We start from the raw sequence: 40698 nt of genomic DNA, 5'->3' as shown, positions 1-40698 counted from the left end.
TCTACGAGGGCACCAACCAGGTCCAGCGCATCGTCATGGCCCGCAACCTGCCGTGACGGCGGGTTGCGCCCCTCCTGTGGTGCTCATGGGGCGGCAGGCGTAGGACGGAGGGGCGGGGGAGGAATCCGGCCCTCGCCGCCCCGGGAGGAATCATGACCCAGCAGTCTGCCGCCACGACCCCGATGAGCAAGGAGATGCAGGACTGCGTCAACGCGTGCATGTCCTGCCACAGCATCTGCGAGGAGACCATGAGCTCCTGTCTGCAGATGACCGACCAGGCCCCCACGCAGATCATGCGGGCGCTCATGGACTGCTCCGAGATGACCCGCATGTGCGCCGACATGATGATGCGCCGCTCGCCGCTCGCCGCCGAGATGTGCGCGATGTGCGCCAAGGCCTGTGACCTGTGCGCCGAGGCGTGCATGTCCATGCCGGACGACGAGCGGATGACGCGCTGCGCGGAGTCCTGTCGCCGGTGTGCCGAGTCCTGCCGTGCCATGGCGGGCGCCACGATGTGACACCGCCCGGCACAGCCGCCGGACACAGCCGAGGGCGCCGTTCGCCGGTGCCCTCGGCCCGTTGTGGGGTCAGTTGCCCTTGACGGTGACCTTCTCGTCGTTGTTCAGCTGGGTCACCAGCTGCTTGACCTTCGCCTTGTCCCAGAGCAGGTTGCCGCCGGAGGAACCCGCGATGGGCATGTTCATGGAGGTGCCGTCGCCGCCGCTGACGCCCTTCATCGCCCAGAACATGCCGGCCAGGTCGAACAGGCCCATCTCCTCGTCGACGATCAGGGAGTCCAGGCCCGCGCCCATGGTCGGGTACAGCTTGAACGGGTTCAGGACCGTGCTCGGCGTCGCCACCTGGCTCGAGAGGGCGGAGAGGAACTTCTGCTGGTTCTTCGTACGGTCCAGGTCGGAGCCGGCCAGCGCGTACCGGGTGCGGACGAAGGCGAGGGCCTCCTCGCCGTTCAGGGTCTGCTTGCCCTTCTTGAAGTCGGCGCCGGACTTGGTGTCCTTGATGTCCTGCGGTATGTCCATCTCCACGCCGCCGACCGCGTCCACGATGTTCGCGAAGCCGGCGAAGCCGATCTCCACGTAGTGGTCGATGTGCAGGCCCGTGTTGAACTCGACCGTGCGGACCAGGAGTTCGGGGCCGTCCTCCGCGTACGCGGCGTTCAGCTTCACCTGCCGGCCCGTGCCCTGGAACGTCTTGCCGGACTCGGAGCCCTTGAAGGTGGGTATCTCCACGTTCGAGTCGCGGGGCAGCGAGATCAGGGTGGGACCGTTGCTGCCGGTGTGCAGGATCATCATCGAGTCCGTGCGCTTGCCCTCGGCGGACCCGGTGCGCAGCTTCTTCTTCTGCTCGTCGGTCAGCCCGGCCCGGCTGTCGGAGCCGACGATCAGGTAGTTCGTGCCCTCGCCCGCCTCCGGCCGGTCGATGACGATGGACAGGTCGACCTCGCGGTTGAGCTTGGAGTCGGCCCAGAAGTAGGTGCCGACGGTCGTCACGACCAGCAGCGTCGCGACCGTGATCGCCGTCAGCTTGATGCGACGGCGCCAGTCCGGCGCGGGACCGCTCGCGTAACGGCCGTCGTCGCCCGGTCCGCCGTGGCCGCCCCCGGCGGGGGACCCGTAGACCTGGCCGGTGTTGTAACCGCTGTCGTAGCCGCCGTGCCCGCGGCCGTCCACGTACGACGCCTGCGGCGGCACTCCGCGGCCGTACGCCCCCTGGCCGGGCGGGACCGCCGAGCCGCGGCGGACCTGTCGCATGACGCGGGCGCTCTCGGGCTGCGCGCTCCCGCTTCCGCGTCCGTAGCGGGCGCCGCGGTCGTCCTGGGGCCATGCCTCGGGCCAGTTAGTCATGCGCAACAGTGTGCAGGTCCGGGCCGCGTGCCGTACCAGTCACCGGGAAATAACAGCAGCGCTGTTGCCAAGCTGACACAAATTCCCCGGATGCGACCTCGGCATAAGGTGGAGGCCATGACAGATCAGGCTCCAGCCGCACCCACGGAGAGTCCCGACATCCCGGGCAAGCCCACCTCGGCGTCGCGGACGACCCTCAGCCACATCATGACCCACAACGACACCAACCTGCTGGGTACGGTGCACGGCGGCGTGATCATGAAACTGGTCGACGACGCGGCGGGCGCGGTCGCCGGCCGCCACTCCGGAGGACCCGCCGTCACCGCCTCCATGGACGAGATGGCCTTCCTGGAGCCGGTCCGCGTCGGCGACCTGGTCCATGTGAAGGCCCAGGTCAACTGGGCCGGCCGGACGTCCATGGAGATCGGCGTGCGGGTCCTGGCCGAGCGCTGGAACGAGTCCGCCCCGCCCACCCAGGTCGGCTCCGCCTACCTCGTCTTCGCGGCCGTCGACGCCGACGGCAAGCCGCGCCGGGTGCCGCCGGTGATACCGGAGACCGAGCGGGACCGGCGCCGCAGCCAGGAGGCCCAGATCCGCCGCACCCACCGCCTGGCCCGTCGCCGCGCCATCATGGAGCTGCGCGAGAAGCGGGCGGCGGACGGGATCTCCGACTGACCTGACTGACCTGACTGACTCGAGCGACCCGGCCGATCCGACCGGTCCCACGTCCCGCGTGCCCGCTTCCCGCGGCCCCGCGCACCTCCGTCGCGGTCCTACGAGCACCCTGCCTCGTCGCCCCGCACCACTCCGAACTCGTCCTTCCCGGGGTCCTCGGCCCGGACCTTGCGGACCTTCTCGAAGTCGCTGCCGGCGATCACCTTCAGGGTGGCGCCCTGGCCCTTCACCGCACGCAGTTCACTGCCCGGCAGGGCTGCGGCGAGGGACTTCGCGGAGCGGTCCCAGCGGGGATCGTGGGCGACGACGGTCCGCCGTACGGAGCGGTCCGCCGCGTTGACGGGGGCGCGGGTGGTGTTGAAGCCGGTCGCCGCGAGTGCCGCGTCCACGCGGCGGCCGAGCCCCTGGATCCCGGTGCCGTTCTCGACCTGGACGTGGATCTGCCGGGGGTCCACCGGGACGCGCAGCGCCGCGTCGGGCGAGGAGTGCGTGGAGAGCGGCTTGTCCTCGCGCAGCGCCTCGAAGATGCGCTGCGACTTCTCGGGGTGCCACTTCAGGGTCGAGCCGAGGCCCTCGACCGCGACCCCCGTCCTCGCGAGCGGCACGGTGGTGAACTCGGAGGAGGAGGGCGAGAAGTTCCGCATCGCCCGCCCCAGGTCCAGCAGTTCGTCGGTGCCGAAGCCCTTGTCGGCGCGGACCGAACCGAGCACCGCGCGGGTCACGTCCCGGAACTTCATCGGGTTCAGCAGGACCCCGGAGGACGTGGCCCGGTCCACCAGCGCCGCCATGAAGCGCTGCTGGCGTTTCATCCGGCCGAGGTCGGCGGCGCCGTCGACGTACCGGGCGCGTACGTACTGCAGGGCCTCGCCGCCCCGCAGGGTGTGCCGGCCGGCGGGCAGGTCGAGGCCGGTGTGGCTGTCCTTCAGCGGTTCGGTGGTGCACAGCTCGACACCGCCGACCACGTCGACGGTCTTCATGAAGCTGGTGAAATCGAGCTCCAGGTAGTGGTCGATCTTCACCCGGGTCATCTTCTCCACCGTGCGCACGGTCAGCTGCGGCCCGCCCTCCGCGTACGCCGCGTTCAGTTTGACGGGGTGCCCCTCGTGCTCCTCGCCGCTCACCCGGTCGGTGTGCGGGGGCGTCATGGCGTACGAGTCGCGCGGCAGGCTGACGACGCTGGCCCGCTCCCGGTCCTCCGAGATGTGCACGATCATGATGGTGTCGGTGCAGTTGCAGGGCGCCCCGCCGAGCCGGTACTTCCGCCGCTGCTCCTCGTCGAGCTTCTCGCGGCCGTCCGTGCCGACGAGGAGGACGTTCATGCCGTGGCCCGCCTCGGGACGGTTCTTCATGTCCCGGAACGGGTCGACCCGGTCGATCCCCGAGTCGAGGCTGGTGACCACCGCGTGCCCGATCCCGGCGGAGGCGAGCACCACGACCGACAGCGTGGTCACCGCCCGCATGCCCCAGCGGGGCTTCCGGCGCCCCACCGGTCTCGGCCCGCCCCGGCCGGGCGGTCGCGGACGGCGCTGCGGCCCGGTGCGGGGGCGCGGGCGGGGGCGGGGGGACGGTGGCTGCGGGGGCAAAAGGAGGACACCTCCGGACGAGGGCCGTACGAGGGCCGCGGGACCGTACGGGGCCGTACGGAGCCGTGCCCGGGATCCCGAGCACCGTAGGCCGATACGATCTGCGGCCCGGCGCAGCCGCACCCGGCGCGCGCAGCGCTGTCCCCCGTTCGCGGTAACGTGAGGCCCCTATGAACGCCAATCCCGACGTGCGGCACCCCGCCGTTTCCGTGATCATGCCCGTCCTCAACGAGGAAAGGTATCTGCGTGGCGCCGTCCACGCGATCCTCGCCCAGGAGTACGCCGGCGAGATGGAGGTCGTGATCGCCCTCGGTCCGTCCACGGACCGCACGGACGAGATCGCCGCCGAACTCGTGGCCGAGGACCCGCGGGTGCGTACCGTGCCCAACCCGACCGGTCGCACCCCGGCCGCCCTCAACGCGGCGATCAAGGCCTCGCGCCATCCGGTCGTGGTCCGCGTCGACGGGCACGGGATGCTCTCGCCGGGCTACATCACCACCGCGGTACGGCTCCTCGAGGAGACCGGCGCGCAGAACGTCGGCGGCATCATGCACGCCGAGGGGGAGAACGACTGGGAGCGCGCGGTCGCCGCCGCGATGACCTCGCGGATAGGCGTCGGCAACGCGGCCTTCCACACCGGTGGCGCGGCGGGCCCCGCCGAGACCGTCTACCTCGGGGTGTTCCGGCGCGAGGCGCTGGAGCGGCAGGGCGGCTACAACGTGGAGTTCATCCGCGCCCAGGACTGGGAGCTGAACTTCCGTATCCGCGAGGCCGGTGGGCTGGTCTGGTTCTCGCCGGAGCTGAAGGTGTCGTACCGGCCCCGGCCGAGCGTGCGGGCGCTGGCCAAGCAGTACAAGGACTACGGCCGTTGGCGGCACGTCGTCGCCCGCTACCACTCCGGTTCCATCAACCTGCGGTACCTGGCCCCGCCGGCCGCGGTGTGCGCGATCGCGGCCGGAACCGTGGTGGGCGCGGCGCTCACGCCGTGGGGCTTCGTGGTGCCCGGCGGGTACCTCGCGGCGATCGTGCTGGGCTCCGTACCCGCCGGCAAGGGGCTGCCGCTGAAGGCGCGGCTGCGGATACCGGTGGCGCTGGGCACCATGCACATGTCGTGGGGCTGGGGCTTCCTGACCAGCCCGCGCTCGCTCGCGAAGAAGGTCATCGCCTCCCGTCGGCCCGCGGTCCACGCGGACGCCCCTGCCACCTGACCCGCCTTCACCGCGGACACCGCAGGGCCCCTTCCCGCGCGCGGGAAGGGGCCCTGCCGTGTCAGGACCAGGTGAACGCCGGATTGACCTTCATGCAGGCCGTGTCGTCCGCGCCGTTGAGGGCCTCGGCCGACTCGGGGGTGGTGTCGTCCTGTTCGGGGGCCTCGTACGTCGTCCCCTCACGCCAGTCGGCGCCCACGACGAGCGTGACCCCGGAGACGTCGGTGGACCGCCGCACCGCACTCTCCGGAATGCCCAGGACCTCGGCGACGCGATGCGCGTCGCCCTCCAGGTCGGCGCTCGGGTACTGCACCACCGTCCGCTCCCTGCCGAGGGAACCGGCGGTACCGGCGAACGCACCGGTGAAGCCCTTCTCCCGCAGGATTCCGGTCACGGTGCTCGCGCGGTCGGGCGCCGCGGCCAGGGCGTCGGTGCGGGTGCCGTTGACGACCTGGACCGCGATCCGGGCGTCGGGGGCGGCCGGTTCGGTGGACGTGGCCTTCTCCTCGGCCTCCGTCGGCTTCTCGTCCTTGCCGTCCAGCGCGATGTCCTCGCGGACCAGCCGGAAGAGCTGCTCGGCGTCCTCGGTCGGCTCCACCCGGGCGCCCACGTACCGGTTCGGCATCGTGGTCATGGTGACGCGCTCCGGCTCCACCTTGCGCAGCTCGGTGCTGAGGTCGTACAGCTTCTTGACGGTGTCGAGGCCGGGGTCGACGGTGAGCGCCCGGGTGGCCTCCTCGGCCAGCCTGCGCAGCTTGTTGGGGCTGCTCAGGGTGGCGTTCTCCCGCAGTTCCCGGACCAGTGAGTTCATGTACATGTGCTGGGCCTTGGCGCGGGCGAGGTCGCTGCCGTCCCCGAAGCCGTAGCGCGTACGCAGCCACTGCAGGGCCTGCTTGCCCTTGACCGGGTGGGTGCCCTCGGGCAGCTTCAGCCCGGAGCCGTGGCCCTTGCTGTCGCGGGAGAGGATGTTGGCGTCCACGCACACCGGGACACCGCCGACGGCGTCCGCCATGGCGACCACGCCGGCGAAGTCGACCATGACGAAGTGGTCGATGTGGATGCCGGTGAGCTCCTGCCAGGTGGCCACGGTGCAGCCCGGACCGCCGTGCCCGAGGCTCTGGTTGGTCATGGTCCGCCCCTTGCTCGCCTCGTACACGGTCCCGTCTTCGGGGTCGGTGCACTGGGGGATCTGGACGAGGGTGTCGCGGGGCATGCTGATCACGGACATGTTGGTCCGGTCGGCGGACAGGTGCAGCAGCATCTGCACATCGGCCAGCGGTGTCGAGCCGAACGTCTCCCGGGCGCCGCCGAGTTGCTGGTTCTCCTCGCTGTCCCGTGCGTCGGAGCCGATCAGCAGGATGTTCAACGGGGTCTGTCCGGCGGCGTTCGGCGTCGGCTCGGCGACCTTGTGGTCGCCCAGGTTCAGCGGGTTCTGCTTGATGTTGCCGTTCAGGTGCCGGTAGTAGACGTAGCCGGCTCCGGCCGAGCCGATGAGGAGCAGCGCGAGGACCGCCGCGAACCACTTGAGCACCCGGCGCCGCGGGCGGTGGCCGCCGTCCGCGCCGGACGCCGGTATGTCCCCGCCGTCGCCGTCGGACGCTTTGTCGGCCGGGCCGCCGGCCGAGCCGTCCTCCGGCTCACGCCGGTCGTCGCGGAGTGTCCTCCGTGCGGCGCTCTGCGTCACTGCCGCCGTCCTCCCCACCCCTGGTACTCCTCGCGTCATGGAACAAGGCCCGTCCTGCGTTGTGTTAGACGCACGAAGGGCCCGTCAGTTGCGCGCGGAGCGCAACCGATTCAACAACTTTTGGTGAGGGTTCGCACTCGCTCGGCTGAACGTCAGCTCGCGCACTCCACCTTGTCGGCCGTGGACTTCTCCACGTCCGGCGCCCCGGCCGCGGAGCCGTCGAGCTGTGCCCCGGCGTCCGTGAAGTCCTCGCCGAGGGTCAGTGTCATGGTGGGCAGTCCCTGGGCGTTGGTGGCGCTCTTGCCGGGTTTCATCCCGGAGCCGGACAGGCCGAGGATGTCGGCGAGGCGGCGGGCCTGGTCGGCCTGGTCGGGCGCGTACTCGAGGGTGGTCTTCTTCAGTGTCTTCGGGGCGTTGCCGGCGTTCTCCGACTTGCTGACGCCCTCCTCGAGCTGGAGCCGGTTGAGCATGTCCTGGGCGCTGCCCGACGGGGCGCCGCCGTTGAAGACCCGCACCCGGACCTCGGAGGCCTCTGCTTTGGGGCCCTTGAGGCGGGCGGCGACGGCGGTCTTCTTCTCCTTCTTCTCCTGCTGCTCGACCTCGGTCAGCGACACGTCGTTCGCGATCGCCGCGAAGAGCTGGGGTGCCTTGGCCTCGTCGAGGACGACGGTGGCCTTCACCGTCTCCGCGGGGTTGTCCCTCACCGGGACCGTGGTGAAGGAGATGTTCTTCGTCGGTACTTTCTTCAGCTCCAGGGCGACGTCCTTGAGCGTGCTCACCTTGCCGATACCGGTGTCCACGGTCAGCGCGTCGGTGGCGGCCTCGGCCAGCTTCACCAGCCTGGTGGGACTGGTGAGGGTGTCGCTGGAGGACATCTTGCGCATCAGCGAGGCCAGGAAGTGCTGCTGCACCTTGATCCGGTCGAGGTCGCCCTCGTTGCCGAAGCTGTGCCGGGTACGGACGAAGGCGAGGGCGTCCTCGCCCGCCACCGTCGACTCGCCCGCCGGCAGCTTCAGCTTCGACTGCTTGTCGTCGACGGCGTGTTCCAGGCACACCTTGACGCCGTCGACCGCCGTGGTGAGGGTCTTGACCGCGTTGAAGTCGGCCATCATGAAATGGTCGACGGAGATGCCGGTGGCCTCCTCCACGGTGCGCATCGTGCAGCCCGGGTCCCGGCCGCCCTCGCCGAGGCTGCGGTTGAACCGGGCGCCCTGCAGCCCCGGGATCACCTTCTCCGTCCCGTCCTCCAGCTTCGTCGGGCAGTCGGGGATGTCGACGATGAGGTCGCGCGGGATGCTGAGCGCGGTGGCGTTGGTGCGGTCCTCGGAGACGTGCAGCAGGATCGTGGTGTCCGCGTGTCCGGCGCTGTTCTTGTCGCCGTAGCCCTCGTTGCCGGAGCCGGTGCGCTTGTCGGTGCCGAGGACCAGGATGTTGAAGGCCTCGTCCTTGCTGAAGTTGCTCGAGCCCGCGTCGCCGACGTCGGTCGTGTGGACGTTGCCTTCGAGGTGCTTCAGGTAGACGTAGCCGGCCGTGCCGGTGGCGAGCACCACGAACGCCATCGTCCCGCCCGCCCACAGCAGGGCCTTCCTCGCCCTCGGCCTCCGCTGCGCCGGCCGGTCGCCGCGCCGTCCGGGCGGCGCCTCGGGGGCACCGCGCCGCCGCGGAGGCGGGACCTCACGGCCGGGCGCCCGGGTGCGGCCGGGCGCGGCATCGTACGCGTGGTGGCCGCTGTGGCGGGGGCCCGGGACGGGTGACTGCGGTGCGGAGGGGCCCAGTCGCAGTTCGTATTCACCGGTGGCCGGGTTGAGTATCCATTGGTCTGCGGGGTCGACGTTGTCCGCCCGCCCACGGCTCTGCGCGTCCACGCTCGTCCGAATCCTCCGTCCGGGCCACGCGGCATCCTCCCCCTCCAGAGGGTGTCCGCGCGTACTGGTCACCACCGTGCGCGACGCCAGGACGGTCCTCGCGGCCGGGGCACTGGAGCGTTCACATTAGCCGCCCGCCTGAGCGAGAAGTGGCTTCAGTGACGAATTCCTCGTCTCCAGAACGGGGCAAACCGCCCTATTGGGTGGGGAAATGGCGCTGTCGGCTCCCTGCCTGCCGTAGGACCCGCCCTACAGGGGCACCCGGTGGCCTGCCCGGCAGGTCACTCGGCGCACTCGACCTTGTCCGCCGTGGACGCGTCCTTGACGACTTCGTCCGGCGCCTTGGACGGAGTCGTCAAGGATATGCCCGCACCCTTGAAGTCCTCGCCGAGGGTCAGTGTCATGGTGGGCAGTCCCTGGGCGTTGGTGGCGCTCTTGCCGGGCTTCATTCCGGATCCGGACAGGCCGAGGATGTCGGCGAGGCGGCGGGCCTGGTCGGCCTGGTCGGGCGCGTACTCGAGGGTGGTCTTCTTCAGCGTCTCCGGGGCGTTCCCGGCGTTCTCCGACTTGCTGACGCCCTCCTCGAGCTGGAGCCAGTTGAGCATGTCCTGGGCGCTGCCCGACGGGGCGCCGCCGTTGAAGACCTGCACCCGCACCTCGGAGGCCTCTGCTTTGGGGCCCTTGAGGCGGGCGGCGACGGCGGCCTTCTCCTTCTTCTCCTGCTGCTTGACCTCGGTGAACGACACGTCGTTCTTGATCAGGTCGAACACCTGAGACGCCTTGGCCTCGTCGAGGACGACGGTCGCCTTCACCGTCTCCGCGGGGTTGTCCTTCACCGGCAGCGTGGTGAACGTCAGGTTCTTGACGTTGAGCTTGCCCAACTCCAGACCGAGGTCCTTCAGCTTGTTGATGCTGTCCAGCTGGGAGTCGACGGTGAGTGCCTCGGTGCCCGCCTCCGCCAGCTTGATCATCTTCGACGGGCTGGTGAGGGTGTCGCTGGACTTCAACTGCCGCATCAGCGCGCCGAGGAACTGCTGCTGCACCTTGATGCGGTCGAGGTCGCCCTTGTTGCCCCACGCCTTCCGGGTGCGGACGAAGGCCAGCGCCTGCTCGCCCTCGATGGTGTGGGGGCCGGCGGTCAGTTGGAGCTTGGAGTACGGGTCGTCGACGTCCTCGGCGACACAGACCTCGACCCCGCCGACCGCTGTGGTGAGCGTCTTGATCGCGTTGAAGTCCGCCACCATGAAGTTGTCCGGCTTGATCCCGGTCAGCTCGGTGACGGTCCGCATGGTACAGCTCGGTGTGCGTTCGTTCTGGCCGAGGCTGGTGTTGAAGCGGTTCCTGGTGCCCGGGATCACCTTCTGGGTCCCGTCCTCCAGCGTCGTGGGGCAGTCGGGGATGTCGACGATGAGGTCGCGCGGGATGCTGAGAGCGGTGGCGTTGGTGCGGTCCTTGGAGACGTGCAGCAGGAGCGTGGTGTCGGCGTGTCCGGCGCTGTTCTTGTCGCCGTAGCCCTCGTTGCCGGAGCCGGTGCGCTTGTCGGTGCCGATCAGCAGGATGTTGATGGCCTCGTCCTTCCGGAAGCCACCGGTGCTCGCGCCGTCGTCGGAGACGGTGTTGATGTTGTCGCTGAGGTGCTCCAGATACAGGTAGCCGCCCACGCCGGTGGCGAGCACCACGAACGCCATCGTCCCGCCCGTCCAGAGCAGGATCTTCTTCGCCTTCGACTTCTTCTTCACCGGACGGCGCCCGCGCCGGCCCGGCGGCTCCTCCGGCGCACCCCGGCGCCTGCGCGGCGACGGTGCCTCACTTTCAGCCGCCTCGGGTTCGGTCGCCCCGCGTTTGGCCGCCCTGCGGCCGGGAGGCCGCTCCGGCGCGCGTCCGGGCGCGTCGCCGCGACCACGCGGTGCGCCCGCGCCTTTGCCCGCACCCACGTCGGCGGGGCGCGGTCTACGAGGAGTGGGGACCGTCGACTGCGGTGCGGAATTGTTCAGTCGCAGTTCGTAATCGCCGGTGTCCGGGTTGAGTACCCACTGGTCTGCGGGGTCCATGTCGTTGCCCCGCCCACGGCCTTGCGCGTCCACGGTCGTTTGAGTCCTCCGTCGGTGCCACGCGGCGCCCTTCCCCTCCTGGGCGCCCGGTCGGTCACGCAGTGCGCGACTGCAGGACGAACCTCGGGTGCGCGCGCACCGGAGCGCTCACACTAACGGCACGGAATGACTTCCGGCGACGCCGGTGGCACATTCCATGTCCCTACAACTGGGCAATTCGCGCATATCCCTTGACATGACTTCGCAATCTTGGAGTCGACTGTGCGCCGGCTTTACGCGCAGCCGTCCTCGGCCGCCGTGTTCCCGGAGAATGTGGGCGTGGGGGAAGGGGACCCGGACGGTTCCGCAGATTCCTTCCGAGTGACCTTTCCGTCACTGTCCGTGCCGCTGTCGTCCGAATTCCCGGGCGGTGTGCCGGAGTCGGTTCCGGTGCCGGAGCCCTGTGCCGCCTCCTGTGCGACCGTCACCGAGGCGTCCCTGCGCAACCGCTCGAACAGCGCCTCCGCCTCGGGCTGGGCGAGTTGGTCCCGATGGGCGTCGGCGACATATGGCTCCCGCGGGACGGTGAGGAATTGCGTGTGCTCCGTGGGAATCTCGCGCAGCCCGCGGACGAGTTCGTACAAACCGCGCAGACTCGCCAGTTCCGGGTCGGTCGTCAGCGCCGAAGTGGCGGCGTCCAGAACGGGATACAGCTTCACCGGATTCAGTAGAACGTCATTGCCGCGGACCTTGTTGACGAGTGCCCCGAGGAACCGCTGCTGACGTTCCATACGGTGCGTGTCGCTGCCGTCACCGAGCGACTTGCGGGCGCGGACATAACCGAGGGCCTGTTCCCCGTTCAGCGTCACCCGGCCCGCGGGCAGTCTCAGTTTCGCCGCCTTGTCGTCGATGGGCTCGCGCAGGCACACCTCGACGCCGTCGACCGCCTCGACCATCTCCTTGAAACCGTGGAAGTCCACGACGATGTGATGGTCCACGCGAATGCCGGTGAGCTTCTCGACGGTGCGGATGGCGCAGGCCGAACCACCCCGCTGGAAGGCATGGTTGAACATCGCGAACACGGGCTCGGCACGGGTGCCGTCCCCGCGCAGGCAGCCCGGCACGGCCACCATCAGGTCACGGGGCAGGGACACGGCGGTGGCGCTGCGCCGGCCCGCCGACAGGTGCAGCAGGATCGCGGTGTCGGACCGCTCCGTCCCCGAGTCCCGGCCGTAGCGGCGGTTGTCGTCCCCGGAGCGCGAGTCCGAGCCGATCAGCAGGATGTTCCGGGCCTCCTTGACCAGCGCGGTGGGCCGTTCCTTCTCGAACCGCGTGAGTTCGGCCGCGGCCGCCTCGTCCGGCGTGATGTTCCCGTCGAGCTTCACGTACACCGCCCACCCGGTCCCGGCGGCCAGGGCGAGCAGCGTGACGAGACCGAGCCCGGTGCCCCGCACCCACCGTCGCCGCCTGCGCCGCGCCAGCCCCGTCCCGCTCGCCGAGGCCCCCGTCCCCGGCCCGAGGGCACGTCCGTCCCCCGCGCCCGCGGGGGACGCGCCTGCGGTGTCGCTCATGACCGGTCCACCCCTCACTGCGTACGGCGTGCGGTGGAAGCCGTACGTGCCGTGCGTGCCGCTGATACGACGATGACCCGGATGCGGGGCGGAGGCGGGCACTGCTGAGCCGTACGGGGGACGGGGCGCGGCGAACGGGGTGCGGCCCGGCGGGTTCGGTTCGGACGAGTCCGTCCGCGTCGAGCGGGGCCGGGGCGCGGCGAAGCCGCCCGCTAGCGGGAGATGACCGTGACCCGCTCGCTTTCGACGCGCTTGTCCAGGGCCCCGTCCCCGAGCCGGTCCAGGTGGCGGCACAACACCACCGAACCGCCGGTCGCCAGCGGCCCGTACAGGCCCGCGTGCAGTCCCTCCCACGTGTCGTACGGCAGGCCCGAGAGGATGCGCGAGCCCGGTCCGGTCAGCCCGAGGTCCGTGGCCTCCGCGCGGGCCCGTTCCACCACCTCGGCCCCGGTGAACTCCCGCCCCGCCGCGATCAGCGCCGGAGCCTCGGGGTCGACCGGCGCGTACGGCGCGAACCGGTCGCCCTGCCCCGGCACCTCCACGGCGTAGTCGGCGAAGCCCTCCGGAGGCTGCGGGAAGCGTCCCCCGAGCGGCTTGAGCGCCAGCGCGATCCGCGCGCCCGAGCACGCCCGCGCGGCCTCCAGCGAGTCCGGCCCGCTCACCACGACGTCGGCGGCCGCCGGGTCGCCGGACACGTCCGCGACCGCGCCCACCGACGCGCACGCCAGCAGCCACACGGCTGTCTGCCAGTGCGCGGGCAGCAGGAGGGACACGCGGTCGCCCGGCTCGGCGGACAGTTCGTCCTGGAGCAGGTTCGCGGTCTTGGCCACCCAGTTGGCGAAGGTGGCCACGGACAATTCGACGCGTTCGCCCGTGGCGTCGTCGTAGAAGGTCACCAGGGGGCGTCCCGGGTCCGCGGCGAGCGCGGAACCCAGCAGGTCGGCGGGGGTGCGGTCGGTGGCGTTCACCCGTGCAAGCGTACGCGGACGCGGCTGTGCGCACCGGGCGGCGGGGGCACCGGTTCGGTGGAACGGACCCCGACAGCCCGTCAATTCCCCGATGGACATATTTGTGTGACTATGTCCAAGATCAGGGGCATGCGTAGACTTCCTGCTTCCGCCATCGGTGTCACCTGCGCGACCGCTCTCGCGCTCCCCCTTGCGCCGTCCGCCGGCGCGGCGACCGCGGGACCGGGGCAGCCGACCCGGGTGGCTCCGCGTGCGGCGGTGACGGCCGGGTCCGGTACCACCGGCGGCACCGAGTCGCTGCCCCTGCAACCCCTCGACCCCGACCGTGCCTCCGGCGCCGCCACGTTCGGCCTGACCCCCCGGTCCGTAAGGAACTTCTCCCTCCTCGGCGTCGTCTGGGACGACCCCGCCGCCGCACTTCAGGGACGGGTCCAGGTCCGCACCCGCGCGGTCCGCACCGGCTCCTGGTCCGACTGGCGGGACGTCGAGGCCCACAACGCCGACCACGCGGCCGACCCCGGCACCTCCGACAGCGGGGAACGCGCCTCGAGCCGGGTCCGCGGCGCCACCGCACCGCTGTGGGTGGGTGACTCGGACGGAGTGGAGATCAGGGTCCTGGCGGAGCCCGGAAGCCCGGGGCACACCGGTACGGCCGCCGAGGACGCCGAGAACGCGGGGAACGCCGAGGACGCCGAGAACGCGGGGAACGCCGAGAACACAGCCCTGCCGCTGCCGTCCGGGATGCGCCTCGAACTCGTCGACCCCGGCGAGGGCACCCCGTCCGCAGACGGCGCGACGGGCGGCACCGGCGCGCAGCGGAAAGGAACGGTCGCGCGGCAGCGGGCGAATCCGTACGTCGGCCCGCGTCCCGACATCGTCACGCGGGCCGACTGGGGGGCGGACGAGAGCCTGCGGGCCGAGGGGTTCGTCTACACGGACGAGATCGATGCGGCCTTCGTGCACCACACCGCCTCCGGCAACGACTACACGTGCGAGGAGGCACCCTCGCTCATCCGTGGTATCTACCGCTACCACACGAAGAGCATGGGCTGGCGGGACATCGGCTACAACTTCCTCGTCGACAAGTGCGGAAAGGTCTACGAGGGCCGTGCCGGGGGAGTGGCGGAGCCGGTCCTGGGCGCCCACACTCTGGGGTTCAACTCCGACACCATGGGGGTGGCGGTTCTCGGCACGTACGACTCCACGGAACCGTCGGGCTCGGCGGTGAAGGGCGTCGCCCGGCTCACCGCGTGGAAGCTCGGGCTGTACGGCGTGGATCCGAACGCGGAGACATATCTGACGTCCGGCGGTGGCAATCTCTACGCAAAAGGAACGAAGGTACGACTGAACGTGATCTCCGGCCACCGGGACGGGTTCAACACCCTGTGCCCAGGGGGGAAGCTCTACGACCAGCTCGGCATCACCCGCTCCACGGCGGCCGGTTACCAGGGCCGCTGATCTGCGCGGAGCCGCCGGGCCGGGCCCCTTCCTGCCGGAGACACACCGTCGAAAGCGCTGTGGAACGGTCTGCATAAACTGGCCGGCCGAAAGACAGTTCGGCCGGTCCCGGCAGGAAGCAGAGACGACAGGTGACAGAAGCGATCCTCCTGGTCGGCGGCAAGGGCACGCGGTTGCGCCCGCTCACGGTGCACACACCGAAGCCCATGGTCCGGGCTGCCGGGGTGCCCTTCCTCACGCACCAGCTGGCGAGAGCGAGAGCGGCGGGCGTCGAGCACATCGTCCTGGCCACGTCCTATCTGGCCGAGGTCTTCGAACCGTACTTCGGCGACGGGTCGTCGCTGGGGCTCCACATCGAGTACGTGACGGAGGTGGAGCCGCTCGGCACGGGCGGCGCGATCCGCAACGTCGCCTCCCGGCTGCACTCCGGCCCGGACGAACCCGTGCTGATCTTCAACGGCGACATCCTCACGGGCCTGGACATCCGGGCGCTGGTGCGCACCCACGAGACGACGGGCGCGGACGTCTCGCTGCACCTGACGAAGGTGACCGACCCACGGGCGTACGGACTGGTGCCCACGGACGACACGGGCAGGGTCCTGGCGTTCCTGGAGAAGCCGCAGACGCCCGAGGAGATCGTCACCGACCAGATCAACGCGGGGGCGTACGTGTTCCGCCGCTCGGTCATCGACACGATCCCGACGGGCCGGCCGGTCTCGGTGGAGCGGGAGACGTTCCCGGGCCTGCTGTCGGCGGGGGCACACCTCCAGGGTCTGGTCGACTCCACGTACTGGCTGGACCTCGGTACCCCGGCCGCCTTCGTCCGCGGCTCCGCGGACCTGGTGCTGGGCCGCGCCCCGTCCCCGGCGGTCCCCGGCCGCTGCGGCGACCGGCTGGTCCTGCCGACGGCGACGGTGGCACCGGACGCCAAGCTGGCGGGCGGGACGGTGGTGGGCGAGGGCGCGTTCGTGGCGGAGGGCGCGCGCGTCTTCGGCAGCACGATCCTGCCGGGTGCGGTCATCGAACCCGGCGCGGTCGTCACCGACTCGCTGATCGGCACGCGCGCGCGGGTGGGGGAGCGGTCGGTCCTCACCGGGACGGTCATAGGCGACGGCGCGGTCATCGGCGCCCGCAACGAACTCCGGGACGGGGTGCGGGTGTGGTGCGACACGCGAATACCGGCGGGGGCGGTGCGGTTCTCCTCGGACGAGTAGCCGGGCGGAAACCGGCCCGGCCCGGCCCGGCCCGCCCCGGCCCGGGGCGGGGCCGGTTGAGGGCACGGACTGCTGGGGGCTCGACGACTGGGGCATCGGACGGCTGGGGGCTCGGGCCTCAGAGCCGTCCGATGTCCCAGCGCGGCCTCTTCGGGGCCCGCCGAGCCGGCGTTCTTCCGCTCAGCAGGATCAGCCGGGCCGCCCGGTGCCGCTGCCCGGCATACGGCTCCAGCAGTTCGAGCATCACCGCGTCGTCCGCGTCCCGGTCCCCGGCGAGGGCCCACCCCACGATGCCCGGCAGGTGCAGGTCCCCCACGGTCACCTCGTCCGCCGAGCCGTGACTGCGCTGCACCGTCTCCGTGGACGTCCACGGACCGATGCCCGGCACCAGCTCCAGCCGCGCCCGCGCCGCCGCCGGAGCCATCCCGGCCGCCTCCTCCAGCCGCGCGGAGACGCGCACCGCCCGCAGGACCGTGGACGCCCGCTTGTCGTCGACGCCGGCCCGGTGCCACTCCCAGGAGGGGATCAGCGCCCAGGTCCGGGGTGACGGCATCACCGACATCCGTTCGGGCGCGGGCCCGGGTGCCTGCTCCCCGTACTTCCGTACCAACAGCCGCCACGCCCGGTACGCCTCGTCGGTGGTGACCTTCTGCTCCAGGACCGACGGGATCAGCGACTCCAGCACCAGCCCGGTCCGCAGCAGCCGCAGCCCCGGACGCCGGTGCCCGGTGAGCGCCAGCACCTTGTGCCGGGGGACGAACCCCGCCGGGTCGTCCGCGGCCCCGAGCAGGTCCGGCAGCCGCTCCAGGAGCCAGTCGGCGCCGGGTCCCCAGGCCTCGCCCCGCACCTCGCCACCGTGCCGCGTCACCCGCAGCGTCCCCGGCCCGGTGGGCGTCAGGCTCGCCCGCCAGAAGGAGCCGTCCGGCAGCGCGCGGAACGTCGGGTCCCCGGGCCCGCGCCGCAGCGGCGCGAGGACCAGACCGAGGTCCAGCGGCCCCTCCGGCACCCAGCTCCGCACCAGGGCCGGGGCCGGTGCCTGGCGGGGCACCCCCGTGGGTACGGCGGTCCGTCCGCCTCGCACGGTCGTGCGAGCGGGCCGGGGAGCGAAACGTCCTGCCACAGAGAAGATTCCGGGGAGTGGGGAGCGGGAGACGGAGGAGATGCGGGAAAGAGGGGGGAGCGCGCGAAGCCCCACCGGAGCGGGGCTCCGCCCGGCCGGCGGGCTGGGGCTCCTATGAGGGTAGGCGTCCCGCGCGTCCGGTTCACCGCACCTCGATGAACGCGCCCGCGTCCCGCTCCGGTCGTGGCCGGGGCTCCTCAGCGGGATGGCCGATCGCCACCGCGCCCATCGGGTCCCAGTCCGCGGGCAGGTCCAGGACCTCGCGGACCACGTCCCGGCAGAACATCGTCGACGACACCCAGGCCGAGCCCAGCCGCTCACCGGCCAGGGCGACCAGGAAGTTCTGCACGCCGGCGCCCGTCGCGACCACGAACATCTCCCGCTCGGCGGCGTCCCGCCGCGCGTCCCCGTAGGTGTGCGAGCCGTCCATGACCAGGCAGGGCACGACCAGACAGGGCGCGTTGCGCAGGACGTCGCCGCGGCGGACGCGCTTGGCGATGGACTCCTCCGTCTTTCCGTCCCGGCGCAGGTCCGCGATCCAGGCGTCCCGCATGGCGTCCAGCAGGCGGAGACGGGACTCCGGGGACTCCAGCAGGACGAAACGCCACGGTGTGGTGTGGTGCGGTGCCGGAGCCGTCACGGCCGCGGCCACCGCGCGGCGCACCGACCCCGGGTCGACGGGCTCGTCGGTGAAGGCCCGTACCGTGCGGCGCCGGGTCACCGCCTGCCGTACCGCCTCCGACGTGCCGAGCCGGAACATGTCGTCGCGGGAGTCGCGGACCAGGGCCCGTGCGCCGTCGCCGTGGTCGTCGTCGGCCGTGACCAGGCCGGGCAGCCCGCGGACGACGGCCACCGGCAGGCCGGCGGCCTTGCCCTTGACCAGGTCGCCCGCCGCGGCGAGTTCGTCGGCGGTGGCGACGACGGTGGCGCCGAGCGGATTGCCGTGCGCGTCCGTGCCGCCGCGCAGGTCGTCCAGTACGTGCACGCCCGCGGCGCCGATCGCGACGTCCGTCAGCCCCGCGCGCCAGGGGCGCCCGAAGGTGTCGGTGACCAGCACGCCGACCGTGACCCCCAGGGCGTCGCGCAGGCCCGCGCGGATCGCCCGCGCGGACCCGTCCGGGTCCTCGGGCAGCAACAGCACCGTGCCGGCCGGGGTGTTGGACGCGTCGACCCCGGCCGCGGCCATGACGAGGCCCTGCCGGTTCTCCACGATGCGCAGGGCGCCGCGCCGGGCCACCACCCGTACCGTCTCCGCGTCGATCGCGGCCTCCCGGTCGGACGCCTCCAGCATCCGGCCCTCCGCCTTGGAGACGATTTTGGAGGTGACGAGCAGCACGTCGCCGTCGGCCAGCCCCGGCTCCGCGGCCGCGATCAGCTTGGCCAGGTCGTCCCCCCGACGGACCTCGGGCAGGCCCGCGACGGCCCACACCCGGTACCCCGTGGACGCCGCGCCGCCCGCGTGCGGGTCGTCGTGCACGCGCGCGCCGTTCACGTCGCCGGTCAAGCCGTTCGAGTCGTTCACGTGGGTGGAGTCGTTCAAACCGACCGCACCTCCTCCGCCAGCGCCAGCGCCTCCCGCGCCATCCGCGTGGTCGCGTCGACGTCGGTCATCATCAGCGGCACCGCCCGGCAGCGGATCCCGGCCTCCTCGACACGCTCCACACAGGCCGCGTCGACCGTGTCGACCAGCCAGCCGTCCAGCAGGCCCGAGCCGTAGTGCTCGGCCACCGCCGGTGCGGTGGACTCGACGCCGACCGCCGCGAGCACCTTGTCGGCCATGCCGCGCACGGGCGCGTCCCCGACGATCGGCGACAGGCCGACCACCGGGACGCCCGCGTCGGCGATCGCCTCGCGGATGCCGGGGACGGCGAGGATCGTGCCGATGGAGACGACCGGGTTGGACGGCGGGAAGAGGATCACGTCCGCCCCGGCGATCGCCTCCAGCACGCCCGGCGCCGGCTTGGCCTGCTCCGCGCCGACCGGCACGACCGCCTCGGCCGGGACCGACGCCCGCAGCCGTACCCAGTACTCCTGGAAGTGGATCGCCCTGCGCTCGCCGGGTCCCGCGGCTCCCGCCGCCGACCCCGTCGTCGAGGTGGTCGAGCCCGCCGTGGTTCCCGCCGTGGCCCCCGCCGAGTCGTCGGCGGGCAGGGTGACGGCGACATGGGTCTCGACGCGGTCGTCGGTCATCGGGATCAGCCGGACGCCCGGCTGCCAGCGGTCGCAGAGCGCCTCGGTCACCGCGCTCAGCGGATACCCGGCGGCGAGCATCTGCGTCCGCACGATGTGGGTGGCGAAGTCCCGGTCGCCGAGCCCGAACCACCCCGGGCCGACGCCGTACGCCGCGAGCTCCTCCTTGAGGCGGAAGCTCTCGTCGGTCCGCCCCCAACCCCGCTCCTCGTCGATGCCGCCGCCGAGCGTGTACATCACCGTGTCGAGGTCCGGGCAGACCTTCAGCCCGAAGAGGTGAATGTCGTCCCCGGTGTTGCCGATGACCGTGATGTCCGAGTCCGGCGCGGCCCGCTTCAGACCGCGCAGGAAACGGGCACCACCGATGCCGCCTGCCAGAACCACAATGCGCATGGGAAACAGTGTCTCAGCCGCCGGGCCGGCCGTGGCACCGTCTCAGACGGTCAGGGCCCCGGGCACCGGCCGCGCCTCGCAGTGCGGGACGAGGGGGCGCATCGGCATCTCGGTCAGGCCCGGGTAGTACACGTGCAGGCTGACCGCCGACTCCAGTGTGTCGTTGACGACCTCGTGCACGTAGCCGGGCGGGAACACCCGCTCCGTACCCGTCGTCAACGCACGCGTGCCGCGCCCGGTGCGCTCGGTGAGGGTGCCGTCCAGGACGGTCATGACTCCGGAGGAGGGGCCGTGACCGTGCGGTCCGCTGCCCTGGCCGGGAACCCAGGACAGCAGCCACACCTCGTAGCCGACCGGGATCTCCCCGGCTCGGGCGGAGCCGAGGCCTCGGGGAACGGTGCGCAGCCGGTGGTACCAGCGGCTGGTCGCGTCGTACCGCACCAGGTGCTCCCACGAGGAGCGGTCGGCGGCGAGGGAGCGGGCCAGCCCGACGAACTCGGCGACGGTCGCCGGGTGCTCGCGCGGGGTCTGCAGCAGGTGTGGGACTTCGAGGATGTCGCCGGCGATCTGGAGGTCGCTGTCGCTGTTCATGGGATGAGGTGTTCCTCGGCGGAGAAGCGCTCGGGGGGCGGGGAGCGGGGAGCGGGAAGGAGGGGGAGGAGAGGGAGGAGAGGGGGGACTACAGCGTGTGCTGTCGCGTGCGTCCGGGTCGCGGACGGCGGCGAGGAGTGCCCCGGTGGGAGCGGAAGGAGCTGGACTGGAGGGAACTGGCCTCAAGTCGAGGGTGACTCAAAGGGTCGGAGCGCGTTGGGCTCAACAACCGGAACAGTGACAGCTACAGCGAGCGCGGGCAGCACCGAGGGACCCGGCGGAGCGGGTCGAGGCGAGTGCCAAGTTCGCGAGCATGCCCACAAGGACAGCGGTTCACACCTCCAGTGTCAACTCGACGCCCGGATCGTGGGACACGGTTCACTCCATCCGGTTCACCTGCGGGACGAAAGGTTTGTTCATGTGATTCCGGGGACACAAGGTGCGCACGGCCGGGCACGCAAGTGCCGTTACGATTCTGTGATCCGAATGTGATTCGGCTTGCTGTGGCGTCGGTGCGACAACGGGGTCGACCGACCGGGCGTCTCCCCTTGTGGAGGTTCCGCGCGGGGCGGGAATCTCTGTCGGGGTCGTTGGTGTGTCAAGGTTTATGGCGATTTGAACACTTTCGACGTGGGCTTGGTTCCGCAGAGTGAATAAGGGCGCCAATAGCAGATCTCAGCTTGACTCGCCCGGAGCAGCACACTTGTAATTTCACTCGTGTCGTTTGGCCGGGACAGGTAACGGCAGCGTCACGGGGACACGGAAGACAGACGAGGGGCGCACATGACGGAGCTGGTGCAGCAACTGCTGGTCGATGACGCGGACGAGGAACTCGGCTGGCAGGAGCGCGCGCTGTGCGCCCAGACCGACCCCGAGTCGTTCTTTCCCGAGAAGGGCGGTTCCACCCGGGAGGCCAAGAAGGTCTGTCTCGCCTGTGAGGTCCGCTCCGAGTGCCTCGAGTACGCCCTCGCCAACGATGAGCGCTTCGGCATCTGGGGCGGCCTCTCCGAGCGGGAGCGGCGTCGGCTGAAGAAGGCAGTGGTCTGAGGACGCCGCCGGTGAACGGTGTGTCACATCCGGTGCGCCGCATCCAGGGCGTCACATCCGTATGCGCGCTATGCCCGTGCATATGTCAGATGTTCTGTATATGTGCATGTGCCGAGTGCGGCCCGTCGCGGGTGGGTTGTCCACAGGCGGCGGGCCGCCTTGCCGCCCAGCCGATAGTGTGGGCGCTCGTCCGAGACGTCACGCCGCCCCCACCGGGCACGGGCGTCCCCCACAGTCCACCGAACCGGGGCCCGTACCTCGATGTCCGTGCACAGTCACCCGGCAGCCCGTCAAGACGTAGCTGCCGCTCCAGAGTTCCCGCGTCATGTGGTGACCGCGGTCCTCGTCTCCCACGACGGAGCCCGCTGGCTGCCCGACGCGCTCGCCGGGCTACTCGGCCAGGAACGCCCCGTCCAGTTCGCCATGGGTGCCGACACCGGCAGCGGTGACGACTCCGCCCGACTGGTCACCGAAGCCCTCGGCGACGACCACGTCCTGCACCTCGCCCGACGCACCGGCTTCGGCCAGGCCGTCGAGGAGTGCCACCACGCCGCGCCGCACCTCACCCCGGACGACCTGCCCTACCTGAAGCGGCCGAGCGGCTGGGACCCGGTCACGCGCAGCTGGCACGACGACGCGTACGACCTGCCCGACCTCCCGCACGGCGAGCCGGTGCAGTGGTTGTGGCTGCTGCACGACGACTGCGCCCCCGAACCCGACGCGCTGGCCCGGCTGCTGAGCGTCGTGGACAACGAGTACGAACTCGGCCGTGACGACGTCGCCGTCGTCGGCCCCAAGCTGCGCGGCTGGTACGACCGCCGGCAACTGCTGGAGGTCGGCGTCTCCATCGCCAACTCCGGCCGCCGCTGGACCGGTCTGGACCGCCGCGAACAGGACCAGGGCCAGCACGACCAGGTCCGGTCCGTGCTGTCGGTGTCCACCGCCGGCATGCTGGTCCGCCGCGACGTCTTCGACCAACTCGGCGGCTTCGACCGGCACCTGCCCCTGATGCGTGACGACGTCGACCTGTGCTGGCGCGCGCACACGGCGGGGTACCGGGTGCTCATAGCCCCCGACGCGGTCGTGCGGCACGCCGAGGCGGCCTCCCGCGAGCGCCGCGCCGTCGACTGCGTGGGCCGCACCGCCGCCTCCCCGCACAAGGTGGACAAGGCGGGCGCCGTCCACACCCTGCTCGTCAACACCCGCACCGCGGCCCTGCCCTGGGTGCTGCTGCGGGTCGTCCTCGGCACCCTGCTGCGGACCCTCGCCTACCTCGTCGGCAAGGTCCCCGGGCAGGCCGTCGACGAGATCCGCGGCCTCATGGGCACCCTGCTGCGGCCCGAGCGCATCCTCGCCGGACGGCGCCGCCGCGGCAGCCCGCAGGTCGACAAGGGCGAACTGCGGCCGCTGTTCCCGCCCCCCGGCGCGACCATCCGCGTGACCATCGAGCAGGCCGCGAGCAGTTTCGTCGGCCGCTCCGACCCCGAAGCCACCTCCGGCGCCGGACGGCACGGCGGCGCCGTCGAGTCCGGACCCGGCGGGGACGACGCCGACTTCCTGCAGGTCGAGCAGTTCGCCCGGCTCAAGCGGATCGCCCGCAAGCCCGGCCCGGTGCTCTTCCTGGCCCTGCTGTTCATCTCCCTCGCGGCGTGCCGCGAACTCCTCGGCGGCGGTGCGCTCACGGGCGGCGCACTGCTCCCCGTCCCCGCCGACTCCGCCGACCTCTGGGCGCGGTACACCGACACCTGGCACGCGGTGGGCGCCGGCGGCACCGGGTCCGCGCCGCCCTACCTCGCCGTCGTGGCGGCGCTGGGCACCCTGCTGCTCGGCTCCCCCGGGGTCGCCGTAACGGTCCTGCTCGTCGGCTCGGTGCCCCTGGCCGGCTTCAGCGCGTACTTCGCCTCCCGCCCGCTCGTCGAGTCCCGGCTGCTGCGCGCGTGGGCCGCCGTCGCCTACGCCTTCCTGCCCGCCGTCGCCGGCGCCCTGGCCGGCGGCCGGATCGGCACCGCCGTCCTCGCCGTGCTGCTGCCGCTGATCGCCCGCGCGGGCATCGCCGCGAGCGGACTCACGAACCCCCCCGACGTCCGCGGCAGTTGGCGCGCGACCTGGGCGTACGCGCTGCTGCTCACCGTCACCACCGCATTCACCCCGATCGTGTGGCCCATCGCCCTGGTCCTCGGCCTCGGCGTCCTCGCCCTGCGCAGGTCCGATCTCCCGGCGCACGGGCTCCGCTTCCTCGCCCAGTTCGGCACGCCGCTGCTGGTCCTGGCCCCCTGGTCGCTGTCGCTGCTCCCGTTCGGCTTCTTCCAGGAGGCGGGCCTGGAGTACAGTCCCTCCGCCGCCTCCGCCCTCGACCTGCTCGGCGCGAGCCCCGGCGGGCCCGGCGCGGTCGGCGGGGCGGTGCTCATCGGCATCGTGCTCGCGGCCCTCGCCGCCCTGCTCCGCTCCGAGCGGACTCTCGCCATCCGCGCCGCCTGGACGGCCGCCCTGGTGGGACTCGTCTTCGCGGTCCTGTCCAACGGCTCCACCTGGGCGGGGCCCGCGACCCTCGTCTACGGCATCGCCCTGCTGGCCGCCGCAGCCCTCGGCGCCGACGGGGCACGCTCGCGGGTCGCCGAGCAGAGCTTCGGCTGGCGTCAGCCGGTCGCCGTCCTGATCGCCCTCGCCTGCGCGGTCGGTCCGCTGCTGGCCGCCGCCGGCTGGGTGATCCGCGGCGCCGACGGACCGTTGCAGCGGCGCGACCCCGTGCAGGTGCCCGCGTTCGTCGCCGAGGAGAGCGGCACCCGCGACCAGGCCCGCACCCTCGTCCTCGACAGCGACTCCGCCGCCCGCGTCGACTACGTGCTGGTCCGCGGCTCCGGCGCCCGTATGGGCGACGCCGAGATCGCCGCATCGAACAGCGGGAACAGCGGGCTCGACAAGGTCGTCGCCAACCTCGTGGCCGGCTCGGGCGCCGACCAGGCCGACCAGCTCGACGGATTCGCGGTGCGCTACGTCCTCGTCCACCCGGGCGCGCCCCGCGACGTGACCCGCGTCCTGGACGCCACTCCCGGCCTGACCCGGCTCAGCCAGCAGGCGGGCGGCGCGCTGTGGCGCGTCGACCAGGACGTGGCCCGCGCGAGCATCGTTCCCGGCAAGGGGAGCGAGGGCGAGTCGCAGCCCGTGGCCGCGGGACCCGTCGAGATCCACACGAAGATCCCGAACGGCTCCGAGGGGCGTGTCCTGCGTCTGGCCGACTCCGCGGCCGAGGGCTGGGCCGCCACCCTCGACGGCAAGCCGCTGACCCCCACCACGGTCGACGGCTGGGCCCAGGGCTTCGAATTGCCCGCCACCGGCGGGCGACTGGACGTCACCTACGACGACCCGATCACCCACACCGCGTGGCTGTGGGCGCAGGGCCTGCTCGCCGTCGTCCTCGTCGTCCTCGCCCTGCCCGGCCGGCGCCGCGACATCGACGACGACCTGCCCGAGGAGCCGGCCGTCGCCGCCGAGGCGCTCGCCGGTGACGGCCGCCGCGCCCGCCGCCTGCGCGCCCAGGCCGAGGCGGAGGCCGCCGCCGAGGAGACGGGCACGCACGGGGAGGCGGGCGCGGAGGACACGGGCACGGAGGACAACGGGTTCGACATCCCGCCGGAGCCGGCTCCCGCGGCCGTTCCGCAACAGCGGTCCTACGACGAGTGGGACGCGGCGAGCCACCCGGCCCCCGAGTACGACGGCGCCTACCCCGCCGAGCAGTACCAGCGGCAACAGCAGTACGCGACGGACGACTACGGCCGGACGTACCCCGCGGATCAGTACCAGGACGGCCGGTACGACCCGTACGCCTACGACGGCACGCCCCAGCAGCAGCCGCCGTACGACCCCGCGACGTACGGGCAGGGCTACGAGGGCCACGAGGGCTACGACCAGACCTACGCGCAGGGCTACGACACGTCGTACGACCCCGAGCAGCCGCACCGCCCTCAGCCGGGCAGTGAGCGTTCCGACGGGAGCCAGCAGTGAACCGCACCACCCTGTCCCTGATCGCGGGAGCCACCGCACTCGCCGCCGTCACCGGCTTCGCGGTGCTGTCCGCGCCGGACCCCACGGCCGCGGACGGCGGCGTCGAGGCCGCCGCGGCGCACCTGCCCGTGGAACGCACCAGCCTGTTGTGCCCGACGCCCAGCACCTCCGACCTCGCCGAGACGACGTACACGTCCTTCACGCCCGTCACGAAGGGCGCGGAGGGCGAGGGCAGGGCCGAACTCCGGTCGGCCGTCGAGGGGCGGTCCGCGGCGGAGGACGCGAAGGACGGCGACGGCGCGAAGGACGGCGACGAGGAAGAGGCCGCCGAGGACGGCGAGAAGGACGCGGAGGGCGAGAAGGACACCGACGGCGAGAAGGCCGAGAAGCCCGAGAAGCCCGAGAAGCCGGTTCTCGAGCCCAAGGAGCCCGGCAAGCCGGTCGTCGCGGACGTCTCCGGAGGCGAGGGGCCGGCCCTCCTCGGCACCGCCGAGGGCCGCCTCGCCCCGGGGTGGACCGTGCAGCAGACGACCGAGGTCGCCGCAGGCACCGGCCGGGGCCTGCAGGGCGTCAACTGCGCCCCTCCCGACACGGAGTTCTGGTTCCCCGGCGCGAGCACCGCGCTCGAGCGCACCGACTACGTCCACCTCACCAACCCCGACGACTCCGCGGCCGTCGTGGACATCGAGGTCTACGGCGAGGACGGCGCCCTCGAGACGGAGGCGGGGGAGGGCATCACGGTCCAGCCGCACTCCGCCGAACCGGTGCTGCTGTCCACGCTCACCGACGAGCAGCAGACGAACGTGACCGTGCACGTCGTCGTCCGCAGCGGGCGGGTCGGCGCGGCCGTGCAGGCCCTGGACGCCACGCTCGGCGGTGACTGGCTGGCCGCGTCGGCCGACCCGGCGGGCAGCCTGGTCCTGCCCGGCATCCCCGAGGACGCCATCGCCGTGCGCCTGGTCGCCTTCACCCCCGGCGGTGTGGACGCCGACCTGAAGGTGCGGCTCGCCTCGCCCTCCGGGCTGATCACACCGGCCGGCAACGAGACGGTGCACGTGAAGGGCGGCAGGACGACCGCCGTCGAACTCGGCGACGTCATGCGCGGAGAGGCGGGCTCCCTGGTCCTCACGCCGACGGACCGCTCGGTGCCGGTCGTGGCGGCGGTCCGGGTGCTGCGCGGCAAGGACGGCAACCAGGAGTCGGCCTTCGTCCCGGCAGCCCGCCCGGTCGGCCTGCGCGCCACGGCCGTCGGCAACACGGTCAAGGGCAGCACCCTCGCCGTGACCGCGCCCGAGGGCGCCGCCAAGGTCAAGGTCACCGCGTCCGCGGGCAGTGAGGGCGGTGACCCGGTGTCCGAGACGTACACGATCAAGGCCGGTACCACCCAGCACGTCGAGCTGCCGGCCCCGGACGGTGTCAAGGGCACGTACGCCCTGACGATCGAACCCGAGTCGGACGGCACCCCCGTGTACGCGTCCCGGACCCTCGCCGTCACCGACGACGGCCTCCCGGCCTTCACCGTCCAGACCCTTCCCGACGACCGGGGCCTGGTGGCGGTACCGAAGGCGGAGGAGAACCTGTCGGTCCTGCAGAAGTAGGGGCTCTTCACGGAGCGGGCGCCGGAGCCGCCGTTCAGTCCTCCCCGTACCGGGGATCGACGGTCTCCGGCGTCAGCCCCAGCAGTTCGGCGACCTGCTCCACGACGACCTCGTGGACCAGCGCCGCCCGCTCGTCGCGTCCCTTGGTGCGTATCTCCACCGGCCGGCGGTAGATCACGACCCGCGCGGGGTGCCCCTCCCGGCCCGGCACGGCGCCGCCCAGCGGCACCGCCTCGTCGCTCCACCGAAGTCCGGGCCCGTCCAGCCGCGGAACCTCCAGGACGAGGAAATCGATGTCGGTCAGCTGCGGCCAGCGCCGCTCCAGCCGCTCCACGGAGTCCTGCACGAGATCGGCGAAGGTCTCCGCGCGGCTGGCGGCGAGCGGCACCTGGGGCGGTGCGATCGGCCCGCGCATGCCCCGGCCGTGGCGATCACGGCGGCGGGGCCCGCGGTCGGCGGCACGGGGAGTCACAGGGGTGTCCATCAGGGTGAAGGGTAGTCTCCGCCGGCCCGGCGTGCCCGGCCCCCACACGGCCTCGGGACCGCGACACCCGCATGGCGTCGAGGAGTGGTGTCGGTCCGCCCGGAACGGCATGTCGTCACATGACCATTCCGGCCAAGGTTCGGCTCGATTCGATATCTTTCGCGGGCCGGTGATCTCAAGGTATTTGACGGTGTTTGTACCAACTGATGACCGGAACAGGGGGCGCGGGTGCCTCGAACACGGGCGTCGGGGCAGGTCAACGGCGTGTGCCCGCGGGGGCGGGTGAGGTGTTTCAGGCCACGACACGAGGGAATCCCGGGGCGGGGAGTCTTCGCGACCCGCTCAAGAGTGCGGTACCGTCCAACATCGTGAGCCCTGTACGTCGCTGTTCGCGCACCGCTTGCGGCCGTCCCGCCGTCGCGACGCTGACGTACGTCTACGCCGACTCGACCGCGGTCCTCGGCCCGCTCGCCACCTACGCCGAACCCCACTGCTACGACCTGTGCGCCGAGCACTCCGAGCGCCTCACCGCGCCGCGCGGCTGGGAGGTCGTCCGCCTGCTCGACGGTTCGGCTCCCGCGCAGCCCAGCGGGGACGATCTGGAAGCGCTCGCGGACGCGGTGCGCGAAGCCGCCCGCCCCCAGGAGCGAGCGGCCGGCGGCGCGGGGCGCGGCGCGGACCCGATGGAGGTCGCCCGTCGCGGCCATCTGCGCGTGCTCCGCTCTCCCGACAACTGACCGCACGACTGACCGCGGCCGACCGCCGCCCCCAGAGCGCGGCCGCGTCGACGGCCGGGGTTCATCGCTCCCTGCTCCCCCCCACTTCCTCGCTTCCTTCGCTCTCTTCGCTCTCTTCCCTCCTGTCCCACCTGCCCCGTCAGTAAGGTGCCGCACGCCCATTGACGCGCGCTTGTCGGGGACACGACCATTCCGGGCACGTAGCGAGAAACCTCTTTCGCATTGCGGAATTCAGGAGGCGCGTCCGTGTACGTCCAGGAACTGGAACCAGTCGCCGGCTCACTCGGTCTCTCCGCCCTCGTGGCGGCATTACCCCTCGTGATCGTCCTCGTCCTGCTCGGCGGCCTCCGCATGAAGGCGCACCTGGCGGGCCTGACCGGACTGCTGGGCGCCGTGCTGGTGGCCTGCCTGGCGTACGGCATGCCGTGGGACCAGGCGGCTTCCAGCGCCGTCCAGGGGGCCGTCTTCGGCCTCTTCCCCATCATGTGGATCGTCGTCAACGCGCTGTGGGTGTACCGGATGACGGTCCGCACCCGGCACTTCGACATCCTGCGCCGCTCCTTCGGCCGGCTCTCCGACGACCCGCGGATCCAGGCCCTGGTCGTCGCCTTCTGCTTCGGGGCGCTGCTGGAGGCGCTCGCCGGTTTCGGCGCCCCCGTCGCGATCTCCGCCGTGATGCTCGTGGCGCTCGGCTTCGATCCGGTGCGCGCCGCGATCGTCGCGCTGGTCGCCAACACCGCGCCGGTGGCGTTCGGTGCCATGGGGACACCGGTGGTCACGCTCGCCCAGGTCACCGGACTGCCGCTGGACTCGGTGGCGTCCGTCGTCGGACGCCAGACCCCGCTGCTGGCCCTCGTGGTGCCGCTGGTGCTGGTCTGGCTGGTGGACGGGCGGCGCGGGCTGCGGGACACCTGGGTGCCCGCGGTGGTGTGCGGAGTCGCCTTCGCCGTCGCCCAGTTCGTCGCGTCCAACTACGTCTCCGCGCAACTCGCCGACATCGCCGCGGCCATGGCGGGCGCGGGCGCCCTGGTCGCCGTACCGCATGCGCGCGTGCCGGCCTCCGAGGCCGTACGCACCTCCGTACTGACCGGCGTGCGCAGCGAGGAACTGGACGAGGAGGACCCGCGCGGCGAGGTCCTGCGGGCGTACGCCCCGTACGCGCTGATCGTGGTGATCTTCTCCGTCGCGCAGATCCCGGTGATCAAGGACTGGCTGGCCGGGGCGACCCGGAAGACCGACTGGCCCTTCCTCGACGTCGCCGCACCGAACGGGGATCCGGTCGGCGCCAACGTCTTCACCTGGCCGATCGTCTCGACCGGCGGCACCCTCGTCCTGTTCGCCGGGGTGGCCACCGCGGTCGTGCTCGGTGTGCACGCGCGCGTGGCGGTCAAGGAATGGGCGGCGACCGTGTACGAACTGCGCTTCGCCATCCTCACGGTGACCTCCGTGCTGGCGCTCGCCTACGTCATGAACCTCTCCGGCCAGGCCGCGACGATCGGCTACTTCGTCGCCGCCGCCGGTGCCGGACTGGCCTTCCTGTCGCCCGTGCTGGGCTGGTTCGGCGTCGCCGTCACCGGGTCGGACACCTCGGCCAACGCCCTCTTCGGCGCACTCCAGGTGACCGCCGCCCGGGAGTCCGGGCTCTCGCCCGACCTGCTGGCGGCCGCGAACAGTTCGGGCGGTGTCCTCGGCAAGATGATCTCGCCGCAGAACCTCACCATCGCCTGCGCCGCCGTCGGGCTGGCGGGCAAGGAGGGAGACCTGCTGCGCAAGGTGCTGCCCTGGAGCCTCGTCCTGCTGCTCGTGATGTGCCTGATCGTGGTGGGCCAGAGCACCGCGGTGCTGGGGTGGATGCTGCCCTGACCCGGGCCCCACCCGGAACGACATCCGGGAGGACACCCGGGACGACACCGACGAGGGCACCCGGGGCGACGTCCCGTGAGCCCGATCGGACCACAGCGAACCGCCCGCGGCGGAGTGTCATCCGCTGCGGGTAGTTTGTGGTGACCACAGGACTTTCGGAAGGGTTGGCCGTGGCTGCTGATCTGTCACAGATCGTGAAAGCGTACGACGTACGTGGGATCGTCCCCGACCAGTGGGACGAGTCCCTGGCCGAACTCTTCGGCGCGGCCTTCGCCCGGGTGACCGACGCGAGCGCCATCGTCACCGGCCACGACATGAGGCCCTCCTCGCCCGGCCTGTCGGGCGCCTTCGCCCGCGGGGCCGCGGCCCACGGCGTCGACGTGACCGAGATCGGCCTCTGCTCCACGGACCAGCTCTACTACGCCTCGGGCGCGCTGAGTCTGCCCGGCGCGATGTTCACCGCCTCGCACAACCCGGCCCGGTACAACGGCATCAAGCTGTGCCGCGCGGGCGCCGCCCCGGTCGGCCAGAACACCGGGCTGACGGAGATCCGCGAACTCGTCGAGAAATGGAGCGAGTCGGGTCCCCCGGAGCCGGTCGGCCCGATGGGAACGATCACCCGGCGGGACACGCTGGGCGACTACGCGGCACATCTGCGCTCCCTCGTCGACCTGACCGCCGGCCGCCCCCTGAAGGTCGTCGTCGACGCGGGCAACGGCATGGGCGGGCACACCGTTCCCACGGTGCTGGCGGACCTGCCGCTCACCGTCGTCCCGATGTACTTCGAACTCGACGGCACCTTCCCCAACCACGAGGCCAACCCGCTCGACCCGGCCAACCTCGTCGATCTGCAGCAGCGGGTCCGCGAGGAGGGCGCCGACCTCGGCCTCGCCTTCGACGGCGACGCCGACCGCTGCTTCGTCGTCGACGAGCGGGGCGAACCGGTCTCCCCGTCCGCGATCACCGCCCTGGTCGCCGCCCGCGAACTGGCCCGCAACGGCGGCAAGGGCACGATCATCCACAACCTGATCACCTCCTGGTCGGTGCCGGAGGTCGTCGAGGAGAACGGCGGAACACCGGTACGCACGCGCGTGGGGCACTCCTTCATCAAGGCCGAGATGGCCACGCACGGCGCGATCTTCGGCGGGGAGCACTCGGCGCACTACTACTTCCGCGACTTCTGGAACGCCGACACGGGCATGCTGGCCGCCCTGCACGTCCTCGCCGCCCTCGGCGGCCAGCAGGGCACCCTGTCCGACCTGGTCGCCCAGTACGACCGCTACGCCGGCTCGGGCGAGATCAACTCCACGGTCGACGACCAGGCGGCCCGCCTCGCCGCGATCAGGGCCGCGTACGAGGGCCGCGAGGGCATCACCCTGGACGAACTGGACGGCCTCACCGTCACCGCCGCCGACTGGTGGTTCAACGTCCGCCCCTCCAACACGGAGCCCCTCCTGCGGCTGAACGCGGAGGCCCGCGACGCGGCCACCATGACCAGGATCCGCGACGAGGCCCTGGACATCATCCGAGGCTGAAGCCCCACGGCACCCGTCCCGCGCGCGTGGCCGCCCGGCGCCCTCGGGGCGTCCGGGCGGGCCGGGTGCCCGCCCGCCAGCCGCTGCCCGCCCGCACCGGCGCCACCGGCGGTACCCTGACCAGGCACATCCGCATACGCCCGCCCCGAAGGGAACCCCCATGCCGCTGGAAACCGGCCTCCTGGAGATCCTCGCCTGCCCGGCCTGCCACTCCCCCCTCAAGGAGCAGGACAGTGAGCTGATCTGCACCGGCCAGGAATGCGGCCTGGCCTACCCGATCCGCGACGGCATCCCCGTCCTCCTCGTCGACGAGGCCCGCCGCCCCGCGTAACCGACGACCCGGCGACCCTGCGACCCGCCGCCCCGCGTAACCGACGACCCGGCGACCCTGCGACCCGCCGCCCGCGTACCGACGCCCCGCCGTTCGAAGGCTGCCGCCCATGATCGACGAATCGCTGCTCGACTCACCGGAGGGCCTCGCCGAGGCCGACCACCGCGGGCTGCTCCGCGGCGCCGCCGAAGCGGGCGCCCTGGTCCGCACCGCCGCCCGGTACGCCGCCGAGGCCGGCGTCCGCGACCTCAAGCCCGACGGCCGTCCCCGCGCCGTCCTGATCGCGGGCCCCGGCGCCGCCGCCACCCAGACCGCCGACCTCCTCGGCACCCTCGCCGGCGCCGGCAGCCCCGTCACCCGGCTCGCGCCCACCGGCGTGGCCCCCGCCGCGGGCGCGCTGCGCTGGGAGCTGCCCGGCTGGGCCGGCTCCGTGGACCTGCTCCTGATCGCCACCCCGGACGGCACCGAACCGGGCCTGTCCCTGCTCTCCGAACAGGCCTACCGGCGCGGCTGCACCGTCGTCGCCGTGGCCCCCGCCCGCACCCCGCTCGCCGAAGCGGTCAACGGCTCCCACGGCCTGTTCGTCCCCATGGCGACCGCGCCCTACGAGCAGGACGAGCAGGAGGAGCCGCTCGCCTCCTCCGCCCCCGGAGCCCTGTGGGCGCTGCTCACCCCGCTGCTCGCGCTGCTGGACCGCACCGGCCTGCTCACCGCCCCGCCGGACGCCCTGGAGAAGGTCGCCGACCGGCTCGACCGCGTCGCCGAACGCTGCGGCCCGGCCATCGCCATCTACAACAACCCCGCCAAGAACCTGGCCGCCGAACTCGCCGACGCGCTCCCCGTCGTATGGACCGAGGGCACCTCGGCCGGCCCGGCGGGCCGCCGCCTTGCCGCCGCGCTCGCGGAACTGTCCGGCACCCCCGCCGTCGTCGCCGAACTCCCCGAGGCGCTCGGCGTGCACAGCGCCCTGCTGGCCGGCCCGCTCGCCGCCCGCGCCAACCCGGACGACTTCTTCCGCGACCGCGTGGAGGAGCCGCCCGCCCTGCACGCGCGCGTGGTGCTGCTCCGGGACCGCCCGATCGGCGGCCTCACCGCCGCCCCGGCCGCCCGCGAACTGGCCCTCAGCCACGACACGCCGATCAGTGAACTGGAGCCGGAGGAGGGCGGCGAACTGGAGACCCTCGCCGAACTGATCGCCGTCACGGATTTCGCCGCCGTTTACCTGGCGCTCACCTCGGGAGCCTGATCATGCCCGGGACGGTCTGACCCGGGCGGCCCGTCCGGACGTCCGGAAGCGGACGTCCGGACGCGCAAGCCCCGACGTGGACGCCCCGTGTCGGGCGGCCCGGCACGGGCGCCCCGCCCTCCGTACGAGAACCTGCCGAAGGACCCAGAGAGAACCCGATGGATCGCCTCGACAACACCATCCGCCCCTACGCCTGGGGGTCCACCACCGCCATCGCCGAGCTGCTCGGCGTCGAACCGACCGGCGAGCCGCAGGCGGAGATGTGGCTGGGCGCCCACCCCGGCGCGCCCTCGCGCACCGACCGGGGCACACTCGCCGAGGTCATCGACACCGACCCGGAGCGGGAACTCGGCGCGGCCTCGGTCGCGAAGTTCGGCCCGCGCCTGCCCTTCCTCCTCAAACTCCTCGCCGCCGGAGCGCCCCTCTCCCTCCAGGTCCACCCCGACCTGGAGCAGGCGAAGGCGGGCTACGCGGACGAGGAGCGACGCGGTGTCCCCGTCACCGCCCCGCACCGCAACTACAAGGACGCCAACCACAAGCCCGAACTGGTCTGCGCACTCACCGACTTCGACGGCCTGTGCGGCTTCCGCGACCCGCGGCACGCCGCCGAACTGCTCGACGCCCTCGGCGTGGACTCCCTCAAGCCGTACGTCGACCTGCTGCGCGCCCGCCCCGAGGACGCGGCCCTGCGCGAGGTCCTCACCGCGATCCTCACCGCCGACCGCGACGAAATGGCCCGCACCGTCACGGGAGCGGCCGCCGCCTGCGAACGCCTCGGCGGCGACCACGCCCCGTACGCCGAGATCGCCCACCACTACCCGGGCGACCCCGGCGTCATCGCCGCCATGCTCCTCAACCACGTCCGGCTCCAGCCCGGCGAGGCCCTCTACCTCGGCGCCGGCGTTCCGCACGCCTACCTGAACGGCCTCGGCGTCGAGATCATGGCCAACTCCGACAACGTCCTGCGCTGCGGGCTGACCCCCAAGCACGTCGACGTCCCCGAACTCCTGCGCATCGTCCGCTTTGAGCCCCGCGACCCCGGCGTGCTGCGCCCGGAGGCCGCACCGGACGGCGAGGAACTCTACGAAACCCCCACCGACGAGTTCCGGCTCTCCCGCTACGTCCTCCCGGCGGGCGGCACCACCCACGACCTCACGCTGGCCACCCCGCAGATCCTGCTCTGCACGGCCGGTTCGGTACGGGCCGGTGAGCACGAGCTGTCCCCGGGGGCCTCGGTGTTCGTACCGGCGGGCGAAAAGGCCGAAGTCTCCGGTACCGGAACATTGTTCAGGGCAACTGTCGTCGTCTGACAGCCCGATGACGAAGTTCTGACACGACGTCGCCTCATCGGACTGCAACAATGTCCCCCCGTCAAAGGGCAGTCGGAGCCCCGGGCGGCGTACGAGGACGTCCGCCCGGGCCCGTGAACGGCGTACGAAGGGACAACGCGGACACATGAGCGCGTCAGGCGGCACCAAGGCGATCGTCGCGGCACTCGCCGCCAACGCCGCGATCGCGGTAGCGAAGTTCGTGGCGTTCCTCTTCAGCGGCTCCTCGTCGATGCTCGCCGAATCGGTGCACTCCGTGGCCGACTCCGGCAACCAGGCCCTGCTGCTGGTCGGCGGCAAGCGGGCACAGCGGAAAGCCACCCCGCAACACCCCTTCGGCTACGGCCGCGAGCGCTACATCTACGCCTTCCTCGTCTCCATCGTGCTGTTCTCGCTCGGTGGCATGTTCGCCCTCTACGAGGGCTACGAGAAGATCAAGAACCCGCACGAGCTCGAGCACTGGTACTGGCCGGTCGGCGTCCTCGTCTTCGCGATCATCGCCGAGGCCTTCTCCTTCCGCACCGCCATCAAGGAGTCCAACGCCCTTCGCGGCAAGCGCTCCTGGAAGGAGTTCGTCCGCCACGCCAAGGCACCCGAGCTGCCGGTCGTCCTCCTGGAGGACCTCGGCGCCCTCGTCGGCCTCGTCCTCGCCCTCGGCGGTGTCGGGCTCGCCCTGCTGACCGGTGACAGCGTCTGGGACGGCATCGGCACCCTCTGCATCGGCGTCCTGCTCGTCCTGATCGCCCTGATCCTCGCCGTCGAGACGAAGTCGCTGCTGCTCGGCGAGGCCGCGGGCGCCGAGGAGACCCGGAAGATCGAGGCCGCCGTCGTCGACGGCGACACCGTCACCCGCGTCATCCACATGCGCACCCTCCACCTCGGCCCCGAGGAACTCCTGGTCGCCGCGAAGATCGCCGTACGGCACGACGACACGGCCGCGGAGGTCGCCGCCGCCATCGACGCCGCCGAGTCCCGCATCCGCGAAGCCGTCCCGATCGCCCGCGTGATCTACCTGGAGCCCGACATCTACAGCGAGGAAGAATCCGCCAGGGGCGCCGACGCCGAGGCCACCCCCGGCGGCCCGGCCCGGACGGAACACTGATCCCGGCCCCGGTCCCGGCCCCGGATCCGTCTGGGTTCGGTCTGATGTGTTCGGTGACTCACTGGGGATGACCGGGTCCGTCGGTGTAGCTTGGGACGGAGCCAGACGTCGCTGCTGATGGCGGTCGGGCGGTCCCTGCGGACCGGCCGAGGGAGAGAGGGCCTCCGACGGACTGCGCTGCGCCGCACGCGGGCATGCCTGTGTCCTCCTCGGGCACCCCTGTGTCCGCCGCCGCGCAGACCAGCCGTACCCACCTCGACCCACACCCCCGAGGAGCAGCTCTCCATGACGACTGTCGCCAACCGACAGGACTTCAAGGTCGCCGACCTCTCCCTGGCCGCCTTCGGCCGCAAGGAGATCACCCTCGCCGAGCACGAGATGCCCGGCCTGATGGCGATCCGCAAGGAGTACGCCGAGGCGCAGCCCCTGGCCGGCGCCCGTGTCACCGGTTCCCTGCACATGACGGTGCAGACCGCCGTCCTCATCGAGACCCTGACCGCCCTCGGCGCCCAGGTCCGTTGGGCGTCCTGCAACATCTTCTCCACCCAGGACCACGCCGCGGCCGCCATCGCCGTCGGCCCGAACGGCACGCCCGAGAACCCGCAGGGCGTCCCGGTCTTCGCCTGGAAGGGCGAGACGCTGGAGGAGTACTGGTGGTGCACGGAGCAGGCGCTGTCCTGGCCGGACACCCCCACCGGCGGCCCGAACATGATCCTGGACGACGGCGGTGACGCCACCCTCCTGGTCCACAAGGGCGTCGAGTACGAGAAGGACGGCAAGGTCCCCTCGCCCGACACCGCCGAGTCCGACGAGCACCGCGTCATCCTCGAACTCCTCACCCGCACGGTGGCCGAGTCGCCGCAGAAGTGGACCCAGCTGGCCTCCGAGATCCGCGGCGTGACCGAGGAGACCACCACCGGCGTCCACCGCCTGTACGAGATGCACCGCGACGGCACCCTGCTGTTCCCGGCGATCAACGTGAACGACGCCGTCACCAAGTCGAAGTTCGACAACAAGTACGGCTGCCGCCACTCCCTGATCGACGGCATCAACCGCGCCACCGACACCCTGATCGGCGGCAAGACCGCCGTCGTCTGCGGCTACGGCGATGTCGGCAAGGGCTGCGCGGAGTCCCTCCGGGGCCAGGGCGCCCGTGTGATCATCACCGAGATCGACCCGATCTGCGCCCTGCAGGCGGCGATGGACGGCTACCAGGTCACGACGCTGGACGAGGTCGTCGACAAGGCCGACATCTTCGTCACCACGACCGGCAACAAGGACATCATCATGGCCGCCGACATGGCCAAGATGAAGCACCAGGCCATCGTCGGCAACATCGGCCACTTCGACAACGAGATCGACATGGCCGGCCTCGCCCAGATCCCCGGCATCGTCAAGGACGAAGTCAAGCCGCAGGTCCACACCTGGACCTTCCCCGACGGGAAGGTGCTCATCGTCCTCTCCGAGGGCCGCCTGCTGAACCTGGGCAACGCCACCGGTCACCCGTCGTTCGTGATGTCCAACTCCTTCGCGGACCAGACCCTGGCCCAGATCGAGCTGTTCACCAAGCCCGACGCGTACCCGACCGGCGTCTACGTGCTGCCCAAGCACTTGGACGAGAAGGTCGCCCGCCTGCACCTCGACGCGCTCGGCGTGAAGCTGACCACGCTCCGCCCCGAGCAGGCCGAGTACATCGGTGTGACGGTCGAGGGCCCGTACAAGTCGGACCACTACCGCTACTGAGCCCGCGCACCCGCCGTGGGGAGCACACCGGTCCACCGGCGCGCTCCCCGGCAGCCGACCCACCCGGGACAGGCCCCCGCACCCCCGTGTCGGGGGCCTGTCCCATGGGCCGGCCGATGACCGGCCCAGCCCGTCAAGATCCAGGACCCCCATGCCCCGCGGCCGTTATTCGCTCCACGATCCGCACGATCACACCCCCCTCGCCGAAGAACACTTCCAGTGCGCCCCCGGCCCCTCCGGCTGGCGCTACGTCTCCCAGCTCACCGCCCCCTCCGGCGATCACCTGGGCTCGGTCGACCTCGCCCTCGACGAACTCGGCCGCCCCATCCGGCTCGAACTGCACGCCGCGAGCTGGCAGGTCCGCGGCGCCGCTCTCGACGGCGTCACCTGGGTCCGTACCGACCCGACCGGAACCCACGCCACTGAAGGCAATGTGCGCGCCCACGCCTTCACCGGCTCGTCCCCGGCGTTCCTCGTCGCCACCGCTCGTCTGCTGCGCCTCACCCCCTCCGCGTCAGCCACCCGCGTACGTCTCGTCGCCCTCACCGATCCGGTGCTCGCCCCGCGCACCGTGGACCAGTCCTGGGCCTTGGTGAGAAGAGAAGCACACGCCACTGACAACGACCCCCTGATCGTGGACGAATACCAGGTCACAGCCCTGGACACGGGCGAGCAGCACACCGTGCACCTCGCCGGGGACGTGGTCCTCGCGGCCCCCGGCATCGAACTCGAGGACCTCGAATCGCCGCCCTCGTCCTTCGACTGACCGAAGACGCGAGCGACCTACCCGCAACCGGTCTACGCCGGTGGCACGAATCCGGTCGAGGGGCCCTCGGCCGGCGGCGTGGCGGGCGAGGCAGGTGTGGGGGGCACGGCAGGAGCGGACGGGTACGGGGACGGCGGAGCCGCGTGGTGCGCGGGCGGTCCGTACGCACCCGCCTGGCCGACGGCGCCGACCGACCCGCCCCCCGCGGCCGCGGCCTGTCCGAAGGCACGCCGTGCCTCCCGGGCCTGCCGCTCCTGCACCACCGCCGCCAGATACGCCGCCGCCGGCACGCCCTGCGGCACCGGCGCCCCGGTCCGGTCCGCCAGGTCCGCCGCCAACCGCTCCGCCATCGCCCGGCCCACCTGCGGGTCCAGCTGCCGCATCCGCGTCAGGTACTGGCGGACGGCGAGCCACAGACCGTCGGGCACCGCGGACAGATCGAGCCCGGAGAAACGACCGACCAGCCAGGGCGGAGGCGGCGGTACGAACCCCACCGGCCCGACCGGCAGCCTCTCCCGCACGACCAGGGTCCCCGCGAAGACATCCCCGAGCCGCCGCCCCCGCGACGACGCCAGCGAGGCGATGCACGCGATGACGCCCATCGTCATGAGGATCTCGATCACACCGATCAAGCCCCGTACCAGCGCGTGCCGGAAGCGGATCGGTCCGCCGTCGTCCCGTACGACCCGCAGCCCGCACGCCATCTTCCCGAGCGACCGCCCGTGGCTGAGCGTCTCGACCGCGATCGGCCCGCCCACCAGCAACAACACGAACATCGCGATGAAGATCGCGGCCTGCGCCGCCTCGTCCAGGGAGGCCGTGGCGGCCACCAGTGCGATCGTCGCCGCGACGTACACCGTCAAGGCCGCGGCCAGGTCGAGCAGCACGGCCAGTGCCCTGCTGGGCACCTTCGCGGGGCGCAACTCCAGCGCCACCGCCTCGCCCGTCACCAGCTCACTCATGTCCGCACGTCCTTCCCCTGCCTGCCCCGAACACCGCCAGTCTGCCAAGCTGATGACACATCGCACCGCGGTACGACCAGCTGATCATGTCGTACGACTCATGCCGTACGACCGATGAGGCCGACCCGCACGACCGACGACGAGCCTTCGGCCCAGAGCCGACGAACAGCCGAGGAGCAGGCACACCGATGGACCTCGACGTCTTCGTCTCCGCCCACCGCGCGGAGTGGGACCGCCTCGACACCCTGCTCCGGCGCCAGCGCCGCCTGACCGGCGCCGAGGCCGACGAACTCGTCGTGCTCTACCAGCGCACGGCCACCCACCTGTCGCTGATCCAGTCCGCGGCTCCCGACCCGCAGCTCACCGGCAGGCTCAGCCAGCTGGTGGCACGCGCGCGCGGCGCCGTGACAGGAGCCCGCCGCGCATCCTGGCGGGACGTCACACACTTCCTCGCCCACAGCTTTCCGGCTGCCGTCTACCGAGCGCGCCACTGGTGGGTGCCCACCGCACTCCTCTCCACCGCCGTCGCGGCCCTCCTCGGCTGGTGGATAGGTACCCACCCCGAGGTCCAGGCGTCCATCGCCGCCCCCAGCGAACTGCGCGAGCTCACCCGCCCCGGCGGCCAGTACGAGACGTACTACTCCAGCAACCCCGCGGCCTCCTTCGCCGCCCAGGTCTGGACGAACAACGCGTGGGCCGCCGCCCTCTGCCTGATCCTGGGTGTCTTCCTGGGCCTGCCGGTGATCTGGATCCTCTTCCAGAACATGCTCAACCTGGGGATCGGCTTCGGCCTGATGGCCTCCGCCGGCCGACTCGACACCTTCCTCGGACTCGTGCTGCCCCACGGCCTCCTGGAACTGACCGCGGTCTTCGTCGCCGCCGGCACCGGTCTGCGCCTCGGCTGGACCCTTGTCGACCCCGGTCCGCGGCCCCGACGCAGGGCCCTCGCGGAGGAGGGCCGAGCAGCACTGGCCATGGCGATAGGCCTCGCGCTGGTCCTCTTCGTCTCCGGCGCGATCGAAGGCTTCGTCACCCCCTCGGGCCTTCCCACCTGGGCTCGCATCAGTATCGGCGTCGTCGCGGAGCTGCTCTTCCTCGTCTACGTCTATGTTGTGGGCGGACGCGCGGCGCGGGCCGGAGAGACCGGTGACCTGGAGGCCGCCGAGCGCAGCGCGGTCGTGCCCACAGCCGCCTGATGTGCGGACCGGTCGGCTGAGCTGCTAGTCTCCTCTTCGCCCCGCAGGAGCCGTTGACACGGACCGTGTGGGGAGGTAGATTCGAACAGTTGCCTGGAGTGGGGTCCCTGGATCCGCAACGGCGACGGTGAGCATCTGACTGCTTCTCGATACTTCAAACTTTCGACGAAGCCCCTCCCGATAAATCGGAAGGCTACGGCCGGTCAATCCGGTGCGAAACTTCTGATAAAGTCGGGTCCGCCGGAAAGGGGAACGCGGAAAGCGTGGTCCCGGAAGGCGAAAGCCCGAGGAAATCGGATCGGAAAGATCTGATAGAGTCGGAAACGCAAGACCGAAGGGAAGCGCC

The 40698-nt window shown here is 71.9% G+C and carries 31 protein-coding genes; 18 read left to right on the top strand and 13 right to left on the bottom strand.

Going from position 1 to position 40698, the window contains the following annotated elements; all coding sequences use genetic code 11:
- Nucleotides 1-152 precede the first annotated feature (152 nt).
- On the top strand, nt 153-518 hold the full coding sequence (locus tag AB0I73_RS30855; protein WP_363042862.1) for a four-helix bundle copper-binding protein: 366 nt from the start codon (nt 153-155) through the stop codon (nt 516-518).
- A 69-nt stretch (nt 519-587) separates the two neighbouring features.
- On the opposite strand, the gene AB0I73_RS30850 is transcribed toward AB0I73_RS30855, so the two are convergent.
- Nucleotides 588-1862, bottom strand: a complete 1275-nt coding sequence (locus AB0I73_RS30850; protein WP_363042860.1) for an LCP family protein — start codon at nt 1860-1862, stop codon at nt 588-590.
- Between the two features lie 117 nt (nt 1863-1979).
- Between AB0I73_RS30850 and AB0I73_RS30845 the strand changes: the two genes are divergently transcribed.
- On the top strand, nt 1980-2537 hold the full coding sequence (locus AB0I73_RS30845) for an acyl-CoA thioesterase (protein ID WP_363042858.1): 558 nt from the start codon (nt 1980-1982) through the stop codon (nt 2535-2537).
- 98 nt (nt 2538-2635) lie between these two features.
- Here AB0I73_RS30845 and AB0I73_RS30840 read toward each other — a convergent pair whose 3' ends face one another.
- Nucleotides 2636-3997 (bottom strand): LCP family protein, encoded by a 1362-nt coding sequence (locus AB0I73_RS30840; RefSeq protein WP_363042856.1) that lies wholly within the window; start codon nt 3995-3997, stop codon nt 2636-2638.
- A gap of 293 nt (nt 3998-4290) precedes the next feature.
- Between AB0I73_RS30840 and AB0I73_RS30835 the strand changes: the two genes are divergently transcribed.
- Nucleotides 4291-5328, top strand: a complete 1038-nt coding sequence (locus AB0I73_RS30835; protein ID WP_363042854.1) for a glycosyltransferase family 2 protein — start codon at nt 4291-4293, stop codon at nt 5326-5328.
- A gap of 61 nt (nt 5329-5389) precedes the next feature.
- On the opposite strand, the gene AB0I73_RS30830 is transcribed toward AB0I73_RS30835, so the two are convergent.
- The 5 genes from AB0I73_RS30830 to AB0I73_RS30810 form a co-directional block, all read right to left on the bottom strand.
- The gene (locus AB0I73_RS30830) at nt 5390-7012 is read right to left on the bottom strand and encodes an LCP family protein (RefSeq protein ID WP_363042852.1); all 1623 of its coding nucleotides are present in this window, start codon (nt 7010-7012) and stop codon (nt 5390-5392) included.
- A gap of 152 nt (nt 7013-7164) precedes the next feature.
- Nucleotides 7165-8877, bottom strand: a complete 1713-nt coding sequence (locus AB0I73_RS30825; protein ID WP_363042850.1) for an LCP family protein — start codon at nt 8875-8877, stop codon at nt 7165-7167.
- 281 nt (nt 8878-9158) lie between these two features.
- Complete coding sequence (locus AB0I73_RS30820) at nt 9159-10961, bottom strand: LCP family protein (RefSeq protein WP_363042848.1); 1803 nt, start codon at nt 10959-10961, stop codon at nt 9159-9161.
- Between the two features lie 239 nt (nt 10962-11200).
- Nucleotides 11201-12478 (bottom strand): LCP family protein, encoded by a 1278-nt coding sequence (locus AB0I73_RS30815; protein ID WP_363042846.1) that lies wholly within the window; start codon nt 12476-12478, stop codon nt 11201-11203.
- Nucleotides 12479-12690: 212 nt separating this feature from the next.
- Nucleotides 12691-13446: a TIGR03089 family protein gene (locus tag AB0I73_RS30810; RefSeq protein WP_363042844.1), complete on the bottom strand. Its 756-nt coding sequence runs from the start codon at nt 13444-13446 to the stop codon at nt 12691-12693.
- A gap of 129 nt (nt 13447-13575) precedes the next feature.
- Between AB0I73_RS30810 and AB0I73_RS30805 the strand changes: the two genes are divergently transcribed.
- Both AB0I73_RS30805 and AB0I73_RS30800 read left to right on the top strand, forming a co-directional pair.
- Nucleotides 13576-14904 (top strand): peptidoglycan recognition protein, encoded by a 1329-nt coding sequence (locus AB0I73_RS30805; protein WP_363042842.1) that lies wholly within the window; start codon nt 13576-13578, stop codon nt 14902-14904.
- A gap of 131 nt (nt 14905-15035) precedes the next feature.
- Entirely contained in the window at nt 15036-16118 is a 1083-nt protein-coding gene (locus tag AB0I73_RS30800) for an NDP-sugar synthase (protein WP_363042840.1), read from the top strand.
- A gap of 118 nt (nt 16119-16236) precedes the next feature.
- Here the strand turns inward: AB0I73_RS30800 and AB0I73_RS30795 are convergent, their stop codons facing one another.
- From AB0I73_RS30795 to AB0I73_RS30780, 4 genes are all read right to left on the bottom strand, one after another.
- The gene (locus AB0I73_RS30795; protein ID WP_363042838.1) at nt 16237-17238 is read right to left on the bottom strand and encodes a DNA-3-methyladenine glycosylase 2 family protein; all 1002 of its coding nucleotides are present in this window, start codon (nt 17236-17238) and stop codon (nt 16237-16239) included.
- Nucleotides 17239-17380: 142 nt separating this feature from the next.
- Nucleotides 17381-18715 carry a coenzyme F420-0:L-glutamate ligase gene (locus AB0I73_RS30790; protein WP_363042864.1) on the bottom strand — a complete coding sequence of 445 codons (1335 nt, stop codon included), beginning with the start codon at nt 18713-18715 and terminating at the stop codon, nt 17381-17383.
- A 59-nt stretch (nt 18716-18774) separates the two neighbouring features.
- On the bottom strand, nt 18775-19821 hold the full coding sequence (locus tag AB0I73_RS30785) for a 2-phospho-L-lactate transferase (protein WP_363042836.1): 1047 nt from the start codon (nt 19819-19821) through the stop codon (nt 18775-18777).
- Nucleotides 19822-19863: 42 nt separating this feature from the next.
- Nucleotides 19864-20412, bottom strand: coding sequence for a cysteine dioxygenase family protein (locus tag AB0I73_RS30780; protein ID WP_363042834.1), 549 nt, complete (start codon nt 20410-20412; stop codon nt 19864-19866).
- Between the two features lie 783 nt (nt 20413-21195).
- Here AB0I73_RS30780 and AB0I73_RS30775 point away from each other — a divergent pair.
- The 3 genes from AB0I73_RS30775 (at nt 21196) to AB0I73_RS30765 (ending at nt 27059) form a co-directional block, all read left to right on the top strand.
- Nucleotides 21196-21459, top strand: a complete 264-nt coding sequence (locus AB0I73_RS30775) for a WhiB family transcriptional regulator (RefSeq protein ID WP_109380992.1) — start codon at nt 21196-21198, stop codon at nt 21457-21459.
- 327 nt (nt 21460-21786) lie between these two features.
- On the top strand, nt 21787-25461 hold the full coding sequence (locus AB0I73_RS30770) for a glycosyltransferase family 2 protein (protein ID WP_363042831.1): 3675 nt from the start codon (nt 21787-21789) through the stop codon (nt 25459-25461).
- On the top strand, nt 25458-27059 hold the full coding sequence (locus AB0I73_RS30765) for a DUF5719 family protein (RefSeq protein WP_363042829.1): 1602 nt from the start codon (nt 25458-25460) through the stop codon (nt 27057-27059). The genes AB0I73_RS30770 and AB0I73_RS30765 overlap by 4 nt, the downstream gene beginning before the upstream one ends.
- Nucleotides 27060-27093: 34 nt before the next feature.
- Here AB0I73_RS30765 and AB0I73_RS30760 read toward each other — a convergent pair whose 3' ends face one another.
- Nucleotides 27094-27543 carry a metallopeptidase family protein gene (locus AB0I73_RS30760; protein WP_363042827.1) on the bottom strand — a complete coding sequence of 150 codons (450 nt, stop codon included), beginning with the start codon at nt 27541-27543 and terminating at the stop codon, nt 27094-27096.
- 368 nt (nt 27544-27911) lie between these two features.
- Between AB0I73_RS30760 and AB0I73_RS30755 the strand changes: the two genes are divergently transcribed.
- From AB0I73_RS30755 to AB0I73_RS30715, 9 genes are all read left to right on the top strand, one after another.
- Nucleotides 27912-28280, top strand: a complete 369-nt coding sequence (locus AB0I73_RS30755; RefSeq protein ID WP_181383704.1) for a DUF3499 domain-containing protein — start codon at nt 27912-27914, stop codon at nt 28278-28280.
- A 246-nt stretch (nt 28281-28526) separates the two neighbouring features.
- Nucleotides 28527-30143, top strand: a complete 1617-nt coding sequence (locus tag AB0I73_RS30750; RefSeq protein WP_363042825.1) for an L-lactate permease — start codon at nt 28527-28529, stop codon at nt 30141-30143.
- Between the two features lie 170 nt (nt 30144-30313).
- Entirely contained in the window at nt 30314-31678 is a 1365-nt protein-coding gene (locus AB0I73_RS30745) for a phosphomannomutase/phosphoglucomutase (RefSeq protein WP_363042823.1), read from the top strand.
- Nucleotides 31679-31838: 160 nt separating this feature from the next.
- On the top strand, nt 31839-32009 hold the full coding sequence (locus tag AB0I73_RS30740) for a Trm112 family protein (RefSeq protein ID WP_202281229.1): 171 nt from the start codon (nt 31839-31841) through the stop codon (nt 32007-32009).
- A 109-nt stretch (nt 32010-32118) separates the two neighbouring features.
- Nucleotides 32119-33255 carry an SIS domain-containing protein gene (locus tag AB0I73_RS30735; protein WP_363042821.1) on the top strand — a complete coding sequence of 379 codons (1137 nt, stop codon included), beginning with the start codon at nt 32119-32121 and terminating at the stop codon, nt 33253-33255.
- Between the two features lie 158 nt (nt 33256-33413).
- Nucleotides 33414-34565 (top strand): mannose-6-phosphate isomerase, class I, encoded by a 1152-nt coding sequence (gene manA / locus AB0I73_RS30730; protein ID WP_363042819.1) that lies wholly within the window; start codon nt 33414-33416, stop codon nt 34563-34565.
- A gap of 145 nt (nt 34566-34710) precedes the next feature.
- Entirely contained in the window at nt 34711-35685 is a 975-nt protein-coding gene (locus AB0I73_RS30725) for a cation diffusion facilitator family transporter (protein WP_363042817.1), read from the top strand.
- Between the two features lie 285 nt (nt 35686-35970).
- Nucleotides 35971-37428, top strand: a complete 1458-nt coding sequence (ahcY, locus tag AB0I73_RS30720; protein ID WP_109380983.1) for an adenosylhomocysteinase — start codon at nt 35971-35973, stop codon at nt 37426-37428.
- A gap of 151 nt (nt 37429-37579) precedes the next feature.
- Complete coding sequence (locus tag AB0I73_RS30715; protein WP_363042815.1) at nt 37580-38194, top strand: hypothetical protein; 615 nt, start codon at nt 37580-37582, stop codon at nt 38192-38194.
- Nucleotides 38195-38226: 32 nt separating this feature from the next.
- On the opposite strand, the gene AB0I73_RS30710 is transcribed toward AB0I73_RS30715, so the two are convergent.
- Nucleotides 38227-39156, bottom strand: a complete 930-nt coding sequence (locus AB0I73_RS30710) for an RDD family protein (protein ID WP_363042813.1) — start codon at nt 39154-39156, stop codon at nt 38227-38229.
- A 188-nt stretch (nt 39157-39344) separates the two neighbouring features.
- On the opposite strand from AB0I73_RS30710, the gene AB0I73_RS30705 reads away from it, so the two are divergent.
- Entirely contained in the window at nt 39345-40352 is a 1008-nt protein-coding gene (locus tag AB0I73_RS30705; protein WP_109380980.1) for a stage II sporulation protein M, read from the top strand.
- Nucleotides 40353-40698: the final 346 nt, after the last annotated feature.

Source organism: Streptomyces sp. NPDC050388 (assembly GCF_040655635.1).
Classification (GTDB): Bacteria; Actinomycetota; Actinomycetes; order Streptomycetales; family Streptomycetaceae; genus Streptomyces.
The sequence above is the reverse complement of the archived record's forward strand: the minus strand, read 5'-3'. Positions and strand labels throughout refer to the sequence as shown.

Excerpts from the sequence above, each read along its gene's own strand:
- AB0I73_RS30855 (WP_363042862.1), top strand. The coding sequence starts at position 153 with ATGACCCAGCAGTCTGCCGCCACGACCCCGATGAGCAAGGAGATGCAG.
- AB0I73_RS30785 (WP_363042836.1), bottom strand. The coding sequence starts at position 19,821 with ATGCGCATTGTGGTTCTGGCAGGCGGCATCGGTGGTGCCCGTTTCCTG.
- AB0I73_RS30775 (WP_109380992.1), top strand. The coding sequence starts at position 21,196 with ATGACGGAGCTGGTGCAGCAACTGCTGGTCGATGACGCGGACGAGGAA.
- ahcY (WP_109380983.1), top strand. The coding sequence starts at position 35,971 with ATGACGACTGTCGCCAACCGACAGGACTTCAAGGTCGCCGACCTCTCC.
- AB0I73_RS30705 (WP_109380980.1), top strand. The coding sequence starts at position 39,345 with ATGGACCTCGACGTCTTCGTCTCCGCCCACCGCGCGGAGTGGGACCGC.
- AB0I73_RS30840 (WP_363042856.1), bottom strand. The coding sequence starts at position 3,997 with ATGCGGGCGGTGACCACGCTGTCGGTCGTGGTGCTCGCCTCCGCCGGG.
- AB0I73_RS30715 (WP_363042815.1), top strand. The coding sequence starts at position 37,580 with ATGCCCCGCGGCCGTTATTCGCTCCACGATCCGCACGATCACACCCCC.
- AB0I73_RS30725 (WP_363042817.1), top strand. The coding sequence starts at position 34,711 with ATGAGCGCGTCAGGCGGCACCAAGGCGATCGTCGCGGCACTCGCCGCC.
- AB0I73_RS30815 (WP_363042846.1), bottom strand. The coding sequence starts at position 12,478 with ATGAGCGACACCGCAGGCGCGTCCCCCGCGGGCGCGGGGGACGGACGT.
- AB0I73_RS30780 (WP_363042834.1), bottom strand. The coding sequence starts at position 20,412 with ATGAACAGCGACAGCGACCTCCAGATCGCCGGCGACATCCTCGAAGTC.
- AB0I73_RS30760 (WP_363042827.1), bottom strand. The coding sequence starts at position 27,543 with ATGGACACCCCTGTGACTCCCCGTGCCGCCGACCGCGGGCCCCGCCGC.
- AB0I73_RS30835 (WP_363042854.1), top strand. The coding sequence starts at position 4,291 with ATGAACGCCAATCCCGACGTGCGGCACCCCGCCGTTTCCGTGATCATG.
- AB0I73_RS30845 (WP_363042858.1), top strand. The coding sequence starts at position 1,980 with ATGACAGATCAGGCTCCAGCCGCACCCACGGAGAGTCCCGACATCCCG.
- AB0I73_RS30740 (WP_202281229.1), top strand. The coding sequence starts at position 31,839 with ATGCCGCTGGAAACCGGCCTCCTGGAGATCCTCGCCTGCCCGGCCTGC.
- AB0I73_RS30850 (WP_363042860.1), bottom strand. The coding sequence starts at position 1,862 with ATGACTAACTGGCCCGAGGCATGGCCCCAGGACGACCGCGGCGCCCGC.
- AB0I73_RS30805 (WP_363042842.1), top strand. The coding sequence starts at position 13,576 with ATGCGTAGACTTCCTGCTTCCGCCATCGGTGTCACCTGCGCGACCGCT.
- AB0I73_RS30710 (WP_363042813.1), bottom strand. The coding sequence starts at position 39,156 with ATGAGTGAGCTGGTGACGGGCGAGGCGGTGGCGCTGGAGTTGCGCCCC.
- manA (WP_363042819.1), top strand. The coding sequence starts at position 33,414 with ATGGATCGCCTCGACAACACCATCCGCCCCTACGCCTGGGGGTCCACC.
- AB0I73_RS30735 (WP_363042821.1), top strand. The coding sequence starts at position 32,119 with ATGATCGACGAATCGCTGCTCGACTCACCGGAGGGCCTCGCCGAGGCC.